Source organism: Bradyrhizobium sp. 61 (assembly GCF_023073075.1).
GTDB classification, from domain to species: Bacteria; Pseudomonadota; Alphaproteobacteria; order Rhizobiales; family Xanthobacteraceae; genus Bradyrhizobium; species Bradyrhizobium barranii.
Genome location: NZ_JADPIU010000082.1, coordinates 286,596 through 342,580, shown reverse-complemented (window position 1 = coordinate 342,580; position 55,985 = coordinate 286,596). Strand labels below are relative to the sequence as shown.

Here is a 55,985-nt window from a genome sequence, read left to right as displayed (position 1 = left end):
GGCGGCTGCGCGTGACGATTGCGCAAGTGGACCCCGGAATGCTACCGGACGTACCAGAACTCTGCTTTACGGATGAGCGCAAGGGCGCAAATTGGATAACAATTCGCCAATGCTGGTACTGGGCATCGAAACCACCTGCGACGAGACCGCCGCGGCCGTGATCGAGCGCGCGCCCGACGGCAGCGGCAAGATCCTGTCCAACATCGTGCGGTCCCAGATCGAGGAGCATGCCCGCTTCGGCGGCGTGGTGCCGGAGATCGCCGCGCGCGCGCATGTCGACGTCCTCGACGGCATCATCGACCGGGCCATGCACGAGGCCGGCATCGACTATGCGCAGCTCAACGGTGTCGCCGCCGCGGCGGGGCCGGGGCTGATCGGCGGCGTCATCGTCGGCCTCACCACCGCCAAGGCGATCGCGATGGTGCACGACACGCCGCTGGTCGCGGTCAACCACCTCGAGGCGCATGCACTGACGCCGCGCCTCACCGACGGAATTGAATTTCCCTACTGCCTGTTCCTCGCCTCGGGCGGGCATACCCAGATCGTCGCCGTCACCGGTGTCGGCCAATATGTGCGGCTCGGCACCACCGTCGACGACGCGATGGGCGAAGCCTTCGACAAGGTCGCGAAGATGCTGGGCCTGCCCTATCCGGGCGGGCCGCAGGTCGAACGCGCCGCGGCAAGCGGCGATGCCACGCGCTTCGCCTTCCCGCGCCCGATGCAGGGACGGCCCGATGCCAATTTCTCGCTGTCGGGATTGAAGACGGCGGTGCGCAACGAGGCGAGCCGGTTAACCGAGATCGCGCCGCAGGATATCAGCGATCTCTGCGCGAGTTTTCAGGCCGCAGTGCTCGACTCGACGGCCGACCGGCTGAGCGTCGGCCTGAGGCTTTTCCGCGAGCAGTTCGGCGCTCCGCATGCCCTCGTCGCCGCCGGCGGCGTCGCGGCCAATCAGGCGATCCGCGGCGCCCTGCATGACGTCGCGCGGCAGGCGGGGACGCAACTGATCATGCCGCCGCCCGCGCTCTGCACCGATAACGGCGCGATGATCGCCTGGGCCGGCGCCGAGCGCCTGGCGCTCGGCATGATCGACACGATGGAAGCCCAACCCCGCGCACGCTGGTTGCTCGATGCCAACGCCACGGCGCCGGCCGGTTACGGCAACACGCGGGCGGGATTCTAGCGATGACGGCGTTCCGGTCCGTCGCGGTGATTGGTGCGGGCGCATGGGGCACGGCACTGGCGACGGTCGCGGCGCGCGCCGGGCGGAACGTGACGCTCTGGGCGCGCAACAGCGAACATGCCGCGCGAATCGCCTCGACCCGCGACAATCCGCGGTTGCCCGGCGTGCGGCTGGCGCCGGAGATCGTCGTGACGCACGAGCTTGCGGAGGCCGCGCGCGCGGACATGGTGCTGATCGCGACGCCCGCACAGCATTTGCGCGGCGCGGTCAACATGCTGTCCTCGCATCTGGCAAGGCCGGTGCCGATCGTCGCCTGCGCCAAAGGCATCGAGCACGGCACCCATAAATTCATGACCGACGTCATCGCGGAAGCCGCACCTCACGCGCAGCCGGCGATCCTGTCGGGCCCGAGCTTTGCCGACGACGTCGCGCGCGGCTTGCCGACCGCTGTGACGCTGGCGGCGAAGGACGAAGCGCTGGCGAGCGCGCTGGTGCAGGCGCTCGGCTCGGCGACCTTCCGGCCCTATCACACGACAGATATCCGCGGCGTCGAGATCGGCGGTGCGGCCAAGAACGTGTTGGCGATCGCGGTTGGCATCGCGGCCGGGCGCAAGCTCGGCGCCTCCGCCCAGGCCGCGCTGACGACCCGCGGCTTTGCCGAACTCACGCGCCTCGGCCGTGCCCTCGGCGCGCGCAGCGAGACGCTCGCGGGCCTGTCCGGCCTCGGCGATCTGATCCTGACCTGCTCGAGCCCGCAATCGCGCAATCTCGCGCACGGCCTTGCGCTGGGCCGCGGCGAGCAGCCGCCCGCGGGCAAGCTTGCCGAAGGCGAGTTCACCGCACCTGTGTTGATCGAACTCGCAGCTTCGCACAACATCGAGATGCCGGTATCAGAAGCGGTCGCTTCGATCCTGAGCGGCCGGAGCACGATCGACGCTGCGATCTCGGGACTGTTGACGCGCCCCTTCAAGGCAGAGGAATGACGTCTTTCTCGTCATGCCCGCGCTTGTCGCGGGCATCCACGTCTTGATATTGAATTGGTGGCAGAGACGTGGATGGCCGGGACAAGCCCGGCCATGACGAACGGATAGGACGCGCGATGAACTACTGGCTGGTGAAATCCGAACCGTCGGTGTGGTCCTGGGACCAGCAGGTGGCGAAGGGCGCCAAGGGCGAGGCCTGGACCGGCGTGCGCAATTACACCGCGCGCATAAACCTCGTGAGCATGAAGAAGGGCGACAAGGCGTTCTTCTATCATTCCAACGAGGGCAAGGAGATCGTCGGCATCGCGGAGGTCATCAAGGAGGCCTATCCCGATCCGACCGACAAGACCGAAAAATTCGTCTGCGTCGACATCAAGGCCGACAAGCCCTTGAAGACGCCGGTGACGATGGCCGCGATCAAGGCGGACAAGAAGCTCGCTGATATGGCGCTGGTGAAATATTCGCGCCTGTCGGTGCAGCCGGTGACGGCGGAAGAGTGGAAGCTCGTCTGCAAGATGGGCGGGATGTAATCGACTTCAACGGTAGGGTGGGTAAAGCGTAGCGTGCCCACCAATCGAAACCGCAGCTTGCCGTGAGATGGTGGGCACGGCGCGCAAGAGCGCACCTTTGCCCACCCTACGGCAGCGCTGCTATCCCATCCGGGCTACGATATCCGGGCTTGCGTCTCCGGCAGCGTAAACACCTCGCATGGTGAAGCGATGCCGCGCAGCGGATGCGATCCGAGCGCGACGAGAGGCGTGTCCGTCTCCGCGGCCAGCGCCCCCGATACCAGCACGGTCCGTTCCAGGGGCTTGCACAATCCCTCGAGCCGGCTGGTGAGATTGACTGCGGGACCGATCGCCGTGAAATCGAGCCTGTTGGCGGCGCCGATATTGCCCCAGAGTATTTCGCCGAGATGAAGGGCCGCGCCGAACGCAAGCGGCGGCAGTCCTTGAGCGCCGCGCTCCCCGTTGAGATACGCCATGCCGGCTTCGGCTGCGCCTGCGGCACGCAGCGCGGCGTCGCAGGCGCGGCGCGGCGACGCCTCGACCACCGGGAAGATCGCGAGCACGCCGTCGCCGATGAATTTCAGCACCTCGCCGCCGAAGGCATGAACGGCACCGGCGATGCGATCGAACCAGGCGTCGAGCGCTGCGATGACGTCGGCCGGCGGTGTGGTCTCCGACAAGGTCGTGAAGTTGCGCAGATCCGCATAGAGCAGCGCGGCTTGAATGGTCTCGCCGAGATCGCGCCGCAACGGCGCCGCCAGCACCCGCTCCGCGCTGCGCTTGCCGAGATAGGCATCGAGCGTCGCGCGCAACGTGGCGCGCGCAGCGAGCACGGCCAGCGGCGTCGCGGCGAAACGCGCAGCCTGGCGCAATTGCTCGATCTCGTCTGCGGTGAACGGACGCGGCCCGATCCAGCCGAGCTGCGGCCCATCTTGTCGTCCGACCACCTCTTCGTGCACCTCGCCGCGCGCGATGTCGCGCAGCCAGCGGCGGCCGGCATCATTGGGCGGGTCGGGCGCGAGCCCACTTGGTGCGAAGCCGAGCGCCTCGATGACCCGGCCGTTCTCCGCGCGCCACAGCCAGGTCCGCTTCGCGATCAGCGGATGCGGCACCTCCAACGTCAGGCTGCCTGCCGCAAGCGGCACACCGTCGGCGACCAGATGAGCGCCGAGTTCCGCGAGCAGACGGTCGGCCCCGGGGCAATCCGAGGCGGCATCGACGAGCCAGGCAAGGGTCCGGGAGAGTTGCATGGCCCGATGATGGCGAAGGTCGGCCATCTTTGTCACGGGCAATCCTTGACGCACAGCTCCGCCGCCGCCATGTGGCCAGTGTCAGCCCAGGGATGATCGCCGATGACCGAGCCATTCGTAGTGCGACGCGAAACCCAGATCGCAGCCCCCCGCGCCACCGTCTTCGCCTATTTGACCGACCCCGAGAAAATCCTGAGCTGGATGGGCTCCGACGCGACCACGGAGCCGCATCCCGGCGGGCTCTATCTCCTCAAGGGCATCGGCCCGCGTGGCGGCGTCGGCCGCGGCACCTTCCGCGAGGTCGTGCCAGTGCATCGTCTGGCCTACACGTTCGGCTGGGAGGGCGGTCAGGAAGTGCCGCCCGGCTCGAGCCTGATCGAGATCGACCTGATCGAGCGCGACGGCGGCACGCTGCTGCGCATGACCCATAGCGGGCTCCCGACCGAGGAACAGGCCGCCGCGCACGCGAAAGGATGGGCGCATTATCTGGGCCGGCTCACGAGCGCCGCCGCGGGCCGTGATCCCGGTCCGGACAAGGGTATCTCAGACAAGATGTAGCTCTCGTAGGGTAGGCAAAGCGAAGCGTGCCCACGCGGCCTATCAACAATGTCGTGAAGAATGGTGGGCACGGCGCTTCGCGCCTTTGCCCACCCTACGGCATCGCCGCTTAAACCGCCGCGGTCGCCACCACTTGCTGCAAAAGTTGCTCGCGCCTGGCCTGCGAACGCTGGCCCTTCATGGTGGCGGCGAAGCGTTCGAGGATACCGTCCTCGAAGGCGGTGACGATGGTGTCGTGGACGTAGCTCTTGCGGCAGATGGCCGGCGTGTTGGAGAGCTTGTCGGCTGCGGCGCGGATCGCGTCCAGCACCTGCTTCTTGCGGCCGCGCTGGCTGGTCGCCGGCGTGATCCGCGACAGCGATTCCACCACGACTGCGGACGCCATCAGCGTGCGAAAATCCTTCAGCGAAATCTTGATGCCGGCGATCTCGCGCAGAAACGCGTTCACCTGCGTGGTGCTGACCGCGCGCACGATGCCGTAGGCGTCGCGATACTGGAACATGCGCTTGCCGGGAACGCCGTTCAGGATCCCGATGGCGCGTACCAGCTTGGCCGCGTCGCACTCCTTGCGCACCGCCTTGCCGCCCTTCGCCTTGAAGGTCAGCACGAAGGAATCGTCCTCGAGCGTAACGTTCGACTTCAGCATCGTGGTGGCACCGCGGGTGCCGTTGAGGCGGGCATAGGATTCATTGCCGGGGCGGATCGCGGTGCGCGCGATCAGCTCGATCACCGCCGAGAGCGCGAATTCACGCGTCGGCTCGTCGCCCGACAGGAACGCGGAGACCTTGCGCCGGATCTTTGGCAGCGCGCCGACGAGCTTTTCCAACCGGTGCGCCTTGCGGTGCTCGCGGACCTTTTCCCAATCGGCGTGGTAGCGGTATTGCAGCCGGCCCGCGGCATCGCGTCCCACCGCCTGGAGATGCGAGCTCGGATCGGCCGAGTAGCGCACCTGGCGATAGGCCGGCGGCACCGCCATGGCGTGCAGCCGGCGGATAGTGCGGGCGTCGCGGATATGCGCGCCGTTGGGACGAACGAAGGAATAGCCCTTGCCGCGCTTGATGCGCCGGATGGTCAGCTCGTTCTGGTCGCCGAGCCGCAGGCCCAGCTCCTTGGCGATCGCCTCAACCGAGGTCGCAGGCGCGGTGTCGAAGACCTTTTTCGGGCTGAGACGGGCGGAACCGGCCGGCTTCGGCCATTGTCCGAGGGCTTTGGCCAGCGCGACAGCAGCAGGATCGGCCGAAGCGAGCCGCATCGTCCCGAGATTCTGCTGATCCATCATAGTCTTAAGCCTTAGCCCTGTCTGTTATCGGTCAATGCCGCTGTTCTGATTTTTGTTCCAAGGGTCTCTTGGACGGTCTCGTTGGACCCGGGTTGGCCATTTAGGGTGTTCCGAACCGCATTGCGAGTCCCGAATCAGTGACAGACGGTTTCTAAATACCTCCTGCGGCGCATGGGCGCCCTGCATGGGGCTATTCCGGCGCTTTGGTAAAGACCTGGAAAGCCGCGCCGGCCTGTTTCAGATCTGCGACAGTCGCGCCAGGCGGCGTTGATCTTCCACATGGCTGGCCGCTCGCCGAAGGTCCAGCTTGTGCTCCTTGTCGGGTCCGGTTAGGCGGACGCATAATCGGTTCAACGATGACGTCGGCTCGCCAGTCGCCTGGGCTCGGCTTGCCGTATCTGGAGGGAAGCATGTCCGAGAAGACCTACGACGTCCCCGCGGAATGGGCCAAGCGCGCCTGGATCGACCAAGCCAAATACAAGGACATGTATGCCCGCTCGATCGCGGACCCGAACGCGTTCTGGGCGGAGCAGGCCAAGCGTATCGACTGGATGCACGCGCCGACGAAGATCGAGAACGTCTCCTTCGCGCCCGGCAACATCTCGATCAAATGGTTCGAGGACGGAATCCTCAACGTCGCCTGGAACTGCATCGACCGGCATCTTCACACGCGCGCCAACCAGACCGCGATCATCTGGGAAGGCGACGATCCCTCGCAATCCCGGCACATCACCTACAAGGAGCTGCACGACGAGGTCTGCCGGATGGCCAACATCCTGCGCACCCGCAACGTCAAGAAGGGCGACCGCGTCACCATCTACCTGCCGATGATTCCGGAAGCGGCCTACGCGATGCTGGCCTGCGCGCGGATTGGCGCGATCCACTCCGTGGTGTTCGCGGGCTTCTCGCCGGACAGCCTCGCCCAGCGCATCAACGACTGCCAGTCCAAGGTGATCATCACCGCGGACGAAGGTCTGCGCGGCGGCAAGAAGGTGCCGCTGAAGGCCAATGTCGACGCAGCGCTCGCCAAGGCCGATGGCGTCGACTGGGTCGTCGTTGTCAAGCGCACCGGCGGCACGGTCGAGATGAATCCGTCGCGCGATCTCTGGTATCACGACGCCGCCAAGATGGTGACGACGGAATGCCGGGCCGAGCACATGCACGCCGAGGATCCGCTGTTCATCCTCTACACGTCGGGCTCGACCGGCCAGCCCAAGGGCGTGCTGCACACCTCGGGCGGCTATCTCGTGTTCGCCGCGATGACGCATCAATACGTCTTCGACTATCACGACGGCGACATCTACTGGTGCACCGCCGACGTCGGCTGGGTCACCGGACACAGCTACATCCTCTATGGGCCGCTGGCGAACGGCGCGACCACGCTGATGTTCGAGGGCGTGCCGAATTATCCGGACAATTCCCGTTTCTGGAACGTGATCGACAAGCACAAGGTCAACATCTTCTACACCGCGCCGACCGCGATCCGCGCACTGATGCAGAGCGGCGACGAGCCCGTGAAGAAGACGTCGCGCGCAAGCCTCCGGCTGCTTGGCTCGGTCGGCGAGCCGATCAATCCCGAGGCCTGGGAGTGGTATCACCGCGTCGTCGGCGACGACCGCTGCCCGATCGTCGACACCTGGTGGCAGACCGAGACCGGCGGCATCTTGATCACGCCGCTGCCGGGCGCGACCAAGCTGAAGCCGGGCTCGGCGACGCAGCCGTTCTTCGGCGTCGTGCCTGAGATCGTCGATGCCGACGGCAAGGTGCTGGACGGCGAGACATCAGGCAATCTCTGCCTGACGCGGTCATGGCCGGGCCAGATGCGCACGGTCTATGGCGATCACGCCCGCTTCGAGCAGACCTATTTCTCGACCTACAAGGGCAAGTATTTCACCGGCGACGGCTGCCGGCGCGACGCCGACGGCTATTACTGGATCACCGGCCGCGTCGACGACGTCATCAACGTCTCCGGCCACCGCATGGGCACCGCGGAAGTCGAGAGCGCGCTCGTCGCGCACGAGAAGGTGTCGGAAGCCGCCGTGGTCGGTTACCCGCACGACATCAAGGGCCAGGGCATCTACGCCTATGTCACCCTGATGGCCGGCGTCGAGCCGACCGACGAATTGCGCAAGGAGCTCGTCACCTGGGTGCGCAAGGAGATCGGCCCGATCGCCGCGCCCGACCAGATCCAGTTCTCGCCCGGCCTGCCCAAAACCCGCTCCGGCAAGATCATGCGCCGCATCCTGCGCAAGATCGCCGAGGACGAGCCGGGCAGCCTCGGCGATACCTCGACGCTCGCCGATCCGGCCGTGGTCGACGACCTCGTCAAGAACCGGCAGAACAAGAAGTCGGCGTAAGGCACGTTCTCGTGCCCCAGACGCAGCGCAGCGCTTCTTCAGCGGTGCGCTGCAGAGCCGGGGCCGATCCAACGGCAGAGCGTGTGGCCTCCTGTCTCCCGGCTCTGCTCAGCAGCGCCAAGGCGCTGCAGCGCGTCCGGGACACAGAGCCCCCCTCGAAATAACAGCCATTCACACCCTCACGCACTTGTCAGGGCGCGATCCGTCGCGCCCGCATCTTTCCAGCCAAGTGTTGTTTTCTTGTCATTTACTTTATTTCGAACATTTTCTTTGTTCCGCGTGCTGGCGGGCCCTTGGCGGCCGCGCGTGGAAACCATCCGGTTAACAGGCGCGGTTAAGAATATCCGGGCAAGCGGGCAATTGCCGGTGCTGCGTAGTTTTGGACGATCCGTTCGGGGCAGAGGAAAAATTGATGTCGGTAAGGATTGCTGTGGCGCTCGCCGCCACCATCGGGGCAGGGGTTTTGATGTCGACGGCGGCGCAGGCGCGGCCGGAAATGGTGGGGGCGCATCTGGCCGACTATTCGCCGGGCACCATCGTGGTCAAAACCAACGAGCGGCGGCTCTATCTCATCCTCGATAACGGCCACGCCGTGCGCTATCCGGTCGGCGTCGGCAAGTCCGGCAAGCAATGGGCCGGCACCACCCGCATCGACGGCAAATATCTCAACCCGGCCTGGTCGCCGCCTGCGGAAGTGAAGCGCGACAAGCCCAGCATCCCCGACGTTATTCCAGGCGGCTCGCCGCGCAACCCGATGGGCGTTGCGGCGATGACGCTGGCCGGCGGCGAATATGCCATCCACGGCACCAATGTGCCGGGCTCGGTCGGCGGCTTCGTGTCCTATGGCTGCATCCGCATGCTCAACGACGACATCACCGATCTCTACAGCCGCGTCTCGGTCGGCACGACGGTGGTCGTGACGCGCTGATCTCCAAACTCGTAACAGAATTGAAAGAGCCGCGGCTTTCGACGCGGCTTTTTTGTTACCAGAAGCGCCAGCCGCGCGCGCACCAGCCGTCGCGATGGCCGCCATTGTAGCTCCGCGCGTAACCGCCCGCGAGCAACGCGGCAGATACGTCCGCGGTTCGCTTTGTCGCAACATTGGCGAGAACACGGCCGTATTTGTCGGGGCCGAGATTGGCGATCGTCACGCCGCCCTGGCCGAGCAGATCGCGCAGCGCGCCGGTCGCCGCTTGAGCCTTGTCCAATTCATCCTGGCAGGATGCCTTCATCTCCGGCGCATCGATACCGCGCAGGCGAATGCGCGCAACGAGAACGCGTCCGTCGCGCTGGTGCACGCGAGCGAGAAAGGTATCGCCGTCGATCGTGCGAATGACGTCGACCGGCTGACGGATGTCCGGATTGGCCTGCTGCAAAATGATCTGGGCATCTCGCGATTGACCGTCGATCGCATGCGGGAAGGGCCAGTTCATCCCGTGCCGGAACGTCAGCACGACGGCCACCACGATTGCGACCACGAACATCCACGGCAACAGCCCCGAGAAGTGACGGCCGAACGGCGAACCACTGCATGAGGGCCGGTATGGATGGCTGGGATCGAAACGCGGCATCCGCGCACGCTAGGGCTGAGTCGGGCGATCCGGCAAGATAGCCTCAAAAGACAGCCTCAAACGACAGCCTCAAAAGTCCGAGGCGATACCTTTGCGCTCCCAATCGCCGTAGCGGGTGGGCTCGGGTCCCTTCGGTCCCTGCAATTCCTTCGGCGCCGCCGCGGCGTGGGCAGCAGCAGCCTGCCGCCGCGCTTCGGCCTCGGCCAGCGCGCGCTGGGCGGCCGGCGGCAGCGGCTTGCGATCGGGAACGGGGGGCTGGTCACTCATCTCGGCGGTTCCTAGCGCAGGATCACGGGGTGTGCGACGTCCAATAACGCATTGCTGAGATGGTCATGGCGGGCTGTAAACGCGAGAGGCCATTCTTACATTTGGCATATTCGCATGCCAGAGATAGGTCTCTCGAGGCATGCGCCCATTGCGGCGGAACTGCCGCTCGCCAAGAACCTTAAGCCGCATGCCATCTCAACGTTTCGCTCCTCCGTCCGAAGTGCCCGGTCTCGCGGCGCGGCGGATCGCCGCTGACATCGTCGACGGCGTGCTGCACAAGCACCGCACGCTTGACGATCAGCTCGACGGCAGCGGTGCCCATCCCGGATTGAAGACGCTGGCCGACCGCGACCGCGCGCTGATGCGCCGACTGGTCGCGACCGTGCTGCGCCGGCTCGGCACGCTCGGCCATGTGCTGTCCCGCCTGCTCGACAAGGGCATTCCCTCCGAAGCGCCGCGCGCGCAGAGCGCACTCCTGATCGGCGCCGCCCAGATCCTCTGGATGGACGTGCCCGATCACGCCGCGGTCGATCTCTCCGTCCGCCTCGTCCAATCCGACCGGCGCGCCGCGCGTTATGCCGGCCTCGTCAATGCCGTGCTGCGCCGCTGCGCGCGCGAGGGCAAGGCGCTGGTGGATGAAGTTGCCACGCAATCGCTGGACCTGCCGCCCTGGCTGCTCGCGCGCTGGAGCGCGCACTACGGCGAGGCGACCGCAAGAGACATGGCGCTGGCGCTCGGCCACGAGCCCTCGCTCGATCTCACCGTGAAATCCGACGCCGCGCAATGGGCGAGCCGGCTGCACGGCGAAGTGCTGCCGACCGGATCGGTGCGCACGGTACTGCACGGCGCCGTGACCATGCTGCCCGGCTTCACCGAGGGGCAATGGTGGGTGCAGGATGCCGCCGCCGCGTTGCCGGCTCGGCTATTTGGCGACATCAAGGGCAAGTCCATTGCCGATCTCTGCGCCGCCCCGGGCGGCAAGACCGCGCAACTGGCGCAGGCCGGCGCGCACGTCACGGCGATCGACCGCTCACCCGCCCGGGTGGCACGTCTGCGCGAGAATCTGACGCGGCTGTCGCTCCAGGCCGAGACTGTCGTCGCCGACGCCGTGGAATGGGCCGGCCCTGCCGAGGGTTTTGACGGCATCCTGATCGATGCGCCCTGCACATCGACTGGCACGATCCGGCGCCACCCTGATGTCGCATGGCTCCGGCAGGAATCCGACGTCGCCGCCCTGACCGCGCTCCAGCAGCGGCTGCTGAAGAAATCCGTCTCGCTGCTTAAGCCAGGCGGGACGCTGGTCTACTGCACCTGTTCGCTCGAACCCGAAGAGGGCGAACAGGCGATCGCGGCGCTGCTGGCCGCGGAGAGCGGCCTGCGCCGCGTGCCGATCGAAGCTTCCGAGGTCTCAGGGCTCAGCGAGATCATCACCACGGAGGGCGACCTGCGCACTCTGCCCAGCCACCTGCCGAACGCCGATCCCAAGCTCGGCGGGCTCGACGGTTTCTACGCAGCCCGGCTCGTTAAATCCTGATTTTGCACCGGTTTTTGCGCCAGCGCTGATTCGCAACGCTTCAAGATGGTGTCAGACGTCCGATTTTGGGATTAAGAAGGATTCGTCGTTCATCCTCTCCCCCTTCAAGGCAAGGCGTGTCGGTCGCTCAACGCAGACGTATCTCGACGCTGGTGATGAACCGCTTCGCGCGGAACATGCTCGCGCGCGCGAGCGGCGGTTCCGTTGCGCTGTCGCGGGTCTGGCCCGGCCGTACCGACCGGCTGATCATCGCGCCGCATGACCTGCGCACGGCGGATGCGACCCGCGCCGCAGAGATCTATGCCGGCCGCTTCGTCTTCGCCGGCAAGATCGTCAATTGCCACGGCCGCTCGATCTTCGACCTCGAACCGCCGTCGGAAGACTGGGAGGTCGCGCTGCTCGGCTTCGGCTGGCTGCGTCATCTGCGCGCCGCCGACACCGCGCTGACGCGGGCCAATGCGCGCGCGCTGGTCGAGGACTGGATCGCCAATCCCGCCAACAAGCGCCGCGCCGTCGCGCGGCGTGCCGACGTGCTGGCGCGGCGTGTGATCTCGCTGCTGTCGCAGGCGCCGCTGGTGCTCAACGACACCGACAACAAATTCTACCGCCGCTATCTGCGGGCGCTGGCGCGGGAGATCCGCCTCCTGCGCTACACCATGGTCAACATTCCCGACGGGGTGCCGAAGCTCCAGGTGCTGATCGCGCTTTGCTACGCGGCGCTGTGCCTTGCCAACCAGGCGGGACAGATCCGCAGTGCCTCGAAAAAGCTTTCGGACGAATTGCAGCGGCAGATCCTGCCCGACGGCGGCCACATCTCCCGCAATCCGGGCGCGCTGATCGAGCTCCTGATCGACCTGTTGCCGCTGCGGCAGACCTTTGCCGCGCGCAACATCGCGCCGCCGCCGGCGCTGCTCAACGCGATCGACCGCATGATGCCGATGCTGCGCTTCTTCCGGCACGGCGACGGCAATTTCGCGCTCTTCAACGGCATGAGCGCGACGCCCTCGGACCTGCTCGCCACGCTGCTCGCCTATGACGACACCCACGGCGCGCCGATGGCGAACATGCCGCATACCGGCTTCCAGCGCCTCGACGCCGGCCAGACCACGCTGATCATCGACACCGGCCCGCCGCCGCCGGCCGGCGTCAGCCACGACGCCCATGCCGGCTGCCTGTCGTTCGAATTGTCTTCCGGCATCAGCCGCATCGTCACCAATTGCGGCATGCCGACCACGGGCCGCGACAATTGGCGGCCGTTCGCACGCGGCACCGCGGCCCATTCGACGCTGACCTATCACGACACGTCCTCATGCCAGTTCGTCGAGATGTCGGCGATGAAGCGGCTGCTGCACGGCTCGCCCGTTACCAGCGGCCCGGTTGAGGTCGAGAGCTATCGCGAGATCGTGCAGAACGGCACGCTGCTCACGACCTCGCACGACGGCTATCTCGCGAAATTCGGCGCGATCCATCGCCGCGTGCTGATGGTCGCCAATGACGGCGCACGCATCGACGGCGAGGACACGCTGTCGCCCCCGCAGGGCGGACGCTTCAAGGGTGCCGACGCCGACTTCGCGCTGCGCTTCCATCTGCATCCGGCGGTGAAGGCGAGCCGGCTGTCGGATGCCCGTGGCGTCATGCTGGTGCTGCCGAACCGCGACGTCTGGACCTTCGAGGCGCTGGACGACAAGGTCGACCTCGAGGACAGCGTGTTCCTGGCCGGCAATGACGGCCCGCGCCGCACCGCGCAGATCGTGATCCGGCAGGATGCGCGGCAGGCGCCGTCGATCCGCTGGAGCTTCGTCCGCTCCACTGCATCGCCTGCGGTCACCAATGCCCGCCGCAACGCCCGGCGCGAGCCGGAACTTCCGCTGTAAACGCGCACGATTCGGCCCCATCTCATCGTTGTGAAAACGGCCGAAAGCTGCTATCGAGCCCTCGCTCGCGCGACTGGCGACCTTGGATGGAGCACCATCGGGAAGCGCGAGATATAGAAGCCGCGCGCCTGGGCATAGACACTCCTTAAGACAGAGGATCTTGCTCATGACTGACCATCCCCGCCGCGTCACCCGTGCTCTTCTCTCCGTCTCCGACAAGACCGGCCTGATCGAGTTCGCAAAGGCGCTTGCCGCGCACGATGTCGAGCTGGTCTCAACCGGCGGCACCGCCAAGGCGATCGCCGCGGCCGGCCTCAAGGTGAAGGACGTTTCCGACCTCACCGGCTTCCCCGAGATGATGGACGGTCGCGTCAAGACGCTGCATCCGAAGGTGCATGGCGGCCTGCTCGCGATCCGCGACAACAAGGAACATGCGGAGGCGATGAAGGCGCACGGCATCGCGCCGATCGATCTCCTGGTCGTCAACCTGTATCCGTTCGAAGCGACCGTCGACAAAGGCGCGGGCTTCGAGGATTGCATCGAGAACATCGACATCGGCGGCCCCGCGATGATCCGCGCCGCGGCGAAGAACCATGACGACGTCGCCGTCGTGGTCGAGGCCGAGGACTACAAGGCCGTGCTCGACGAGCTTGCCGCCAACAACGGATCGACGACGTTGACACTGCGCCGGCGGCTTGCCGCGAAGGCCTATGCGCGCACCGGCGCGTATGACGCCGCGATCTCGAACTGGTTCAACCGCCAGCTCGAAATCGACGCGCCCGATTTCCGCGCCTTCGGCGGCAGACTGATCCAGTCGCTGCGCTATGGCGAGAACCCGCACCAGACCGCCGCGTTCTATGCGACGCCCGACAAGCGGCCGGGCGTCTCGACCGCGCGCCAGCTCCAGGGCAAGGAGCTCTCCTACAACAACATCAACGACACCGATGCGGCCTATGAGTGCATCGGCGAGTTCGACGCCAAGCGCACCGCGGCCTGCGTCATCGTCAAGCACGCCAATCCGTGCGGCGTGGCCGAAGGCTCCGATCTCGTCAGCGCCTATCGCAAGGCGCTCGCATGCGATTCCACCTCGGCGTTCGGCGGCATCATCGCAATGAACCGCGCGCTCGACGCCGACACCGCGCGCGAGATCACAAAGATCTTCACCGAGGTGATCATCGCGCCCGACGCCAGCGAGGAGGCGATCGCGATCATCGGCGCGCGCAAAAATCTGCGCCTGCTGCTCGCCGGCAGCCTGCCCGATCCGCGCGCGCCTGGCCTCACCGCCAAGACGGTGGCCGGCGGCCTCCTCGTGCAAAGCCGCGACAACGCGGTGGTCGACGACATGACCTTCAAGGTCGTGACCAAACGTGCGCCCACCGACGCCGAGATGCGCGATCTGAAATTCGCGTTCCGGGTCGCAAAGCACGTCAAGTCCAACACCATCATCTACGCCAAGGATCTCGCCACCGTCGGCATCGGCGCGGGCCAGATGAGCCGGGTGGATTCGGCGCGGATCGCGGCGCGCAAGGCGCAGGACGCGGCCAATGAGCTCAAGCTCGCCGAGCCGCTCACCAAGGGCTCGGTGGTGGCGTCGGATGCGTTCTTCCCGTTCGCCGACGGCATGCTCGCCTGCATCGAGGCCGGCGCCACCGCCGTGGTGCAGCCCGGCGGCTCCATGCGCGACGACGAGGTGATCAAGGCCGCCGATGAGCACGGCATCGCCATGGTGTTCACGGGCACGCGGCACTTCAGGCACTAACTCACCGCGAGCGTAGCCCGGATGGAGCGCAGCGAAATCCGGGTTTCACGTCTCAGCAACAGCGGCCCCGGATTGCGCTTCGCTCCATCCGGGCTATGCCACTAATCCCGCACCCGCATCAACAACCCCAGCCCCGCGACGAAAAACACCACCAGCACGGCCATGCCGGCCTTCTGGCTCGCCGTCACCGCGGTGATCATGCCGATCAGCAGCGGGCCGATGAAGGACGTTACCTTCCCCGTCAGCGCGAACAGGCCGAAATACTGCGCGATGCGATCCTTCGGCGCGAGGCGGATCAGCAGCGTGCGCGAGGCGGCCTGAAGCGGGCCGCCGGCAGCGCCGATGAGACAACCCAAAACGAGATAAGCGCGCTCGGCCGCGCTCGAGAACAGGGGCGCACCCGGAAGAGGCGGCGCAACCTTGACGAACAGGACGCTGTCCTTGTCGACCAGAAGAATGGCCGCCACCGCCAGCAACAGAACAAGCAGGCTGCCGGCGATGACGCGCTTCGGCCCGAGACCATCGTCGAGCTTGCCACCAAGCCATGCGCCAAGGGCGCCGGCAATCGCGAGCATGATGCCGAAGGTGCCGATCTGGATCGTGTGCCAGCCGAAGGTGCCGGCGGCATAGATGCCGCCGAACGCGAACAGCGACACCAGGCCGTCGGTGTAGATCATGTTGGCGAGCAGGAATGCCGCGAGCGATTTCCGCTGCGGCAGGCCCTTGATCGATTGCTTGAGATCCGACAATCCCTCGCGCAGCGCCTCGCGCACCGGATGCTTCGCCGGATAATCCGGCGTGAACAGGAATAACGGTGTCACGAAGATGATGAACCACAGCCCGGTCAGCGGTCCCACGATGCGGTCGCCCTGATGGCTGACCGGATCGAGCCCGAACAGCGGCTTGAAGCCGAGCAACGTGCGGCCGGTCTCGGGATTGGCGGCGAGGAAGCCGAGCACGATGACGAGGCTGACGATGCCGCCGATGTAACCCGTGGCCCAGCCGGTGCCGGAGAGCCGGCCGATCCGCTCAGGCGGCACCAGGGTCGGCATCATCGCGTTGTTGAAGACGGTGGCGAATTCCGCGCCGACGCTGGCGAGCGCGACCGCGGTGAGCAGCGGCGCAATGATGGTGGGATCGCCGGGCTTGCCGATCCACAGCGTGCAGGCCGCCAGCACCAGCAGTGCGCCGAATCCCGCGATCCACGGCTTCCTGCGGCCCGAGGCATCGGCAATGGCGCCGAGCACCGGCGACATCAGCGCGATCGCGAGGCCTGCGGCCGCCATCGCAAAGCCCCACAACGACTGGCCGGTGGCGGCATCTGGCGCAATGCTGGTGGCGAAATAGGGTGCGAAAACAAAGGTCGTGATCAGCGTGAAATAAGGCTGCGCGGCCCAATCGAAGAAGATCCAGCTGATAACGGCGGCGCGCGGCGGATAGGTCCGCTGCGCGCCGGCCAAGCGCGCATCCGAGGCGATCGTCGTCATATTCCAGTCCCCATCACGAACAGTTTTGCCTCTGTTGGGGCAAAGCGTATAGCATTGAAGCGACGCGTGGGAACTGGCCTGAGGCCGCGACGGAAGCTTGATGATGTCGTCATATCCGACACGGCGGACATTTTTCGCCTTCATTGCCACTCTGGCGTTTGGTTTTTCGTCTGCCACCGCACAGGATGCGCGGCGAGCCTATGTCCCACCCGCGCTCGACACGGTGCACGCCGTTCCGTCCGAGCACGGCATGGTGGTGGCGCAGGAAAAGATATCGGCGCAAGTCGGCGCCGACATCCTGCGCCGCGGCGGCAACGCGGTCGATGCCGCGGTCGCCACCGGCTTTGCGATGGCCGTGACGTATCCGCGCGCCGGCAATATCGGCGGCGGCGGATTCATGGTGATCCATTCGGCCGAGCGCAACGAGGACATCACGATCGACTATCGCGAGACCGCGCCGGCTGCGACCACCCCGCAGATCTTCCTCGGTGCTGACGGCAAGCCCGATGCGGCGAAGTCGCGGGATTCGGCGCTCGGCGTCGGCGTGCCCGGCACCGTCGCAGGTCTTGTGCTGGCCTTGGAAAAATACGGCTCGGGCCGGTTCACGCTGGCACAGCTGCTCGAGCCCGCGATTGGGCTCGCCCGCGACGGTTTTGTCGTCACCGACGACCTTGCCGACACGCTGCCGGGTTGGCACCGGCGGCTCGCGCGCTGGCCGTCGTCGGCCAAGATCTTCTCGCGCCCCGACGGCACACCGCTCGGCGAAGGCGACAGGCTGGTGCAGAGCGATCTCGCCGAAACGCTGTCGGCCGTCGCCGCACAGGGGCCGCGCGGCTTCTATGAGGGACCGGTCGCGGACAAGCTCGCCAAGGCCGTGACTGACGCCGGCGGCATCATGACGCCGGCCGATCTGAAATCCTATCAGGCCGTGGTCCGTGCCCCGGTGCGCGGCACATATCGCGGCTACGACATTGTCTCGATGCCGCTGCCGTCCTCCGGCGGCGTGGTGCTGGTGGAGACGCTCAACATCCTCGAGGGCTTTCAGCTGGTCGATCTGAAACAGGGGTCGCCGGCCTCGCTGCATCTGCTGATCGAAGCCATGAAGCGCGCCTATGCGGATCGTGCGCGCTATCTCGGCGATCCCGCCTTCGTCAATGCGCCGATCGACACGCTCACTGCAAAGGACTACGCCGCCAAGCTGCGCGCCGGCATCTCCACGGAGCGCGCCACGCCGTCGAAGCAGCTCGTCTCCGCCCCTCCCGCGCCGCGCGAGGGCACCAACACCACGCACTTTTCCGTCGTCGACGCCGGCGGCAATGCCGTCAGCAACACCACCACGCTGAATTTCAGCTATGGCGTCGGCCTCGTTGCCGACGGAACCGGCGTGCTGCTCAACAACGAGCTCGACGATTTCACCGCCGCGGTCGGCGCTTCCAACGCCTACGGCCTCGTCGGTTTCGAGCCCAATCTGCCCGGACCCGGCAAGCGGCCGTTGTCCTCGATGTCCCCGACCATCGTGCTCAAGAACGGCAAGCCGGTGCTGGTGACGGGCTCACCCGGCGGCAGCCGCATCATCTCGACCGTGCTCCAGGTCATCGTCAACGTGCTCGACTACAAGATGGATGTTGCCGCCGCCGTCGCTGCGCCACGGCTGCACCATCAATGGCTGCCGGACGAGGTGCGCGTCGAGAGCGGCTTTCCCGGCGATGTGCTGTTCGAGCTGAAGGCGATGGATCACCTCATCGTCGAGCCGATGGGACAGACCTCGGCCAATTCGATTCTCGTGACGCCGAACGGGCCACTCGGCGCGCCCGATCCGCGTACCCGCGGCGCGGAAGCCGCGGGACAGTAGTCTCGCCGTTGCATGGCACGGCAGCGCGCGCCTGCTTGCGCGGGCTGCCGTGCGTGCTACCACCGCGCAGCTTTAAGGGACCGCCGGGGAACGCACATGAGCACAGCCGATCCGACCCAGCGCATTGAGCGCGCGGAGATCGAAGACACCAGCCTTCTCGCCTTCTACCGCGACATGAACGCGCCGGAGCGGCGGACGTTCTGGGCCTGCGCCGCGGGCTGGGCGCTCGACGGCATGGACTTCATGATCTATCCGCTGGTGATCGGCACCATCATCGCGCTGTGGAAGGTCGATGCGGCCTCGGCCGGGCTCGCCGGCACCGTGACCCTGCTGGCCTCAGCGATCGGCGGCTGGCTCGGCGGCTATCTCTCCGATCATATCGGACGTGTCAGGACGCTCCAGATCACCATCATCTGGTTCTCGTTCTTCTCGCTGGTCTGCGCGGTCGTGCAGAATTTCGACCAGCTCCTGATCGCACGCGCCGTGCTCGGCCTCGGCTTCGGCGGCGAGTGGGCGGCCGGCGCCGTGCTGATGGGCGAGGCGATCCGGCCGCAATATCGCGGACGCGCAGTCGGCTCGGTGCAGTCGGGCTGGGCGGTCGGCTGGGGTCTCGCCGTGCTGTCGCAGGCAATCCTGTTCTCGGCTTTGCCGCCGGAGACGGCGTGGCGCTGGATGTTCGTGATCGGCGCACTGCCGGCGCTGCTGGTGTTCTACATCCGCCGCTCCGTCACCGAGCCGGAGATCGCGGCCGAGGCCCGCGCAAAACAGGCCGCGAGCGGCGATCGTCCGGCGCTCTGGGAAATCTTCTCCGGCCCGATCCTGAAGACCACAATCCTGGCCTCGCTGATGGCGACGGGCTGCCAGGGCGGCTACTACGCCGTCACCTTCTGGGTGCCGCAGTTCCTGACCAAGGAGCGGCACCTGTCGATCGTCGGTTCGACCGGCTATCTCTCGACGCTGATCATCGGCTCTTTCATCGGCTATCTCGTCGGAGCCTGGCTCGCGGATCGCATCGGCAGGCGCAATCTGTTCCTGATCTTCTCGATCGGCGCCATGGCAGTGGTGCTGCTCTACACGCAGCTGCCGCTGACCAACGAGATCCTGTGGGTGCTCGGCTTCCCGCTGGGCTTCTTCGCCTCGGGCTATTTCTCGGGGATCGGCGCGTTCCTGACCGAGCTCTATCCGACGCGTCTGCGCGGCTCCGGCCAAGGCTTCTGCTACAATTTCGGCCGCGGCATCGGCGCGCTGTTTCCATTCCTGGTCGGCGCGCTCTCGGCGACGACGTCGCTCGCCAATGCGATCGCGATGTTCGCGGTGGTGGCTTACGTGCTGTTCTTCATTGCCGCCTTCGCGCTGCCGGAGACGCGCGGGCGCGTGCTGCACGCGGACTAATCCGGCGTTATCACCCCGGGGCGGTGAGGAAATTTACCGCCCCACCTGGTACGGCCCGCCCTTTTCCAGCGCTCTGGCGTAGGCCGGCCGCGCGTGGATGCGCTCCAGGAATGCCATCGCCTTGGGATGGCCGAGCTCGAGCCCGCCACGCGCTTGCGCGGCTTCGAGCGGGAAGCTCATCTGGATATCGGCGGCGGTGAATTCGCTGCCGGCGAACCACTCGCTCTTGCCGAGCTCGCCTTCCCAATAATCCATGTGCTGCTTGAGCTGCGGATTGACCAGCGCGGTGAGCGCCTGGTTCGAGACCTTGCGCACCAGCGGGCGAAGCAGCGCGGGTGCGCGCTTCGGCATCAGCGTGAACAGCAGCTTGAGCAGCAGCGGCTGCATCGCCGAGCCCTCCGCATAGTGCAGCCAATAGGTGAAGCGCAGCCGCTCAGGCGTGTTCGGCGGCGGAATCAGCCGGCCGTTGCCGTAGGTGGCGATGAGATATTCGATGATCGCGCCTGACTCGGCGATGGTGTTGCCGTTGTCGGTGATGACGGGCGACTTGCCGAGCGGATGGATGGCGCGCAGCTCCTTCGGCGCGCGCATATCCGGCTGGCGCTGATAGCGCACGATCTCGTAGGGCACGCCCAACTCCTCGAGCAGCCACAGCACCCGCTGCGAGCGGGAATTGTTGAGGTGGTGAACGGTCAGCATCGTTGAGGTCCCCAGGCTAGGCGTGGTCGGTCGGCCGCGCCGTTCGTGCCAGCCCGGGAACGCAATGTCGAGCCATCCAGACGGATAATTTCACCCGGGTATATTGACGTCCGCAATTTACCCGGATATTAAAAGGCCAACATCATCAATATGGCAATGATTTCAATGCAACGGATTTTCACAGCCTTCCAGGGTCATCGCCGCCTGGCGTCCGGGCCAGCGGGAGAGGTCGCGCTGGTCGTCAAGCGGATGACGTCACCGCCGGACGAGCCCATCATCATCTTCGAGGACAGCACGGGCCGACCGATCGACTTCGATCTGCGCGGCGGGGATCGCGAGGTGCTGGCGCGGGTGGCGAAGCTCATCCCGCCGCCGGTCGAGGAGGCCGCGCCACCGAGCGAGCCGCGCGGGCGCGGCCGGCCAAAGCTCGGCGTGGTCGCGCGCGAGGTGACGCTGCTGCCGCGGCACTGGGAGTGGCTCGGAGCCCAGCCGGGCGGCGCCTCGGTCGCACTGCGAAAGCTCGTCGACGAGGCAAGACGCGTAAGCGGCGACAAGGACCGCGAGCGGCAGGCCCGCGATGCGGCCTATCACTTCATGTCGACCATGGCGGGTAATCTGCCGCAGTTCGAGGAAGCTTCGCGCGCCCTGTTCGCGGATGACCGGCGGCGCTTCACCGGACTGATCGCCGACTGGCCGGTCGACGTCCGCGACCACATCGTCAAGCTCGCCTACAGCGACCGCGCTTAGGCGCAGCACTTTCTCTCACCCATCGACGGCCAAGCCGCGCGTGCATCGCGCGGCAACGGCTTCGCACGCCCCGATGAAAGGCCTATCCATGTCCGCGCCAAAGCCACTCTGGACGACATTCCTCCGCTTCCTCGCGCCGCTGGTGCTGAGCAACGCGCTGCAATCGCTGTTCGGGACCGTCAGCAACGTCTATCTCGGCCAGATGATCGGCGTCGACGCGCTCGCCGCGGTGTCGGCGTTCTTCCCGGTGATGTTCTTCCTGTTCGCCTTCGTCATGGGCCTGAGCACCGGCGCCACTGTGCTGATCGGCCAGGCCTTTGGCGCGGGCGAGCACGGCAGGATCAGGATCGTCGTCGGCGCGACGCTCGCGATCGGCCTGCTGCTCTCGCTTTCGGTTGCATTGGCCGGCGGCTTCTTCAGCCGGCAACTAATGACGATGCTCGCGACGCCTCCGGACATCCTCGACGAGGCGAGTGCCTACGCGCGCATCATGCTGCTCACCATGCCGCTCGGCTTCGTCTTCCTGCTGATGACGGCGATGATCCGCGGCGTCGGTGACGCCGTGACGCCGCTGCTGGCGCTGGCCTTGTCGACCACCGTCGGACTGATCCTGACGCCGATGCTGATCCGCGGCGCGTTCGGGATACCTGCCGCCGGAATCACCAGTCCGGCCTGGGCGGCAGCGATTGCCAACGCGCTGACGCTGCTCGCGCTGGCCCTCTATCTGCTGCGGACGAAGCATGCACTGGCACCGGATGCCGCGCTGCTGCGTCATCTGCGGCTCAATCGTGCCGTGCTCGGAAAGATCCTCGGCATCGGACTGCCGAGCGCGGTCGGCATGGTGGTGATGGCAGTCGCCGAGCTGGTGCTGCTCGGGCTCGTCAACGGCTTTGGATCGGATGCCACCGCCGCGTATGGCGCAGTCAACCAGGTGATGGGCTACACGCAGTTCACGGCAATGTCGATTTCGATCGCGGTCTCGATCCTCGGCGCACAGGCCATCGGCGGCGGCGACAGGACGCTGCTCGATGGCATCGTGCGCACCGGCCTCATGTTCAACATCGTCCTGACCGGCGGGCTGGTGGGGCTGATCTATCTGGCGCCGCGGGCCGTGCTCGGCCTCTTCATCACCGACAGTGCCGTGCTCGATCTCGCGAAGGGACTGCTTCACATTGCGCTGTGGAGCTCGGTGCCGTTCGGCTTGGCTACCGTGTTTTCCGGGGCCATGCGCGCGGCCGGAGTCGCCTTGACGCCAATGCTGCTGTCGATCTTCGCCATTGTCGCGATCGAGCTGCCGGCCGCGGTGATCCTTAGCCGTGCGATCGGCCTGAAGGGTGTGTGGGCTGCCTATCCGATCGTGTTCTGCGCCATGTTCGTTTTGCAGATGGGCTATTACCTCACGGTGTGGCGCAGGCGCGCGATCCGGCGTCTGATCTGACCGGAACATCAAGATATTATGACCATCATTAAACGGTGGACCCGTGGCGCGCGCTGCGCCACAATGGATGAAAAGCCAGATCAAAAGCCAGGTCAGGGAGAACGATTTTGACCCGCACAGCCCCGCGATTCCTGTTCGATTTCGGCAGCCCGAACGCCTATCTCAGTCATCTCGCGATCCCGGCGATCGAGCAGCGCATCGGCGTCAAATTCGAGTACGTACCGATCCTGCTCGGCGGCATCTTCAAGTCGACCAACAACAAGTCGCCCGCCGAAACGCTCGCCGGCATCAAGAACAAGCGCGAATTCCAGGCGGTCGAGACCGAGCGCTTCGTCAAGCGCTTCAAGGTCCCGCCCTATGTCATGAATCCATTCTTCCCGGTCAACACGCTGAACCTGATGCGCACGGCGATCGCGGCACAGGCCGAGGGCGTGTTCGAAAAATATGTCGAGGCCGCCTTCCACCACATGTGGCGCGAGCCGAAGAAGATGGACGACCCGGAAGTCGCAGCGAAGGCGCTGGCGTCCTCCGGCCTCGATGCCCAAAAACTGTTCGCCCGCGCCCAGGAGCCCGAGGTCAAGGGCAAGCTGATCAAGAACACCGAGGACGCCGTTGCCCGCGGCGCGTTCGGCTCGCCCACCTTCTTCGTCGGTAACGAGATGTTCTTCGGCAAGGAGCAGCTGCGCGAGGTCGAGGAGATGGTGCTGGAGACGTAGTCTGCGCATCTCCAGCGACAGAATGTGATCGCGGTAGCATTCTGGGTTGCTTCGCTTCGTTCGCAAGGACGTCTATAGATAGGCCGCCAATAGCAACAATAAGGAATTTCCCATGCGTATCCTCGTGGTCGGCGCCGGCGCCATCGGCGGCTATTTTGGTGGCAGGCTGTTACAGGCCGGCCGCGACGTCACCTTCCTGGTCCGGCCGCGCCGCGCCAGCGAGCTCGCAAGCGTGGGCCTCGTCATCAAGAGCCCGAACGGCGACGTGACCTTGAAGAATCCGCCGACCGTTCAAGCCGACGCACTCAAGGACAAGTTCGACGTCGTGCTGTTGAGCTGCAAGGCATTCGACCTCGACGACGCCATCAAGTCGTTCGCGGCCGCGGTCGGGCCTGATACCGCGATCATCCCCATGCTCAACGGCATGAAGCATCTCGACACGCTCGACGAAACATTCGGCAAGGAGCGCGTGCTCGGTGGCCTCTGCGCCATCGCGGCAACCCTGAACGAGAAGCGCGAAGTGGTGCAGCTTCAGCCGATGCAGTCGCTCGGTTACGGCGAGCGCGACGGCAAACTCTCGGACCGGGTCAAGGCGATCGACGAGGCCTTCAAGAGCGGCATCAACGGCGCCGCCGCCAGCCAGAACATCATGCAGGACATGTGGGAGAAGTGGGTGTTCCTGTCTTCGCTCGCCGCAAGCACCAGCCTGATGCGCACCTCCGTCGGCAACATCCTCGCGGCCCCCGGCGGCAGGGACTTTTTGCTCGGCATGCTGGACGAGACCAGCGCGATCGCCACCGCGTCGGGCTACACGCCGGGCGGCCCGTTCTTCGAGCGCGTGAAGGGCAACCTCACCGCCGAGGGATCGCCGATGACGGCATCCATGTTCCGCGACATCAAGGCGGGCCTGCCGGTCGAGGCCGATCACGTCATCGGCGACCTCATCGCGCGCGCCGACGCCGCCAAGGTGCCGGTGCCGAAGCTGCGCATCGCGTATACGCATCTGAAGGCGTATGAGAGGCAGCGAGCGGGGTAACTCCAAACTTCGCTGTCGTCCCGGGGCGCGCAGAGCGCGAGCCCGGGACGACAGCGGCGTTTGCCGCAACGACTCCGCGTTACTTGAAATACGCGAGATAGTGCGAGACGGCGGTGATTTCCTCATCGCTCATGTGATAGGCGACATCGGCCATCGCAGCGCCGCCGCCGCCGACGCGCTGGCTGCTCTTGTAGTCGTGCAGTGCCTTGACCAGGTATTCCTCGCGCTGGCCGGCGAGCCGCGCAACCGCCTTGGTGCCGGCGAAGCTATCCGTGTGGCACGAGGCGCAGCGGCGGCCGACGGCAACTTGCGCGCCTTTTTTCGACAGGTCCGGATCCCCGTCTTCCGCCGCCTTCGGCGGCGTCATCTGCGCGAAATAGGCGCCGAAATTGCGGATGTCCTCGTTGGTGATCTCCTCGGCGATCGGCTGCATCTGGTCGTTCTTGCGCGAGCCGGCGCGGAAGAACACGAGCTGCCACTGGATGAATTGATCGGGCTGGCCGGCCAGCGAGGGGATGTTCTCCGTCTGCGAGATGCCGTTCTCACCGTGACAGCCGGAGCAGACGGCGGCCTTCTCCTGGATCGCGGCATTATCAGCGGCCTGAGCGCGGACGAATGCAAGTGCTGCGAGCGATAGCGTCACAGACAGAATTCCAAACTGAACGGCTCGCATGGCTGATTTCTCCGACTGTCATTGCCGGGCTTGACCCGCCTGCTTGGCGTAGGCCCGGCAATCCATCCCGTTTGCAAAGAGGTTTCTCGTTTGATGGATGCCCGGATCAAGTCCGGGCATGACGAACGCGTTCCGCTGCAAGCCTGTCACAAACAAAAGAGGCTGCGACCGTCATCCGGTCGCAGCCTCGTGTCGTCTTACGCTACTTCTTGCTGTAGCTGATGCGATAGATCGCGCCGGCCCAGTCGTCGGCGACGAGGATCGAGCCGTCCTTGGCGAGGATGATGTCGTTGGGACGGCCGAGATAGCCCTGGTCGCCCTCGATCCAACCGGAGGCGAACACCTCCTTCTTGGCGTTCTTGCCGTCGGGGCCGACGATCACGCGCGTGATATTGCCGCCCTGGTACTTGTGACGATTCCAGGAGCCATGCTCGGCGATCAGGATGTTATTCTTGTACTCGGCGGGGAATTGATCGCCGGTATAGAACTTCATACCGAGCGGAGCGACATGCGCGCCGAGGTTCAGCACGGGCGGCGTGAACTCGGAGCACTTGTGACCCATCGCGAACTTCGTATCCAGCAGGTCGCCCTGGTGGCAGTAGGGATAGCCGAAATGCTCGCCGATCTTCGAGATCATGTTCAGCTTGTCTGAGGGCAGATCGTCGCTGATCCAGTCGCGCGCGTTCTCGGTGAACCAGTATTTGCCGGTGCGCGGATCGACGTCGCCGCCGACCGAGTTGCGAACGCCGAGCGCGTAGATTTCGGCGTTGCCGGTCTTGGGATCGACGCGGCGGATCTGCGAGACGCTGGTCGGGGGCACGCCGACGTTGAAGGGCGGTCCGAACGGCAGGTAGAACCAGCCTTCCTTGTCGACCGCGATATACTTCCAGCCATGCGCGGCATAGGAGGGCATGTCGTCATAGACGACCTTGCCGTCGCCGAGCTTGTCGAGATTGGCTTCGGCGTTGTCGTAACGGATCAGCTTGTCGACCGCGATGACGTAGAGCGCGCCATCCCTAAAGGCGAGACCGGTGGGCATGTTCAGCCCTTTGAGGATGGTCTTGACCTCTTTCTTTCCGTTGTTGTCCTTGATGGCATAGACGTTGCCGAGGCCGAACGAGCCAACGAACAGCGTGCCCTTGTCACCCCAGGCCATCTGCCGCGCGGCGAGAACGCCGGGCGCATAGACTTCGATCTTGAAGCCGGCCGGCAGCTTGATCTTCTTCATCATCGCGGCGAGCTCGGCCTCCGACGCGCCGGTCGGCGGGCCCGACGGCGGCGCGAGGCCCTTCTGGGCCTCGGTCTCGTCGCCAAGGAACCAGTCATCCGGCGGATGGGTCCAGAACTCCTTGGTGCCGGATTCGTATTTCTTCAGCTGGCGGTTCTTGTCCTGCTGTTGCGCGCTGACTGCGCTTGTCCCCGCGAGAAGGGCAACCGCTGCAAGCGCCAGGACGGATTGAAAGACGGATTGATGGAATTTCATCGCGTCACTCCCCTAAGGCAGCCGTCAGGGCTGCACGTTATTTTGTTTTGCTAGTCGAGAGGCGAAGTTCGGACTCTGTCAGGACGACAGACGTAAAAAGGTTAGCACATCTGCGGACGGTGAGAAGCGCGTCGGGAGCACTGCAGTCAGACTCAATAGAAATTGAGACTGAATGCCACGAAGATTTGCACGGCGACGACAACGGTCTCGCTGCAACGCGGAATCAAAATGGCGCGTGACTGATTTGCAGGCAGCAGGAAGAGCGGTCGCACAAAATTGCGAAAACAACCCCATGCACAGTAGAACGGCTCACCCCGGTCTGCTCCCGGTGACGCCGGGCAGACATTTGATGCGTCGAGCAAAACGGTAAAGACGGCGATTACGAGGCGACGGGATAGGGTCCGTCGTCGAATACCGTGTCGTGATAGCCTTTCGACCCGATCTCGCGTGCCAGCGTGCTGCGAAAATCCGTGCCCTCACGCAGGCTGTTCAGGACATGCGCGAAGTCGAATTCGGGCCGCCAGCCCAGCTCGTGCCGCGCACGGTCGTTGACATAGACGCGGTCGATCTCGGGGAATAGCCGCCATCCGCGCGCCGCATAGAGCTGCGCGCAATCCGGGTAGAGCTCGCGCACGACACCGGCCGCGTCGCGCGCGAGCATCGCGAGATGACGGGGCTCGAACGGGCTGGTGGCGGAGATGATGTAACGGGCAAAACCGATCTTCGGCGCACGCTCGACAGCGAGCAGATGGGCGCTCACCGCGTCCGCTATATCCAGCCGTCTATAGAGCAGCTCGTTGGCCTGTGCGTTGTCCAGCGGGTAAGCCGATCGCATCGCGGGATCGTCATCGTCCTCAGGGAAGAAGCGAGAGGTCCTCAAGATTACGACAGGCAGAGCGCGCTCGCGAAAGAACAGCTCGCACAGAGTCTCAGCCATCAGCTTGGTCGTGCCGTAGATGTTCTTCGGCACCGGCGCCAGATCCTCGGTGACCCACACCGCAGCCTGTCCGGCCCCGGGTCGAAGCTGCGAACCGAATGCGCTGGTGGTGCTGGTGAAGACGAAGCTGCGCACGCCGGCGGCTATGGCCGCCTCGAGCAGATTGAGCGTGCCGGTGACGTTGGTGTCGACAAAATCCTGTTTGCTGTGGGTCGCCACATGCGGCTTGTGCAGCGTCGCGGAGTGGATCACGGCGGTGACGCCCTCCATCTGCCGCCGCACGAAGTCGGAATCGACGATCGAGCCGACGACATCGGTGAAGGGCGATGGCTTCAGATCGATCCCACGCGCGGGGAAACTGCGTCCCTGGAGCATACGGAGAACGGCCTCCCCAAGGTGGCCCGCGCTGCCCGTGACCAGTATTGTCATTTGAGACCCAATACAGCCGCCAGCGGCGTCGAAAACCACGGCCCGACCCGGTTTGGCTGGATGCTTTGGGAAAAATTGGAGCGGGCGAAGGGGCTCGAACCCTCGACCCCGACCTTGGCAAGGTCGTGCTCTACCACTGAGCTACACCCGCATCCTGTGTCGGTCGCATTACGCGCCGACAACGGCTGTCGTATGCCAAAAGCGGACGGCGAATGCAACAGCTACCGGCAGCATAGATTCGGTTTCGAAGGCCCTATATGGACCCCGAATGCGGCCAAATCGTCCGAAAACGCGCCGGAACCGGCGAATCGGCCCTGATGGATTGAAATTCGGCCCATTCGGCCCAATCTAGGAGCCGACAACGAAGCATATGATTTGGCGACGTGCTAAAGAGCCGCCATTCCAGACATCAGACGAGGGGATCCCGTGACGATCATCGACCAGGGTAACGGAGCGGCGGGCGCGGCCGCGGCCGATCTGATCAAGGACACCACCACCCAGACCTTCGTGAAGGACGTCATCGAGGAATCGAAGCGCCAGCCGGTTCTGATCGACTTCTGGGCGGAGTGGTGCGGCCCCTGCAAGCAGCTCACGCCCGTGCTGGAAAAGGCGGTCAAGGCGGCCAAGGGCAAGGTCAAGCTGGTCAAGATGAACATCGACCAGCATCCGGCGATCCCGGGCCAGATGGGCATCCAGTCGATCCCGGCCGTGATCGCCTTCGTCAACGGCCAGCCGGCCGACGGCTTCATGGGCGCAGTGCCGGAGAGCCAGGTCAACGCCTTCATCGAAAAGGTGACCAAGGGTGTGACGGCGCCGGGCGAGCCCAATATAGCCGAGATCCTGCAAGAGGCCGAGGCGGTGCTCGCCGAGGGGGACGCCGCCGCCGCGGCGCAGATCTATGCCGAGGTGCTGCAGCACGATTCGACCAACATCGCGGCCCTTGCCGGACTCGCGAAATGCTACGCCGTCTCCGGCGCGATGGAGCAGGCCAAGCAGACGCTGGCGATGGTGCCGGAATCGAAGCGCAACGACCCCGCCGTGAAGGCCGTGCAGACCGCGATCGATCTCGCCGAGCAGGCGGAGCAGCTGGGGCCGGTGGCCGAGCTGGAACAGAAGGTCGCCGCAAACCCGCTCGATCATCAGGCTCGCTTCGACCTTGCGACCGCGTTGAATGCGCAAGGTAACCGGGCGGCGGCCACCGAGCAGTTGCTGGCGATCATTAAGCGCGACCGCAAATGGAACGACGACGGCGCCCGCAAGCAGCTCGTGCAATTCTTCGAGGCCTGGGGTGGCACGGATGATGCTACCGTCGAGGGACGAAAGCGCTTGTCGACGATCCTGTTTTCGTAAGGGTTATTGTTGGAGCATGATCTTGTCGGAAAACCGCTTCACACTTTTCCGGATCATGCTCTAGCGAGTCTAGCGGGGTCCAGATGCCGATCAACATCGAATATCGCGGCCCCGCCGACCTGCCGGAGATCATTCCAGTATTTCCGCTGCCGGGCGCGCTTTTGCTGCCGCGCGGCCAGATGCCGCTCAACATCTTCGAGCCGCGTTACCTTTCGATGGTCGACGATTCCTTGCGCGACGGCCATCGCCTGATCGGCATGATCCAGCCCGACATCGCGCACTCGCCGAAGAATTCCGACAGGCCGGCGCTGTTCCGCGTCGGCTGCGTCGGCCGCATCACCCAGCTCGCCGAATCCGGCGACGGCCGCTACCTCCTCGAGCTCACCGGCGTCTCGCGCTTCAAGGTGGTCAAGGAGCTCGAAGTGCTGACCGCCTACCGCCAGTGCAAGGTGGACTTCTTCACCTTCCTCGACGACTTCACCGCGCGCATGGGCGAGGACGAGGTCGATCGCGAGGCGCTGCTGACCGTGCTGGCGGATTTCCTGAAGGCCAACAATCTCAAGGTCGACTGGGAAGGCGTCGAGAGCGCGCCCAACGAAGCGCTCGTCAACGCGCTGGCGATGATGTCGCCCTATGGCCCCGCGGAAAAGCAGGCCATGCTGGAGGCGCCGGATTTGAAGACCCGCGCCGAAATCCTGATCGCGGTGACCGAGATGGATCTCGCCAAGAAGCGCACCAGCGGCGATCCGCCGTTGCAGTGAGGGGCGCGCTGCCGCGTCACGCTCCGTCATGCCCGGGCATAGCCGTCCGAAGGACGGCGTCGCTTCGCTCGCCGATGACCCGGGCATCCACGTCCGAGAGGCACAAAAGAACGTGGATGGCCGGGACAAGCCCGGCCATGACGAGGAGAGAGCGCCGCCTCAAAAACCCTATTGATGATGGCGGATGCGCTTGCGTCCGGTGAACATCGCGCGGATCAGGTTCTCGCGCTGGAGAAGCCCCATCAGCACGACGCCCAGCACGTGTACCACGGCCAGCACGATGACGGCGTCGGATGCTATCGCGTGGGTATCCTCGACCCACCACAGGCCGAAGAAGGTGACGGTCACCGACATCGCCCCCGTGATGGCCGAGATGGCGATCGCCAGCAGCAGCGCTACCAGCATCAAGGTGCCGGCTGGATTGAGGCCGATATAGCGGCCGGTCATGCCGCGGCGTAGATTCCAGAGATAGTGTGGCGCGACCCGAAGCCGGACGCCGACCATGCGGAAGCGCGAATAGCGGCTTCCCCAAAAACCCCAGACCAGGCGGAAGGCGAGAAGCCCGAGCACCGTATAGCCGACGATGCGGTGAAGGGTATCGTAGACGGTGGGCGTGAACCACGCGGCCAAGATGCTGACCGCAAGGGCCCAGTGCCAGAGGCGTAGCGGGAGGTCCCAGACTGCGACCGTCCGCGAAGCCGTTCGATCCGCGGGGGTCCCGTCGGACGCCCCGCGCGTTTCTGGCACCGCTTCGTCGATCAAGCCGTGACTATCCTCAAGCCTTGCTCAAGACCTTGCTTGAAACCTTACTTGGCAACCGTCTTCTTCAGGCTAAGATCTTCCGGGCTGTAGAACAGCTCGTAGAGCTTGCCTTCCTTGACGCCGTAGACCTCATAGCACGAGCCTTCGATCTTGGAGCGCCGCACTTCGTAACCCAGCGCCTTGGCCTTGGCTTCGGCTTCGGCGGCCGGCTTCCACGACGCCTTGTCGAGCTTGGTGCAGTCCTTGAACCCGTCGGCCATGGCCGCCGATCCCATGCCAATTCCGATCGTCAGTGCAATGGCAACTACACGAATGACCTTCACGAACGTCTCCTCCTCTGTCGTGGGCGCTGCGCGGAGCCGCGAAGCGGGACCGAGGGAAGCAAAGGAGATGATGAAGTCAATCCGGTTTGGACGCAGATGGCTTTAGAGTTATTCTAACGATCCGAAAAAGATCAGTCGGCTCCGTAGGCAGCACGCATTTGAACGGCCGCTGCGGCCTTACGCCTCACGGTTTGACGGCCGGCGTTCTGTGCGCGGCACCTCAGTAGCCGGCAACCGCCATCGCGACGACGGCGCTGAGCGCCATCCAGCCGAAATGCCGGCCGCGCGTGGCCCACGCGTTGGCGGCAGCCGAGAAACCGAAAACACAGGCCATGGTGACGACGATCCAGCGGCGCGTCGGTTCCGATTCCATCCAGGGCGCCGCGATCAGGAGCACACCACCACCGATCCAGGCGACGGTCGAGGCCTGCCAGACCAGGCGAATCAGGGTGCGGAGCCGTTCCGGCTCGATGCGGGCGCGGGCAAAGACCTTGGTCTCGCCGAGAACGCCATGGATGAGGGCCACGGCAATGGCCACGACGCCGGAGCACTGGAGCAAGAGATCACGCATCGGCAAGGCTCCTTGAAAGCTTCGTCCATACAGTTGTGTATGGTGAGATAGGCGCTGGCCCGCCGCCTGTCAATACACTAGTGTATGGCCAATTTCCGGAACCGGTCATGACCGAACAACTCTCCGCCGACGACTGGATCAAACAGGGCCTGAAGGCGCTGGCCAAGAACGGCTTCACGGCCCTGAAAGCCGATCCGCTCGCAAGGGCCATGGGCGTCTCGCGCGGCAGCTTCTATTGGCATTTCGCCGATCTCGGCGCGTTCCACGCCGATGTTCTGAAGCGCTGGCGCGAGATCGCGGCCGAACAGATCATCGCCGACGTCGAAGCCGCCGGCGACGAGCCGCTGAAGGCGCTGCTGCGGAGATCCTTTGGCGCACGGCTCGACCTCGAGCGCGCCGTGCGCAGCTGGGCGGCGTTCGATGCGGCCGCGCAAGGCGCGGTCCGCGCGATCGACCGCCGCAGGATCGACTATATCGAGACGCTGCTTGCGATGCGGGGACTTGAGCCGGCGAAGGCGCAGGCCCGCGCACAGATCCTGTACTGGACATTCCTGGGCTTTGCCTTGTCGGGCACGCCGGTGCCGGCGGCACGGCTCCAGGGCCTGCTCGACGAGATCATGCGGATGGTCTCTGCCTAGATTCTTGTTTTGACGCGTTTTCTTTATGCGAACCGGTACCCACTTCGCTCGAAAACGCTCTGGTGGCGCAATGGGCGACCGCGATTTTCTGTGCTAGAGGCAAGCGATCTTCGGAGACTCCAATGAACGCGCCCACCGAACGCCCCGAAACCAGCGTCGATCCCAAATTGCTGGAGATCCTGGTCTGCCCGCTGACCAAGGGTCCGCTGGAGTTCGATTCCGCAAAGCAGGAGCTGATCTCGCGCAGCGCCAAGCTGGCCTACCCGATCCGCGACGGCATCCCGATCATGCTGCCGGAAGAGGCGCGCAAGATCGATTGATCAGGCGGCCCTCATGGTGAGGAGGCGCGATAGCGCCGTCTCGAACCATGAAAGCCCGGCTCTCTCACCTCGGCCTTCATCCTTCGAGACGCGCGCAAGCGCGCTCCTCAGGATGAGGAGTTAGAGCTTGCGCGATTGCTACAACGCCTCACCCTTCAGCAACCGCGGGATCTCACCGGTCAAACCGGCGGCCTGGCGGATGAAGAGGTTCTTCAGCGGCGGGGCGCGGTCGACGAGGCCGAGGCCGATGTCGCGCACCGTGCGCAGCAGCGTCGACTGGTTGGAGAACAGGAAGTTCAGCGAGTTGGTGGCAACGCCCATAGCCATGGTGTCGAAGCGGCGCCAGCGCTGATAACGTTCGAGCACGTCGACGCCGCCGAGATCCATGCCGAGCCGCGCGGCATCGACCACGACTTCGGCCAGTGCTGCGACATCCTTCAGCCCCATGTTGAGGCCTTGGCCCGCGATCGGATGGATGACATGCGCGGAATCGCCGACCAGCGCGAGACGCTCGGCGATGAAGGAGCGCGCCACGAAATAGGACAGCGGGAACGCGCGCGGCTTATCGAGCGCCTTAACCTCGCCGAGATGCAGGCCGAACCGGCGCTCGAGCTCGCCGTGGAACTCCTCGTCGCTCAACGCGATGATGCGCGCGGCCTCGCTGCGGCGCTCGGTCCACACCAGCGAGGATCGTTTTCCGGAGAGAGGCAGGATGGCGAAGGGACCCGCGGGCAGGAAGTGCTCCTCGGCGCGGCCGTCGTGATCGCGCTCATGGCCGACGGTGACGACGATGCCGGATTGATCGTACTCCCAGCCATGGGTGACGATGCCGGCACGCTCGCGCAGTTTCGACCGCGCGCCATCGGCGGCGACCAGCAGGCTTGCCGCAATCACGCTGCCGTCGCCAAGCGTCACGTCGACGCCTTCCGGGCGCGCGTCATAGGACGCGACCGTCGTGGCGCGGAGATCGATGCCCTCGGCCTCGGCCCGCACCACCAGCGCGTCGATCAAACGGCGGTTCTCGACCATATGCGCAAACGGTTCGCCCGGCGCGACATCGCCGGCAAAGTTCAGAAAAACCGGACGGGTGGCGTCTTCCAGCTTTGAATCGGTGACGACCATGTCGAGGATCGGCTGCGCCTCGCCCCTGACGGCGTCCCAGGCGCCGATGGCCTCGAACAGGCGGCGGCAGGCGGCCACGATCGCGGTCGCGCGCGGGTCGCGGCTCGGACGGGTCGCGAGCGCGGGGTCGGCGACGATGACGGGAATCTCGGGCCCGAGCCCCTGGCGCAACGCCAGGGCCAGCGCGAGGCCGGCAAACGCGCCGCCACCAATGACAATGCTACCCTGTACCGGCATACCAAATTCCTGGCTCACACTTCGGCTTTTCCAGGCCTTGCTAGCAGACTTGAGGTGGGCGAAACAGTGCGATGAAACAAGGGCGGAACTGCCTCATTCCGTCATTCCGGAGCGCGCACAGGCGCGAACCCGGAATCCAGAGGTTATCGGCTCGTCATTCCGGGGTCATCGCTGTCGCGATGCCCGGGAATGACGATATCCTTCGAAAGCACCATCATGTCCAAAGGCCTGATCGACCTGATCTCGATTCTCGACCTCGAACAGCTCGAGGTGAATCTGTTCCGCGGCAACAGCCCGAAGACGAGCTGGCAGCGGGTGTTCGGCGGCCAGGTGATCGGGCAGGCGATGGTTGCGGCCTGCCGCACGGTCGAGGGCCGGCTGCCGCATTCGCTGCATTGCTATTTCATCCTGCCGGGCGATCCGCAGATCCCGATCATCTACCAGGTCGAGCGCCTGCGCGACGGCAAGAGCTATTCGACCCGCCGCGTCACCGCGATCCAGCACGGCAACGCGATCTTCTCGATCATGGTGTCGTTCCACACCGACGAGGAGAGCGCGTTCGATCATCAGGACAAGATGCCCGACGTGCCGCCGCCGGAAAAGCTGACGGCGGAGGAGGTGGCGAAGCAGCCGATGTTCAAGGAGATGCCGGAGTTCATCCGCCGCTACTACGAGTCCGATCGTCCGATCGAGCTGCGCCCGGTCGAGCTCGGCCGTTATTTCGGCCAGAAGATCGAGGACGGCCGCATTCACGTCTGGATCAGGACCGCGGCAAAGCTGCCGGACGATCCGGCGCTGCACATGTGCGCGCTGGCCTATGCCTCGGATTTTTCGCTGCTCGACGCGATCATGGCGCGCTACGGCCGCACGCTGTTCGACAAGCGCATGATGCCCGCGAGCCTCGACCACGCGATGTGGTTTCATCGCCCGTTCCGCGCCGACGAATGGCTGCTCTACGCGCAGGATTCGCCGAACGCGCGAGGCGGCCGCGGCTTGACCCGCGGCTCGATCTTCAAGCCCGACGGCACGCTGGTCGCCTCCGTCGCGCAGGAAGGTTCTGTGCGCGAGCGCAAGTCCTAGAGCCCAGGCGCGAGTTCGTCGCGCCTGGGATTTGCGATCAAGCTCCGAGCGACCCGCGCGGAGCGAGCTCGGTCTGCGACGCGAACCAGTTCATGATCCAGCGATACACCCACGGGATCGGGATGATGAGGCTGGACAGGATCGCGGCGACGATGCCGCGCCAGAGAATGCCGAGACCGCTGCCCTTGAACACGATCTCACGGCGCGTGCCTTCGATGCTGCGGCAGAACCAGCGCATCTGCGCCGCGGCGACCCAGGCCCAGCCGATGATCGTGATGATCGAGATCGCGAACAACAGATTCCAGCCGATATAGGCCCAAGCTGAGCCGGAGAAGCTGAGCCCGAGCGGCTGCTCGTTGGAGGCGAGGTTCGCGACCATCCATTTGATCAGCAGCCAGTAGAGCACGATCTGCGCGATGAACAGCAGATTGCTGAGCAGCGCACTGCCGATGACGCCGATCGCGATCGCCAGAACGATGAAGCCGAAGAACCAGGGCACCAGCGTCATCGCATTGCCGGTGAAGCTGAGATTGGGCCGGCCGGGCACCTTCACGCAGGACACGATCCATTTCGTGTACCAGACGAACACCCATGGCACCGGAATGATGAGGCACATGCCGATCAGCATCACGATGCTGCGCCAGGTGAACTCGAGGATGCCGAAATCGACCGCCAGCGCTCCTCCGCTGCCGCCGCCACCGTAGCCGGCGCCAGCGTAACCACCGGAGCCCATCATCGGCGGACCGCCGGCCGGCATCATCGGGGGCGCACCGCCGCCGCCGATCAGGCCGGGGATTTCGGCGGCCTTCTGCCAGCCGGCCATGCCCTCGGACCACACCAGCGTATCCGGGCGCACAACTCCCTGCGCGACCAGGTCGCGGAATTGCCCTTCCGGATAGGGTCCCTGTTGCTTGCCCTCGGATGCGTAGAACCAACTCGCCATGAAGCGTCCCCCTCAAACATACTTTTGTACCGGCCGGGACGCTTCGGTTCACCGCATCCATGCCAAAAACGCATTGTGAAGGATGAACGGATGCCCTGTACAGAGGCGGCGGTTCACATGGCCAAACGTTTTTCCGCTTCAGTCTGCAAGTTTTTTATGCCATTTGCCCGGAAAGATGCCAGATTGACGCTGCGCCGGGGACATACGGCGTGGCGCATCCCCGGGGAATAGGCCTGACCATGAAACTCGTCGTCGCGATCATCAAACCCTTCAAGCTCGATGAAGTCCGCCAGGCGCTGACCGCGATCGGCGTCCACGGCATGACCGTGACCGAGGTGAAAGGCTACGGCCGCCAGAAGGGTCATACCGAGATCTATCGCGGCGCGGAATATGTCGTGAACTTCCTGCCGAAGCTGCGGATCGAGATCGCGGTCGCCTCCGACGTCGCCGACAAGGCGGTCGCCGTGATCACCGCGACGGCGCGCACCGGGCAGATCGGCGACGGCAAGATCTTCGTCACGCCGATCGACCACGCGCTGCGCATCCGCACCGGCGAAACCGACAGCGACGCGCTTTAAGGCTTTTCGTTTTGACGCGTTTTCTTCACGCGAACCGGTATCCACTTCGCTCGAAAACGCTTTGATCCTTCTTCGATCGCACGGGGCAACGACGCCACAGCGTGCGACGCCAATTGATGCCGGGGGGAATGACATGGCGGGATTGTTGCGCCGCGCAGCTGCTATGGCTGCGCCGCTCGGATTTGTGACGTTCGTTGCGGCGCCCGCATACGCCGCGGGCTCCGAGATCAACACCGCCGACACCGCCTGGATGATCGTCGCCACCGCGCTGGTGCTGATGATGACGATCCCCGGCCTGGCGCTGTTCTATTCCGGCATGGTGCGCAAGAAGAACGTGCTCGCCACCATGGCGCAGAGCCTCGCCGCGGTGACGATGATCTCGATCCTCTGGGTGGCGTTCGGCTATTCGCTCTGCTTCGTCGGCGACGGGCCGTGGATCGGAACGCTCGACCGCTGGTTCCTCGCGGGCATGACGATGGACAGCGTCAACCCGGCGGCGAAGACGATCCCGGAAGCGCTGTTCATGCTGTACCAGATGACCTTTGCCATCATCACGGTGGCGCTGGTCGCGGGCTCGGTCGCCGACCGGATGCGATTCTCCGCCTATCTGGTATTCTCGGTCGCCTGGTTCATCTTCGTCTACATTCCGCTGGCGCATTGGGTGTGGGGCGGCGGCTTCCTCGCCAGCATGGGCGTGCTGGATTTCGCCGGCGGCCTCGTCGTGCATCTGTCGGCCGGCACCGCCGGCCTCGTCGCCGCCAAGGTGATGGGCCGCCGCCACGGCTACGGCACGGAAAATCTGTCGCCGTTCGATCTGTCGCTCGCGGTGATGGGCACCGGCCTGTTGTGGGTCGGCTGGTTCGGCTTCAACGGCGGCTCGGCGGGCGCTGCCAATTCGCGCGCGGTGCTGGCGATCATCGCAACGCATCTTGCGGCCTGCTCCGGCGCGCTGACCTGGGGCGCGATCGAATGGTCGACCCGGCGCAAGCCTTCGGTGCTCGGCATGATCTCCGGCGCGGTTGCGGGGCTCGGCACGATCACGCCGGCTTCGGGCTTCGTCGCGCCCTGGCATGGCATCGTCATCGGCATTGTCGCCGGCGCGGTCTGCTACTGGGCCTGCACCTGGCTCAAGCACCGCTTCAACTATGACGATTCCCTCGACGTGTTCGGCGTCCACGGCATCGGCGGCCTGACCGGCACGCTGCTGGCCGGCGTGTTCGCGACCAGCGCGATCGGCGGCACCGCCGGCCTGATCGAAGGCCATCCGCAGCAATTGCTGATCCAGCTCTACGGCGTCGCCGTCACCTTCGTCTGGGCGGCCGGCGTGAGTTTCGTCCTGCTCAAGCTGGTCTCCCTGTTCGTGCCCCTGCGCGTATCCCGTGAGCACGAGCTGGAGGGACTGGATATCTCGCAGCACGGAGAAGCGCTTCAGTAATCGGGGCTTGCGCAACACATAAGTAAATGCTTATGTGTTGGCATGATCGAAGCCGACATCTTCAAGGCACTGGCCGACCCGACGCGCCGAAAAGTCTTTGAGAAGCTCGCTGGCGGAAGCCTGAATGCCAGCGCTTTGCGCGACGGTTTGGAGATCAGCCAGCCGGCGATGTCGCAGCATCTTTCGGTGCTGCGCGCGGCAGGCCTCGTGCGCGAACAGCGGCAGGGCCGCTTCGTGAACTACGAAGTCGACCCGGACGGAATCGTGGCCATCGGCACATGGCTTGCGCGCTACCGTGCCTACTGGCCGAAGCGCATGGAAGCACTCGCCGATCTCCTCAAGGACATGGATCAATAAGGACTGGGATCAATGAGCGACGCCGCGAAGCCTGATCGTCCCGACGAAGCCCTGGTACTTGAATATGATTTCGATGCGCCGCCAGCAAAGGTCTGGCGCGCCGTGACCATTCCGGCCTTGCGCGAGCGCTGGTTGCCGGATTGCGACCTTGTAGGCGCCGAGCCTGAATCAACGATCGCAGGCGAAGAGGTGCGCTACCGGCTTCGCGATTCAGAGCCGCCGTTTCGCGAGAGCCACGTGATCTTCCGGATCGAGCCGAACAAGGACGGCGGCACCCGCTTCCGCATCATTCAGCAAGCCTGCGAAGAGCGAACAAAGCTGCCGCAGCCGGCCAACAGCAATTGCTGCCTGATGCGCGCGGCGGCTTAAACACGAGCAAGACTTCATCACCTGCAAACATGGAGGTCGCCAATGCGCGACATGCTTCAGCTCGTCCCTATGGTTGTCGAACAATCCGCCCGCGGCGAGCGATCCTTCGACATCTATTCGCGGCTCCTGCGCGAGCGCATCATCTTCCTCAACGGCGAGGTCAATGATGCGATGTCCGGACTGGTGTGCGCGCAATTGTTGTTCCTGGAGGCGGAGAATCCGAACAGGCCGATCAATCTCTACATCAACTCCTATGGCGGCGTGGTCACCTCTGGTCTCGCCATGTACGACACCATGCAGTTCATCAAGGCGCCGGTTCATACGCTGTGCATGGGCACGGCGCGCTCGATGGGCTCGTTCCTGCTGATGGCCGGCGAGCCAGGTCACCGCGCCGCGCTGCCCAATGCGAGCCTTCACGTGCATCAGCCGCTCGGCGGCTTCCAGGGCCAGGCGTCCGACATCCTGATCCATGCCAACGAAATGCAGGAGACCAAGCGGCGCATCACCCGGCTCTACGCGCAGCATTGCGGGCGCACCGAGGCGGAGGTGGAACGGACCCTGGACCGCGACCACTTCATGACCGCGCAGCAGGGGGTCGAATGGGGATTGATCGACCGGGTCTTTGCGGAGCGCGAGGCCGCCTGACGGTTCAGGCCGGTTACGCGCATCCCGTGAGCACGCCGAGGGCTGGTTCGATATTTCGCAGAGCGGCGGGGCCCTTTGTCAGGCCCCTTCTGTAATAAAATACCTTCTTGCTGCCCGACACGTGAGCAGCAATTGTGTCGACAGCCTGTCGTGCCCGCTTTTTGATCAGGTGTGACCACGTTTTGAGCGCGACGTAATAGCGCACTGCACCGCAGCACGCGTCAAACGCGAAAACACCCGTTTTCATAGTCCGTTAGGCAACGCGCCCGATCTGGCACGGCATTTGATTCTAAGGGTGCTGGCTGTGCCCGCGTAGTGAACTTCTCCCTCGTGGCGAACCAGTCGAGAAACGCCCGGCCACGTCCGGACCGGGCCAAGCGGGGATAGGACCCATGAAAATTGTTATGGCGATTATCAAGCCATTCAAGCTGGAAGAAGTCCGTGACGCCCTGACCGCCATCGGCGTTCACGGTCTCACGGTGACGGAAGTCAAGGGATATGGCCGCCAGAAAGGCCATACGGAAATCTATCGCGGTGCGGAATACGCCGTGAGCTTCCTGCCCAAGATCAAGATCGAGGTCGCTGTCGCCTCCGACCAGGTCGACAAGACCATCGACGCCATCACGTCCGCCGCGAAAACCGGGCAGATCGGCGACGGCAAGATCTTCGTCATCAACCTCGACCATGCGGTTCGCATCCGCACCGGCGAGGCCGATGCCGCGGCCCTTTGATTTCGCGCTCAACCTTTACCAATCAGGAGTGAATAAAATGACGTTTAAGCGTCCCTATGGCGCGGGATTGGCGGCTCTCGCAGTCGGCATGTTCGCTGCGACCGCGGCCTATGCCGAGCCAACGGTCAACAAGGGAGACAACGCCTGGATGCTGACATCGACAGTTCTCGTGCTGTTGATGACGATCCCCGGCCTCGCGCTGTTCTACGGCGGTCTCGTCCGTTCCAAGAACATGCTCTCCGTGCTGATGCAGGTGTTCTACACCGTCTGTGTCGTCACCGTAATCTGGGCCGTGTACGGCTACAGCCTCACCTTCACCGGCGGTTCCGACTTCATCGGCGGCTTCTCCAAGGCCTTCATGATGGGCGTCACCACCGACTCGAAGGCCGCGACCTTCTCGGTCGACGCCAACATCTCGGAGCTCATCTATATGTGCTTCCAGATGACCTTCGCGGCGATCACGCCGGCCCTCATCGTCGGCGCCTTCGCCGAGCGCATGAAGTTCGCGGCGATCGCGCTCTTCATCCCGCTCTGGGTCACGCTGATCTACTTCCCGATCGCGCACATGGTCTGGTACTGGCCCGGCCCGGACATGATCCAGGACGCTGCCAAGGCTCTGGCTGCTGCCACTGACGCAGCGGCGAAGACCGCGGCGCAGGCCAAGCTCGACGAGATCAACGCCGACGCCGGCTGGATCTTCAAGAAGGGCGCGATCGACTTCGCCGGCGGCACCGTGGTGCACATCAACGCCGGCATCGCAGGTCTCGTCGGCGCTCTGCTGATCGGCAAGCGCGTCGGCTACGGCAAGGAGCTGATGGCTCCGCACTCGCTGACCATGTCGATGATCGGCGCCTCGCTGCTCTGGGTCGGCTGGTTCGGCTTCAACGCCGGCTCCAACCTCGAAGCCAACGGCGGCGCTGCCCTCGCCATGACCAACTCCTTCGTCGCCACAGCGGCCGCCGCGCTGTCGTGGATGTTCGCGGAGTGGATCGTGAAGGGTCACCCGTCGGTGCTCGGCGTCATCTCCGGCGCTGTCGCGGGCCTCGTGGCCGTCACGCCTGCCGCCGGCTTCGCCGGCGTGATGGGTGCGATCGTCCTCGGCCTCGTGGTCGGCGTGGTCTGCCTGTTCTTCTGCACCGTCGTGAAGAACGCGCTCGGCTACGACGACAGCCTCGATGTGTTCGGCGTGCACTGCGTCGGCGGCATCGTCGGCGCCCTCGGCACCGGCATCCTCGTCAATCCGGCGCTGGGTGGTGCGGGCATCATCGACTACACCGCGATCCCGCCGAAGGTTGCCGATTACGACTTCGCGGCGCAGATGATCTCCCAGCTCTGGGGCGTCTGCACCACGCTGGTGTGGTCGGGCATCGGTTCGGCGATCCTCTACAAGGTCGTCGATGTGATCGTTGGCCTCCGCGCCAATGTCGAGACCGAGCGTGAAGGCCTCGATATCACCGAGCACACCGAGCGCGCCTACAACATGTAACTCTCCTCCCGGGCGCGGCCTCCGCGGGGGCCGTGCCCACAACTACGGTTTGGGGCACATACCCGGCAATGTCCCGACCGTTGAGGGGCTCCAGCGCAAGCTGGAGCCCCTTTCTTTTTGGCGCGCCGCATCGTCGCAGCGGCCACGCCTGCACCAAGCCCAAATTGCATTGTCCCGAAACTGGTGAATATCATGCTCCCGTCCGGAGCACGGTCTCATGAGCCTGTTGCGTTTCGTGGCTTTGTGTTTGCTGTCGCTTGCCCTGTCTGCCCTCGACGCCAAGGCCGACAAGCGCGTTGCGCTGGTGATTGGCAACGGCGCCTACCGGAACGTTCCCACGCTCGCCAATCCGACCAATGATGCGGCCGACATCGGCGCGGCGCTGAAGCGATCGGGATTCGAGCCCCTGGTCGCGACCGATCTCGATCAGGCCGCCATGCAGGACACCGTTCTTCGCTTTGCGCGCGAGGCCCGCGGCGCCGACGTCGCCCTGTTCTATTACAGCGGACACGCGCTGCAATTCGCAGGCGTCAACTATCTGGTGCCCGTCGATGCCGTCGTGCGCGACGAGGTTGATCTGCGGCGCCTGGTGCGCGCCGACGAGATCCTGGCGGATTTGCAGCAGGCCAAGAACCTGCGCATCCTCGTGCTCGACGCCTGCCGCGACAATCCCTTCGCGGACGAGCTCCGGCGAAACATCGGGCAGGGGCGCGGCGTAACCGTCAGCCGCGGGCTGGCCAAGATGGAGAGCCCGGAGGGCACCATCATCTCCTATGCGACCCAGGCCGGTCGCACGGCCGACGACGGCAACGGCCGCAACAGTCCCTATACCAGCTCGTTCCTGGAGCACATCAGCGACAGGGACAACATCAATACAGTGTTCCAGACCATCGGCGCCGGCGTCTACAAGCGCACCAAGGGATCACAGGTCCCGGAGCTGTCGTTGTCGTTCTTCGGCGAGTTTTACCTCAATGGCAAAGCCGAACCCGCGGCGCTGACACCATCTTCACCTCGGACTGACCCTTGCGCAGAGGCCGCCGACCATTGGCGCGGTGCGGACGCGCTCGGGACCATCACGGCCTTCAAGGATCATCTGCTTCGCTTCCCGTCCTGCGCCTTTGCAGACCTGGCGAAATACCGCATCGAGCTGCTGTCGAAATCCATCGACAGCGCAAAGCGCCCGACGACTTTCGACGGAACCTGGATCGCCAACGAAAGCTGCGAGAGCAAACCGCCTTTTCCGGAAGCCCATCGCCAATATGTCTTTCGCATCAAGGAGGGAGTGCTGCACACGGTGCTCGGGGACGAGGGCAAGCCCGGCTCTGTGAGTTATGACGGCAAGATCGAAGCGGACGGCAACAGCACCATCTCCGTCAACGGTATCATTGGCGACAAGGATCCGCTGAATCGCGCCGCGGGCTCGTCCTATCGATACAAGATCGTGCTCGAACTGAAGGCTTCCAAAGGGGCTGGGGTCCGCACGGAAACCTATTGGCCGTGTCGCTACGACTTTTCAAAGGTATCAGCGCCAAGCGGAGAATCCGAGCGGAGGCAGCCCGACCCGAAGCGCGCCGCAAAGCGCAATGACAATGCGGCTGCTGCGCCTCCCGATCGGCGCGACGGCGGACAGGCCGCGCCGGGCGGCAATGGGATGAGCTGCTCCACGATGCGCAGAAATTGCGCGGTGGCTTGCGTCAGTTTTGGCGGCCAGCCCAATTGTGGCTCAACCTTCTGCGTGCGGCAGGAAGCGGAATGCATGAGCAGCGGATGCTGGAGAAGTCGAGCTTTCAACGGCTGCGGCATCGCCAAGCGATAGGCGTAAGGCATTCTCCGCAGCCTTCCCATCGAGAACGCTATGTTCTTTTTGACCGTTGCGCAAAAGAAATAGATTGCCATTTCAGATTGCCGGCGCAGAAATATCGACCACAACGAAAAACAAATCGGGAGGTCGTCATGCGTTTGGAAGGCGGATGCTATTGCGGCGAAGTGCGCTACGTGGCCGAAGGCGATCCAATGATGCAGGCCCAGTGTCATTGCCGCGAGTGCCAGTACATCTCGGGCGGCGCGCCCAACACCTTCATCGCAATGCCGGTGGCCGGCTTCAGCTACATCACCGGGCAGCCCAAGCAGTTCACGCGCAAGGATCTCGAGCGCGCCGTCACGCGCGAATTCTGCGCCGAATGCGGCACCCATCTGGTGACCAAGGTTCCGGGCCTGCCGGCGGCGATCCTGAAGGTCGGCACCCTGGACGAGCCAAAACAGTTCCATCCGCAGATGGCGATCTACACCTGCGACAAGCAGGAGTTTCATGCGATCCCCGCGGGCATGGCGACGTTCGAGAAGCTGCCGGGGCACTAGGCGCGCCCATATCCGGAAACTCGTCATGCCCGGGCTTGCCTCGGGCATGAACGTTCTTGGGCATGGTAGAATGGGCCGGGGATGGCCGGGACAGGCCCGGCCATGACGGGACCCGGGCCAGACATGCATCCGTTGTATCCGGCCTCATTTATTCCCCCCTCTGAACGGGCCGAACCTCAAATCCGGGTCACGGAAATGACTCTTGATGGCGCGGAAAGCCGATGGTTAATCGCGTCTTAACCTCGCCCTATCTATGGTGAAGTGAACCGCTTCCCGCCGGCGCCTTGGTGCGACCGGCTGTTCCAAGAGTGCTGGCGTCCAGAATGGCTATAACCGCTTCATCCCGTGCGCCGCAGGACAGTGGAAGCTCCGATAGCGAACGCTCGCCCTTCGTCCGGCTGAACGAGCTGCTGGCACCCCATCAACCGGGTAAGCCCTTGATTACGCTTGCAGTCGGCGAGCCCCAGCATCCCGTGCCTGACTTCGTCGGCCCGGTGCTGGCCAAGCACATCGCCGATTTCGGCCGTTACCCCGCGAACAAGGGCACCGACCCGTTCCGCACGGCAGCGGGCGCCTGGCTGTCGTCGCGCTTCAAGCTGCCGCGGCCGCTCGACCCCGAGAACGAGATTCTCGTCCTGAATGGCAGCCGCGAGGGGCTGTTCCTCGCGGCGATCGCGGCCGCGCGCTATGTCGGCCCGCGCCCCGGCAAGCCCGCGATCCTGATGCCGAACCCGTTCTATCCGGTCTATGGCGCCGGCGCCCGCGCCGCGGCCTGCGAGCCGGTCTACCTGCCGACCACCGTCGAAAACGGCTTTCTGCCCGATCTCGATGCCATCGACGAAGCGACGCTGGCGCGCACGGTGGCGTTCTATCTGGCCTCGCCCGCCAATCCGCAGGGCTCGGTTGCCAAGCCCGACTATTTCAGGCGGTTGAAGCAGCTCGCCGACCGCTACGGCTTCGTGATCCTCAGCGACGAGTGCTATTCCGAGATCTACACCCGCGAGGCCCCGGGCAGCGCGCTCGAATGCGCCGGCCCTGATTTCACCCGCGTGGTTGCGTTCCAGTCGCTGTCGAAGCGCTCCAACCTGCCGGGCCTGCGCGTCGGTTTCGCCGCCGGCGACAAGCGATTCATCGGCATGTTCCTCGAGCTGCGCAACATCGCGGCGCCGCAGGTGCCGGTGCCGCTCCAGCATGTCGCGACCGTTGCCTATGGCGACGAGGCGCATGTCGAGGAGAACCGCAGGCTCTACCGGATCAAGTTCGATCTCGCCGACCAGATCATCGGCGATCGTTACGGCTATCGCCGGCCTGACGCCGGCTTCTGCGTCTGGCTCAACGCGTCCGCGCTCGGCGACGACGTGTCGATCACGCTCAGGCTCTTCAAGGAAGCAGGCGTACGCGTGGTGCCCGGCAGCTATCTGGCGCGGCTCCAGCCCGACGGCTTCAATCCGGGCGCAGGTTTCATTCGCCTTGCGCTGGTGCAGGATGGCGAGACCACGGCGCAAGCGCTGCACCGCCTGGTCGAGACTCTGGGTTAGGCGGGGCCCATGAGCATGTCGGCAATCGAACGTGTCATTCCACTGGTCGGCCATCTGCCACCGTCGATCCGCGAGGGGCTGGCGCGGCGTATGCGCGAGCTCACCGGTTTCGGCCTGATTGCATTGTCCGGCGTCGCCTCGGCCGCGCTGATGACCTGGTCGGTGCAGGATCCAAGCCTCAGCCACGCGACCTCACGGCCGATCCGCAACATTCTCGGCTATGCCGGCGCGATTGGCGCCGACCTTGCGATGCAGATCCTCGGGCTCGGCGCGATCATGCTAGTCCTGACGGTCGCGGTCTGGGGCTGGCGCATGATGACCCATCGCCCGTTCGACCGCGAGGCGCTGCGGCTCGGTTCCTGGATTCTCTGCACCGTGATCGCTGCGGGCTTTGCCAGCTGCTGGCCGCATGGCGGCGCCTGGCCGCTGCCGACCGGCCTCGGCGGCGTGGTCGGCGATGCGCTCGTACGCGCGCCCGCGGTGATTTTCGGACCGGCGGGCACGATCTATCGCATGGTGCTGGGCACGATCCTGTTCGCCGCGATGGGCGCGACCTTCCTGATCGCCTGCGGCCTCGGCGCGCGCGCGCACGACGACGAGTTCGCGGAGATCGAGGACGACGACAAGCCGCTCGACGAAGACGAGGAGAGCGATCGCGGCTCGGTGTCGCTGGGGTGGCTGTTCCACGCATTGATGAGCACGAAGGCGCGGCTGATCTGGCTGCTCGGCACCGCTTACCGCTCGCTGGTCTCGAGCGGACCGAAGACCAAAGCCGTTGCGTTCAGCCGCCAGGAGCCGAATCTCGGCGCCGGCCGCGCCGCGCCGTCGATCTCGCCGCAGTCCGAAGACGAAATTGACGAGGACGAGCACGAAGAAGAGGAAGACGAGGAGGAGGAAGAGGAGGAGCCGGCCGCGCGCGCCCCGCGCAAGAAGGCTGCACCAAAGGCCGCTTCCAAGAAATCCTCCGACAAGTTCGAGCTTCCGTCCGTGTCCGTGCTGGCCGCGCCCAAGGCGGGCGATCGCCAGCCGCTCAGCAAGGCTGAGCTGGAAGCCAATTCGCGTTCGCTCGAAGGCGTGCTGCAGGATTTCGGCGTGCGCGGCGAGATCGTGAAAGCCAATCCGGGTCCCGTGGTCACACTGTACGAGCTGGAGCCGGCGCCCGGCATCAAGTCATCGCGCGTGATCGGTCTCGCCGACGATATCGCCCGTTCGATGAGCGCGCTGTCGGCACGCGTCGCCGTCGTACCCGGCCGTAACGCCATCGGCATCGAGCTACCGAATGCGCATCGCGAAAAGGTCTATCTGCGCGAGCTGCTGGTCGCCAAGGAGACTGTCGATTCGGTTGCGAAGCTGCCGCTCTGCCTCGGCAAGACCATCGGCGGCGACCCCGTGATCATCGACCTCGCGCGCACGCCGCACATGCTGATCGCCGGCACCACCGGGTCCGGCAAGTCGGTCGCCATCAACACCATGATCCTCAGCCTGGTCTACCGGCTGCGCCCGGACCAGTGCCGCCTGATCATGGTCGATCCGAAGATGCTCGAACTCTCCGTCTATGACGGCATTCCCCATCTGCTCACGCCTGTTGTGACCGACCCGAAGAAGGCGGTGGTCGCGCTGAAATGGGCCGTGCGCGAGATGGAAGAGCGCTACAAGAACATGGCCAAACTCGGTGTGCGCAACATCGACGGCTACAATACGCGCCTGCTCGAATTGAAAGCCAAGGGCGAAGAACCGACGCGCACTGTGCACACCGGCTTCGACAAGGAAACCGGCAAGGCGATCTACGAGGAAGAGAAGCTCTCGCTCGACCCGCTGCCCTACATCGTCATCATCGTCGACGAAATGGCCGACCTGATGATGGTCGCCGGCAAGGACATCGAAGGCGCGGTGCAGCGTCTCGCGCAGATGGCGCGCGCCGCCGGCCTGCATGTGATCCTCGCGACGCAACGCCCGTCGGTCGACGTCATCACCGGCACCATCAAGGCGAACTTCCCGACCCGCATCGCCTTCCAGGTGACGTCCAAGATCGACAGCCGCACCATTTTGGGCGAGATGGGCGCCGAGCAGCTGCTCGGGCAGGGCGACATGCTCTACATGGCGGGCGGCGGCCGCATCAGCCGCGTGCACGGACCTTTCGCATCGGACGAGGAAGTCGAGAAGGTGGTGCGTCACCTCAAGACGCAGGGCCAGCCCGAATACCTCGAGGCCGTCACGGCCGAAGAGCCGACCGAGGACGAGGACGGTGGCGCCGTGTTCGACGCCAGCGGCATGGGCGCGGATGGCGGCGGCGATCTCTTCCAACAGGCCGTGGCCATCGTCAAACGCGACCGCAAGGCCTCAACCAGCTACATCCAGCGCCGGCTCCAGATCGGCTATAACCGTGCCGCGTCCTTGATGGAGCGCATGGAACTGGAGGGCATCGTCGGACCCGCCAACCACGCCGGAAAGCGCGAGATTCTGGTCGAGGAAGAAGACAGCCACATGTGAGGCGAGCCGCCTCTGAACATAATTTCACGCAAAATCGATATCTGCAGTAGCGAAATCACGCTAAAAGGGCGCCCAGCCACACAGGACGACGCGTTGATCAGACATCCGGACATTCGATTCGCTGCCACCATCGCTGCGCGAAGCGCGCGCATGGCCGGTGTGCTTCTCGTCACCGCCGCGATGGTGACCGCGGCGTCGTTCGCGCAGACCGTGCCCGTGCCGAAGCCCGCGCCGAAGGGCCGCGATGGCGGTTCGGCCGGTGGGCCCGCCGTCACCGGCGCGACCCAGACGCCGCCGAACCCGGTCATCCCGGATCCGCGCCGCAACGTGCCGACCAGCATCTTCCAGACGTTCGACGCCAACCAGAAGGCGCAGGCGGCCAAGGTCAGCGCCTATCTGTCCTCGCTGTCGACGCTGGTTGGAAATTTCGTCCAGGTCGGCCCCGACGGCAGCAAGACGCAGGGCGACTTCTACATCCAGAAGCCCGGCAAGGTGCGCTTCGAATATGACGCGCCGAGCCCGATCGACATCGTCGCCGACGGATCCTCGCTGGTGGTGCGCGACCGAAAGCTCGCGACCCAGGACGTCTATCCGCTGTCGCAGACGCCGCTGCGCTTCCTGCTGTCCGACCGCATCGACCTGATGAAGGACACCAACGTCGTCAACGTCTCGGCCGACGACGTCTTCGTCAGCGTCACGATCGAGGAGAAGCAGGCGCTGGTCGGCACCAGCCGCTTGCTGCTGATGTTCGGCGCCAAGGACGGCCAGTTGAAGCAGTGGACCGTCACCGACCCGCAGGGCTACGACACCACGATCGCGGTCTACAATCTCGATGCGGGCAAGAAGCTCGATCCTGCCATGTTCAAGATCGATTTCACCAATTACGGCCCATCGCCGGGTTGACGGTGCGTAGGGTGGGTTAGCCGTAGGGTGGGCAAAGGCGCATTAGCGCCGTGCCCACCATCTCTCCTTGCGGCAGGCATGGTGGGCACGCTTCGCTTTGCCCACCCTACGAGGGCTTGCTACGAACCTTGCACCCACCCCCTAAAAGACGTGGGCACGGCGCTTTGCGCCTTTGCCCACCCTACGAGAGCTTGCTAAGACGCAGGCCTCATGCGTCTTTCCCTGACAACCTGGAACATCAACTCGGTGCGGCTGCGCATCGACCTGGTCGCGAAGTTTCTCAAGAGCGCGCGGCCGGACGTGCTGTGCCTCCAGGAGACCAAGTGCATCGACGATGCCTTTCCCCTGAAGCGTTTCAAGCGGCTGGGCTATGAGCATGTCGCGCTGAACGGGCAGAAGGGCTATCACGGCGTCGCCATCGTCTCGAAGATCCCGTTCGAATCGAAAGACATCCGCACCTTCTGCGACAAGGTGGATTCGCGCCACATCTCGGTCTCGTTCGGCGAGAAGGCCAGCATCGCAAAGCCGCTGGTGCTGCATAATTTCTACGTGCCCGCCGGCGGCGACATTCCCGATCCCGCGCTGAACGAGAAATTCGACCACAAGCTTCGCTTCCTCGACGAGATGAAGGCCTGCGAGCCGCTGCATCCGCGCGGGGAGGATCGCCACATCCTGGTCGGCGATCTCAACGTCGCGCCGCACGAGAACGACGTCTGGTCGCACAAGCAGCTTCTGAAAGTGGTTTCGCATACACCTGTGGAGACCGAGAAGCTGCAAGCCGCGCTGGCAGCCGGTGAGTGGGTCGACGTCGCGCGCGAGCGTTTTCCGATGTCGGAGAAGGTCTATACGTGGTGGAGCTATCGCTCCGCCGACTGGACCGTCGGTGATCGCGGCCGCAGGCTCGACCACATCTGGGTCTCGCGCGCATTGAAGGACGCGGTCAGCGATTTCAAGATCCTGCGCGACGCGCGGAGCTGGGAGCGCCCGTCGGACCACGTGCCGGTGACGGTGACGCTGGAGGTGTAGCGGCGCCGTCCGGGCTACGACGACGTCAGCTTCGCGCCCGCCATCAGGATATCGCTCGCGATCTGGCTGGAGCGCACCGCGAATTCGTCACGCAGGCGCACCGCAGCCGCGGGGTCACTCTCGAGCACGCGTTGAAACAAGCTGCGCGCGACGCGGATGACGGAGGCGTGCTCCAGCGCGACCGCGCTCGACGGCCGCTTCATCGGCACCACCAGCGCGAGCTCGCCGATCAGCGCGCCGGGACCTGCGATCATCTCCGCGCCGGCGCCGTCGTCGACCCGAAAGGCGCCGCGTTGAACCACATATCCGGCATCGGCTTCGTCGCCGAGATTGAACAGGACGTCGCCGCGGACGAAATTACGCTGCTCGGAGCCGATCGCCAGCATGCGCAACGACGCGTCTCCCAACAAGCGCAGTGTCGGGACACGCTCGAGAAGCGCTACGTCGTCGTCGATTGACATTTAGGTCCGGGGCTCAAAGGGCATGCGATCTAAAACGATTCGCACGCCCCTAAAGCGTATCACGGCACCAGCTTGTAGCCACCGGCTTCCGTGACCAGGATCTCCGGATTGGCGGCGTCCTTCTCGATCTTCTGGCGGAGGCGGTAGATGTGGGTTTCCAGCGTGTGGGTGGTGACGCCGGAATTATAGCCCCAGACCTCCTGGAGCAGGGTCTCGCGCGAGACCGGCATCTGGCCGGCCCGGTAGAGGAAGCGGAGGATGGCGGTTTCCTTCTCGGTGAGCCGGACCTTGCGGGCATTGGCCGCGGTCAGCATCTTCGAGCCCGGGCGGAAGGAGTAGGGGCCGACCGAGAACACCGCGTCCTCGCTCGCCTCGTGCTGGCGGAGCTGGGCGCGGATGCGGGCCAGCAGCACGGCGAAACGGAAGGGTTTTGCGACGTAGTCGTTGGCGCCGGATTCCAGCCCCAAAATCGTGTCGGAATCGGTGTCATGCCCGGTGAGCATGATGATCGGGGCCTTGAAGCCGCCCTTGCGCAAGGAACGAACCACCTCGCGGCCATCGGTGTCGGGCAGGCCGACATCCATCAGGACCAGATCGGGGGCATTGGCCTTCGCGGCGCTCGCGCCCTTGGCGCCGGTATCGACGGCGGAGGCCTCAAATTCTTCGTGCAGCGATAATTGCTCCACCAACGTATCGCGCAGATCGGTATCGTCATCCACGATGAGGATCTTGCGGGCATTGGCCATAGGGGGTCATCCTTTTGGAGTCCGGCTCGGCGCGCATGCATGCTGCACCCAGCCGCGAGGGAAAGTTAGGGGGGTCGCCGTTATTATTGTTGTTCGTGTTGAAGTAGTGGGCTGTTACCGATTCACAAGCCAGAAGCACTCTAACTCAAAATCTCAGGCCGTTTTGATGAATGTCCTGTAATGAATTCGACATCGCACGTTCACATGAAAAACAAAGCGAATTCAGCTAGTTACCCAAAGAATCGAAGCTCCGGACCGCTTCGAGCGATCCGCGTTAAACCTGCTGCCGGGAATCCGCGCCGGGGCTGGCTGACGGCCGGCGCCCTTACGGTCCCGGTGGCGCTGGGGCGAGGCGGAATCCTGGCAAACAAGCGCGAGGGCGATGGCGGCACCCCGAGGGGCGGCTTCCGTCCCAGGCAATTATGGTGGCGGGGCGACCGCCACAGCCGTCCGCGGACCTTTCTTCCGGCCCGGACCATCGGCGACACGGACGCCTGGTGCGAGGACGCCGGAGATCGCCACTACAATCAGGCGATCCGGCTCGGGCCGGAGCAGGGCGGTGACCGTCTCAAGCGGACCGACCATCTCTATGACTTCATCATCGAAATCGACCACAACACCAGACCGCGCATCGCCGGCCGCGGCAGTGCGGTGTTCTTGCATCTGGCGCGCGACAATTTCGGGCCGACCGCGGGCTGCGTCTCGATGACCAAAGCGGCGATGCTGCAATTGCTGCGGCGCCTGGGACCAAGAACAAGAATCATCATCGGGTGAGGGCACATGCTCGACAAGGATCAGATCGCCGCCGCATCGCAGGTCCTGGTCAAACATTGGCGCGACGGCACCAAGTTTGACGCGCTGGAGCCGCGGTTGCGGCCGCAGAGCCGCGCCGATGGCTATGCCATCCAGGCCGTCCTCGAAAACCAATCGCTTGGAAAGCTGTTCGGTTGGAAGATCGCGGCGACAAGCGAGGCCGGACAGAAGCACATCAACGTCGCGGGACCGCTGGCCGGCCGCATCATGAGCGACACCGTGATCGCCGACGGTGGCACGGCGTCGATGAAGGGCAACGAGATGCGCGTCGGCGAGCCGGAGTTCGCCTTCGTCATGGGCCGCGATCTGCCGCCGCGCGCGACGCCGTACAATGTCGACGACGTGCTCGCCGCCGTCGACACCCTGCATCCCGCGATCGAGATTCCCGACTCGCGCTTTGGCGATTTCGCCAGCGCCGGCGAGGCGCAGCTCATCGCCGACAATGCCTGCGCGCATCTGTTCGTGCTTGGCGCAGCGACGACTGCGAACTGGCGCGCCATGGATCTCGTCGAGGAGCGGCCGCAGATCACGCTGCGCGGCCAGCGCTATCTCGGCCACGGCAAGAACGTGCTCGGCGATCCCCGTGTCGCCCTGGCCTGGCTTGCCAACGAGCTGCGCGGGCTCGGCATCACCTTGCGGGCAGGGGAGGTGGTGACGACAGGCACGTGCCATCCGCCGCTGCCGATCCAGGCCGGCGATCATTTCGCGGTGGATTTTGGTGTGCTTGGGCAGGTGTCGGTGTGGTTTGCGTAACCACCGCCGTCGTTGCGAGCGCTGCCGGCGTCACCGGTGCCCGAAGATCGCGCTCCCGACGCGCACATGGGTGGCGCCGAGCATGATTGCGGTGGCGAAGTCCGCGCTCATGCCCATCGAGAGATTCTTCAATCCATTGCGCGCTGCGATCTTGGCGGTCAGCGCGAAATGCGCCGCCGGCGGCTCGTCGACCGGCGGGATGCACATCAGGCCGGAGATCGTCAGCCCATAGCTGTCGCGGCAGCTCGCGATGAAGGCATCGGCCTCGCCGGGAGCGATGCCGGCCTTCTGCGGCTCCTCGCCGATGTTGATCTGGACGAACAGCTCCGGGTGCCTGTTCTGGGATTCGATTTCCTTGGCTAACGCCTGGCAAATGCTCGGGCGGTCGACCGAATGGATGGCATCGAACAGCGCCACCGCCTCCTTCGCCTTGTTGGACTGCAGCGGCCCGATCAGATGCAGCGCGATGCCGGAATAAGCGGACGTTAACGCCGGCCACTTGCCTTTGGCCTCCTGCACCCGATTTTCGCCGAATACGCGCTGTCCGGCGTCGATGACCGGGATAATTGCATCCGCGGCGAACGTCTTGGACACCGCGATCAGCGTCACGGAGGCACGATCGCGCCGCGCTTCCCTGCAGGCGCGGACAATTTCGGCTTCGACCGCGGCGAGCGCGTTTGGTGAATGGCCGGTTACCGGCGCGGCGTTGGTTTCGGTCATGACGTCGGTTCGGACTGGATTGTTGCGGAGCTAGTTCTAATTTTACCGAGTTCAAGAAAGAGTTTTTGAACCCTTCGCTTTACCTTGGCCGATGGGGTGGGCAGCGAAGATGGCAAACGTCAGTTTCAACCGCAAACGAGTGAAACTCAAGCAGGTTCTCGGAATCCGGGCACGGCTTGCGTTGCTCGCGGTGATTCTGGTGACGCCCTTGATGTTCGAGCGCATCCGTTCGCTCGAGGACACGCGCGCGCGGCAGATCGCGCAGGCCGCGACCGAATTCACCACCATTGCAAGACACAGCGCCGATGCGCAGCGCGAAGTGATCTCGTCGGTCGAAACCATCCTGAAATCTGAAGCCTTCATCCGCGCCTCCGCCGGCGGCATCAGCAAGAGCTGCGACGTGCTGCGCGCGAGCCTGCCGTCGAACCTTCCCTGGATCCGCACGCTGTTGATCGCCGGCCAGGACGGACGCATCCAGTGCGCCACCAACAACATGTATGTCGGCCTCGACCTCAGCGACCGGCCATACTTCCAGCAGGCGCAGGAAACCGGCCGCTTCGTGCTGAGCGATTTCATCCTGTCGCGGCCCGTGCCGTCGCCGACCGTCATGGCGGTTTATCCGGTGTCGGCCTTCAGCGGTGTGGCGGATGCCGTCGTGCTCGCCACCGTGAACCTCGACTGGATGTCGAAGGTCATGAGCAATCTCGGCGGCCGTGCCGGCATCACTGCCGTGCTGGTCGACAGCGCCGGCACGGTGCTCGCCGCGCCGGCTGACCAGCACAGCGCAATCGGCCGTCCGCTCGACAACATGCCGCTGATGTCGGCGATCGCCGACAGGGCGCTGCGTTCGGACCAGGACGAGGGCTCACTCTCTTTCCTCGCCGCTGACGGCTCCCGCCGCGCGGTGAGCTATATCCGCATCGCCGGCACTAACGCCCGCCTGATTGCCAGCATCGACGAGGACAAGGTGTCCGCGGCGGTCAGCCGCGACATCCGCACCGCCTATCTCCAGCTCGCGTTCGTCGTCCTGTTCGTCCTGCTCGGCGCGCTGATCGCTGCCGAGAAGCTCGTGATCAAGCCGATTGAGATGCTGGCCGACATGGCCAAACGCCTCGGCGAGGGCGACCTCTCGGCCCGCGCCGCGCGCAACCGTCTGCCGGCCGAGTTCGTGCCGCTGGCCCGCGCCTTCAACGCGATGGCCGCGCAGCTCAGCCAGCGCGAGCGCGAGCTGATCGCGAGCAACGACCGCCTCACCGTGATGGCCTCGATCGACATGCTGTCGGGGCTGGCCAATCGCCGCGGCTTCCAGAGCCGGCTCGACTTCGAATGGATGCGCGCGCAGCAATATGACAGCGAGCTTGCGCTGCTGATGATCGACGTCGACCACTTCAAGCTGTTCAACGACACCTACGGCCATCTCGAAGGCGATTCCTGCCTGACCCGGCTCGGCGAATCCTTGTCCGGCATCGCCGCCGACACGATGGGCTTTGCGGCCCGCTATGGCGGCGAGGAGTTCTGCCTGCTGCTGCCGAACACCGATGTGAACCGCGCCGTCGAGATCGGCGAGCAGGTGCGCGCGGCCGTGCTGAAGCTGTGCCTGCCGCACATCACCTCCGCCCACATGATCGTCACCGTCTCGATCGGCGTTGCTGCAACGAAGCCGAACGAGACGCTGCGCCCCGGCGATCTCATCGAAGCCGCCGACGCCGCGCTCTACGCCGCAAAACACCGCGGCCGCAACAATGTCATGGAGCACGGCATCCAGGTGATCGAGAACGGCGCGGCCGCCATGATGCTGGCCGCGAGCGCCTAGCCCGCAGCCGCGGCGCGATCGAGCTCGACCTCCGTCACCACGCGATTGCGGCCGCCGCCCTTGGCGAGATAGAGCGCGCGGTCGCAGCGCTCGATCAGATCGGTGATCGTCTCGCCGGTCCGGTACTGCGCCACGCCGATCGACACGCTGATGCCGGGCAGGGTCTCCCCGGTCGAGCGGCGCGTGATCGTGCATTCGGCGATCGCGCGCCTGATGCGCTCGGCGATCTCGGCGCAAGTGGCGAGATCGGCATCCGGCAGCACGGCAATCAGCTCCTCGCCGCCATAGCGGGCCGACAGATCCTGCTCGCGAACTTTTTCGCGCAGCACTTTCGCAATCAGGCGCAGCACCTGGTCGCCGACACCATGGCCGAAATTGTCGTTGAAGGTCTTGAAGTGGTCGATGTCGAGCATCAGCACGCCGAGCGGCTCGCCCCAATCCGCGGTCGTCTGTGCCTTGCGCAGGAATTCATCGAGCGCGCGCCGGTTTGCCAGCCCCGTCAGCGTATCGGTCCGGGCGCGCTCTTCGGACTTGGAGAGCGAGTCGCGGATCACGTCGAGCTCGCGGGTCTTTTCCGCAAAACCGGCCTCGAGCCGGGTCGCCCTCGCGGCGGCCCGCGCCAGCTCATTCATGAGCTGGGCGA

At 64.9% G+C, this 55,985-nt stretch carries 54 protein-coding genes, 1 tRNA gene and 1 riboswitch (1 of these 56 only partly in view); of the genes, 36 read left to right on the top strand and 19 right to left on the bottom strand.

Annotated elements, in window-relative coordinates; genetic code table 11:
* Positions 1 to 109 precede the first annotated feature (109 nt).
* The 3 genes from tsaD to IVB46_RS32495 all read left to right on the top strand — a co-directional run bounded on the left by tsaD (position 110) and on the right by IVB46_RS32495 (position 2,696).
* The gene (gene tsaD, locus IVB46_RS32505; protein ID WP_071908722.1) at positions 110 to 1,183 is read left to right on the top strand and encodes a tRNA (adenosine(37)-N6)-threonylcarbamoyltransferase complex transferase subunit TsaD; all 1,074 of its coding nucleotides are present in this window, start codon (positions 110 to 112) and stop codon (positions 1,181 to 1,183) included.
* 2 nt (positions 1,184 to 1,185) lie between these two features.
* Entirely contained in the window at positions 1,186 to 2,166 is a 981-nt protein-coding gene (locus IVB46_RS32500) for an NAD(P)H-dependent glycerol-3-phosphate dehydrogenase (protein WP_247306573.1), read from the top strand.
* Between the two features lie 116 nt (positions 2,167 to 2,282).
* On the top strand, positions 2,283 to 2,696 hold the full coding sequence (locus IVB46_RS32495; protein ID WP_247306938.1) for an EVE domain-containing protein: 414 nt from the start codon (positions 2,283 to 2,285) through the stop codon (positions 2,694 to 2,696).
* A 134-nt stretch (positions 2,697 to 2,830) separates the two neighbouring features.
* On the opposite strand, the gene IVB46_RS32490 is transcribed toward IVB46_RS32495, so the two are convergent.
* Positions 2,831 to 3,925, bottom strand: a complete 1,095-nt coding sequence (locus IVB46_RS32490) for an adenylate/guanylate cyclase domain-containing protein (protein WP_247344390.1) — start codon at positions 3,923 to 3,925, stop codon at positions 2,831 to 2,833.
* A 102-nt stretch (positions 3,926 to 4,027) separates the two neighbouring features.
* Here IVB46_RS32490 and IVB46_RS32485 point away from each other — a divergent pair, with 102 nt between their 5' ends.
* On the top strand, positions 4,028 to 4,483 hold the full coding sequence (locus IVB46_RS32485; protein ID WP_063980321.1) for an SRPBCC family protein: 456 nt from the start codon (positions 4,028 to 4,030) through the stop codon (positions 4,481 to 4,483).
* Positions 4,484 to 4,592: 109 nt separating this feature from the next.
* On the opposite strand, the gene IVB46_RS32480 is transcribed toward IVB46_RS32485, so the two are convergent.
* Complete coding sequence (locus tag IVB46_RS32480) at positions 4,593 to 5,762, bottom strand: DNA topoisomerase IB (RefSeq protein ID WP_063980320.1); 1,170 nt, start codon at positions 5,760 to 5,762, stop codon at positions 4,593 to 4,595.
* A 410-nt stretch (positions 5,763 to 6,172) separates the two neighbouring features.
* On the opposite strand from IVB46_RS32480, the gene acs reads away from it, so the two are divergent.
* Both acs and IVB46_RS32470 read left to right on the top strand, forming a co-directional pair.
* Positions 6,173 to 8,119: an acetate--CoA ligase gene (gene acs / locus IVB46_RS32475; protein WP_208083854.1), complete on the top strand. Its 1,947-nt coding sequence runs from the start codon at positions 6,173 to 6,175 to the stop codon at positions 8,117 to 8,119.
* A 412-nt stretch (positions 8,120 to 8,531) separates the two neighbouring features.
* Entirely contained in the window at positions 8,532 to 9,047 is a 516-nt protein-coding gene (locus IVB46_RS32470) for a L,D-transpeptidase (protein ID WP_014490740.1), read from the top strand.
* 55 nt (positions 9,048 to 9,102) lie between these two features.
* Here the strand turns inward: IVB46_RS32470 and IVB46_RS32465 are convergent, their stop codons facing one another.
* Together IVB46_RS32465 and IVB46_RS32460 are read right to left on the bottom strand one after the other, a co-directional pair.
* On the bottom strand, positions 9,103 to 9,690 hold the full coding sequence (locus tag IVB46_RS32465) for a thermonuclease family protein (RefSeq protein ID WP_247306570.1): 588 nt from the start codon (positions 9,688 to 9,690) through the stop codon (positions 9,103 to 9,105).
* A 69-nt stretch (positions 9,691 to 9,759) separates the two neighbouring features.
* Positions 9,760 to 9,957: a DUF1674 domain-containing protein gene (locus tag IVB46_RS32460; protein ID WP_028151091.1), complete on the bottom strand. Its 198-nt coding sequence runs from the start codon at positions 9,955 to 9,957 to the stop codon at positions 9,760 to 9,762.
* 187 nt (positions 9,958 to 10,144) lie between these two features.
* Between IVB46_RS32460 and IVB46_RS32455 the strand changes: the two genes are divergently transcribed.
* The 3 genes from IVB46_RS32455 (at position 10,145) to purH (ending at position 15,124) form a co-directional block, all read left to right on the top strand.
* Complete coding sequence (locus IVB46_RS32455; protein ID WP_247306567.1) at positions 10,145 to 11,491, top strand: transcription antitermination factor NusB; 1,347 nt, start codon at positions 10,145 to 10,147, stop codon at positions 11,489 to 11,491.
* A gap of 155 nt (positions 11,492 to 11,646) precedes the next feature.
* Positions 11,647 to 13,365 (top strand): heparinase II/III family protein, encoded by a 1,719-nt coding sequence (locus tag IVB46_RS32450; protein ID WP_247306932.1) that lies wholly within the window; start codon positions 11,647 to 11,649, stop codon positions 13,363 to 13,365.
* 59 nt (positions 13,366 to 13,424) lie between these two features.
* Positions 13,425 to 13,506: riboswitch (ZMP/ZTP riboswitch) on the top strand.
* Positions 13,507 to 13,531: 25 nt separating this feature from the next.
* Positions 13,532 to 15,124, top strand: a complete 1,593-nt coding sequence (gene purH, locus IVB46_RS32445) for a bifunctional phosphoribosylaminoimidazolecarboxamide formyltransferase/IMP cyclohydrolase (protein WP_247306564.1) — start codon at positions 13,532 to 13,534, stop codon at positions 15,122 to 15,124.
* Positions 15,125 to 15,225: 101 nt separating this feature from the next.
* Here purH and IVB46_RS32440 read toward each other — a convergent pair whose 3' ends face one another.
* The gene (locus IVB46_RS32440; protein WP_247306559.1) at positions 15,226 to 16,611 is read right to left on the bottom strand and encodes an MFS transporter; all 1,386 of its coding nucleotides are present in this window, start codon (positions 16,609 to 16,611) and stop codon (positions 15,226 to 15,228) included.
* Between the two features lie 100 nt (positions 16,612 to 16,711).
* Between IVB46_RS32440 and ggt the strand changes: the two genes are divergently transcribed.
* Together ggt and IVB46_RS32430 are read left to right on the top strand one after the other, a co-directional pair.
* A complete protein-coding gene (ggt, locus tag IVB46_RS32435) occupies positions 16,712 to 18,463 on the top strand; it encodes a gamma-glutamyltransferase (protein WP_247306556.1) in 1,752 nt (583 codons plus the stop codon).
* 96 nt (positions 18,464 to 18,559) lie between these two features.
* Entirely contained in the window at positions 18,560 to 19,855 is a 1,296-nt protein-coding gene (locus tag IVB46_RS32430; RefSeq protein ID WP_063980311.1) for an MFS transporter, read from the top strand.
* A 33-nt stretch (positions 19,856 to 19,888) separates the two neighbouring features.
* Here the strand turns inward: IVB46_RS32430 and IVB46_RS32425 are convergent, their stop codons facing one another.
* Positions 19,889 to 20,554 (bottom strand): glutathione S-transferase, encoded by a 666-nt coding sequence (locus IVB46_RS32425; RefSeq protein WP_028151097.1) that lies wholly within the window; start codon positions 20,552 to 20,554, stop codon positions 19,889 to 19,891.
* Positions 20,555 to 20,704: 150 nt separating this feature from the next.
* Between IVB46_RS32425 and IVB46_RS32420 the strand changes: the two genes are divergently transcribed.
* From IVB46_RS32420 to panE, 4 genes are all read left to right on the top strand, one after another.
* On the top strand, positions 20,705 to 21,301 hold the full coding sequence (locus IVB46_RS32420) for a DUF2239 family protein (RefSeq protein WP_247306554.1): 597 nt from the start codon (positions 20,705 to 20,707) through the stop codon (positions 21,299 to 21,301).
* 88 nt (positions 21,302 to 21,389) lie between these two features.
* Entirely contained in the window at positions 21,390 to 22,739 is a 1,350-nt protein-coding gene (locus tag IVB46_RS32415) for an MATE family efflux transporter (RefSeq protein ID WP_247306551.1), read from the top strand.
* A gap of 107 nt (positions 22,740 to 22,846) precedes the next feature.
* Positions 22,847 to 23,455 (top strand): 2-hydroxychromene-2-carboxylate isomerase, encoded by a 609-nt coding sequence (locus IVB46_RS32410; RefSeq protein ID WP_247344276.1) that lies wholly within the window; start codon positions 22,847 to 22,849, stop codon positions 23,453 to 23,455.
* Positions 23,456 to 23,567: 112 nt separating this feature from the next.
* Positions 23,568 to 24,491 carry a 2-dehydropantoate 2-reductase gene (panE, locus tag IVB46_RS32405; RefSeq protein WP_247344273.1) on the top strand — a complete coding sequence of 308 codons (924 nt, stop codon included), beginning with the start codon at positions 23,568 to 23,570 and terminating at the stop codon, positions 24,489 to 24,491.
* Positions 24,492 to 24,570: 79 nt separating this feature from the next.
* On the opposite strand, the gene IVB46_RS32400 is transcribed toward panE, so the two are convergent.
* From IVB46_RS32400 to IVB46_RS32385, 4 genes are all read right to left on the bottom strand, one after another.
* Complete coding sequence (locus IVB46_RS32400; protein WP_247306544.1) at positions 24,571 to 25,164, bottom strand: c-type cytochrome; 594 nt, start codon at positions 25,162 to 25,164, stop codon at positions 24,571 to 24,573.
* A gap of 202 nt (positions 25,165 to 25,366) precedes the next feature.
* Complete coding sequence (locus IVB46_RS32395; RefSeq protein WP_166104978.1) at positions 25,367 to 26,647, bottom strand: PQQ-dependent sugar dehydrogenase; 1,281 nt, start codon at positions 26,645 to 26,647, stop codon at positions 25,367 to 25,369.
* A gap of 379 nt (positions 26,648 to 27,026) precedes the next feature.
* Positions 27,027 to 28,013, bottom strand: coding sequence for an NAD(P)-dependent oxidoreductase (locus tag IVB46_RS32390; protein ID WP_247344270.1), 987 nt, complete (start codon positions 28,011 to 28,013; stop codon positions 27,027 to 27,029).
* 76 nt (positions 28,014 to 28,089) lie between these two features.
* Positions 28,090 to 28,164, bottom strand: a tRNA-Gly gene (locus tag IVB46_RS32385).
* A gap of 275 nt (positions 28,165 to 28,439) precedes the next feature.
* Here IVB46_RS32385 and trxA point away from each other — a divergent pair.
* Both trxA and IVB46_RS32375 read left to right on the top strand, forming a co-directional pair.
* Positions 28,440 to 29,363, top strand: coding sequence for a thioredoxin (trxA, locus tag IVB46_RS32380; RefSeq protein WP_063980302.1), 924 nt, complete (start codon positions 28,440 to 28,442; stop codon positions 29,361 to 29,363).
* Positions 29,364 to 29,446: 83 nt separating this feature from the next.
* Positions 29,447 to 30,124, top strand: a complete 678-nt coding sequence (locus tag IVB46_RS32375; protein ID WP_247306540.1) for an LON peptidase substrate-binding domain-containing protein — start codon at positions 29,447 to 29,449, stop codon at positions 30,122 to 30,124.
* A gap of 168 nt (positions 30,125 to 30,292) precedes the next feature.
* On the opposite strand, the gene IVB46_RS32370 is transcribed toward IVB46_RS32375, so the two are convergent.
* The 3 genes from IVB46_RS32370 to IVB46_RS32360 form a co-directional block, all read right to left on the bottom strand.
* Positions 30,293 to 30,886, bottom strand: coding sequence for a cytochrome b/b6 domain-containing protein (locus IVB46_RS32370; protein ID WP_085403061.1), 594 nt, complete (start codon positions 30,884 to 30,886; stop codon positions 30,293 to 30,295).
* Between the two features lie 44 nt (positions 30,887 to 30,930).
* A complete protein-coding gene (locus IVB46_RS32365; protein WP_135213946.1) occupies positions 30,931 to 31,209 on the bottom strand; it encodes a PepSY domain-containing protein in 279 nt (92 codons plus the stop codon).
* 220 nt (positions 31,210 to 31,429) lie between these two features.
* Positions 31,430 to 31,780 carry a hypothetical protein gene (locus tag IVB46_RS32360; protein ID WP_247344267.1) on the bottom strand — a complete coding sequence of 117 codons (351 nt, stop codon included), beginning with the start codon at positions 31,778 to 31,780 and terminating at the stop codon, positions 31,430 to 31,432.
* Positions 31,781 to 31,887: 107 nt separating this feature from the next.
* Here IVB46_RS32360 and IVB46_RS32355 point away from each other — a divergent pair, with 107 nt between their 5' ends.
* Both IVB46_RS32355 and IVB46_RS32350 read left to right on the top strand, forming a co-directional pair.
* Complete coding sequence (locus IVB46_RS32355; RefSeq protein WP_247306536.1) at positions 31,888 to 32,418, top strand: TetR/AcrR family transcriptional regulator; 531 nt, start codon at positions 31,888 to 31,890, stop codon at positions 32,416 to 32,418.
* Between the two features lie 122 nt (positions 32,419 to 32,540).
* Positions 32,541 to 32,738, top strand: a complete 198-nt coding sequence (locus IVB46_RS32350) for a Trm112 family protein (protein ID WP_011083431.1) — start codon at positions 32,541 to 32,543, stop codon at positions 32,736 to 32,738.
* 138 nt (positions 32,739 to 32,876) lie between these two features.
* Here the strand turns inward: IVB46_RS32350 and IVB46_RS32345 are convergent, their stop codons facing one another.
* Positions 32,877 to 34,097: a ubiquinone biosynthesis hydroxylase gene (locus tag IVB46_RS32345; RefSeq protein ID WP_063980298.1), complete on the bottom strand. Its 1,221-nt coding sequence runs from the start codon at positions 34,095 to 34,097 to the stop codon at positions 32,877 to 32,879.
* A gap of 216 nt (positions 34,098 to 34,313) precedes the next feature.
* Between IVB46_RS32345 and tesB the strand changes: the two genes are divergently transcribed.
* Positions 34,314 to 35,177 (top strand): acyl-CoA thioesterase II, encoded by an 864-nt coding sequence (tesB, locus tag IVB46_RS32340; RefSeq protein WP_071917022.1) that lies wholly within the window; start codon positions 34,314 to 34,316, stop codon positions 35,175 to 35,177.
* A 37-nt stretch (positions 35,178 to 35,214) separates the two neighbouring features.
* Here tesB and IVB46_RS32335 read toward each other — a convergent pair whose 3' ends face one another.
* Positions 35,215 to 36,120: a DUF4339 domain-containing protein gene (locus IVB46_RS32335; protein WP_247306534.1), complete on the bottom strand. Its 906-nt coding sequence runs from the start codon at positions 36,118 to 36,120 to the stop codon at positions 35,215 to 35,217.
* A 239-nt stretch (positions 36,121 to 36,359) separates the two neighbouring features.
* On the opposite strand from IVB46_RS32335, the gene IVB46_RS32330 reads away from it, so the two are divergent.
* From IVB46_RS32330 to xth, 13 genes are all read left to right on the top strand, one after another.
* Positions 36,360 to 36,698 carry a P-II family nitrogen regulator gene (locus IVB46_RS32330; protein ID WP_008142802.1) on the top strand — a complete coding sequence of 113 codons (339 nt, stop codon included), beginning with the start codon at positions 36,360 to 36,362 and terminating at the stop codon, positions 36,696 to 36,698.
* 133 nt (positions 36,699 to 36,831) lie between these two features.
* Positions 36,832 to 38,133, top strand: a complete 1,302-nt coding sequence (locus IVB46_RS32325; protein WP_063980296.1) for an ammonium transporter — start codon at positions 36,832 to 36,834, stop codon at positions 38,131 to 38,133.
* 42 nt (positions 38,134 to 38,175) lie between these two features.
* Positions 38,176 to 38,490 (top strand): metalloregulator ArsR/SmtB family transcription factor, encoded by a 315-nt coding sequence (locus tag IVB46_RS32320; RefSeq protein ID WP_014490770.1) that lies wholly within the window; start codon positions 38,176 to 38,178, stop codon positions 38,488 to 38,490.
* Positions 38,491 to 38,502: 12 nt separating this feature from the next.
* On the top strand, positions 38,503 to 38,859 hold the full coding sequence (locus IVB46_RS32315) for a hypothetical protein (protein WP_247306524.1): 357 nt from the start codon (positions 38,503 to 38,505) through the stop codon (positions 38,857 to 38,859).
* Between the two features lie 42 nt (positions 38,860 to 38,901).
* Positions 38,902 to 39,504: an ATP-dependent Clp protease proteolytic subunit gene (locus IVB46_RS32310; protein WP_038932646.1), complete on the top strand. Its 603-nt coding sequence runs from the start codon at positions 38,902 to 38,904 to the stop codon at positions 39,502 to 39,504.
* A gap of 392 nt (positions 39,505 to 39,896) precedes the next feature.
* Positions 39,897 to 40,235 carry a P-II family nitrogen regulator gene (locus IVB46_RS32305; protein WP_008142813.1) on the top strand — a complete coding sequence of 113 codons (339 nt, stop codon included), beginning with the start codon at positions 39,897 to 39,899 and terminating at the stop codon, positions 40,233 to 40,235.
* Positions 40,236 to 40,272: 37 nt separating this feature from the next.
* Positions 40,273 to 41,721: an ammonium transporter gene (locus tag IVB46_RS32300; protein WP_085403070.1), complete on the top strand. Its 1,449-nt coding sequence runs from the start codon at positions 40,273 to 40,275 to the stop codon at positions 41,719 to 41,721.
* A gap of 217 nt (positions 41,722 to 41,938) precedes the next feature.
* Positions 41,939 to 43,537: a caspase family protein gene (locus tag IVB46_RS32295; protein ID WP_166347108.1), complete on the top strand. Its 1,599-nt coding sequence runs from the start codon at positions 41,939 to 41,941 to the stop codon at positions 43,535 to 43,537.
* Between the two features lie 137 nt (positions 43,538 to 43,674).
* Positions 43,675 to 44,079 (top strand): GFA family protein, encoded by a 405-nt coding sequence (locus tag IVB46_RS32290; protein ID WP_028158682.1) that lies wholly within the window; start codon positions 43,675 to 43,677, stop codon positions 44,077 to 44,079.
* Between the two features lie 323 nt (positions 44,080 to 44,402).
* Positions 44,403 to 45,617: an aminotransferase class I/II-fold pyridoxal phosphate-dependent enzyme gene (locus tag IVB46_RS32285; protein WP_247306522.1), complete on the top strand. Its 1,215-nt coding sequence runs from the start codon at positions 44,403 to 44,405 to the stop codon at positions 45,615 to 45,617.
* 9 nt (positions 45,618 to 45,626) lie between these two features.
* Positions 45,627 to 48,107, top strand: a complete 2,481-nt coding sequence (locus tag IVB46_RS32280) for a DNA translocase FtsK (protein ID WP_208083832.1) — start codon at positions 45,627 to 45,629, stop codon at positions 48,105 to 48,107.
* Positions 48,108 to 48,257: 150 nt separating this feature from the next.
* Complete coding sequence (locus IVB46_RS32275; protein WP_063980290.1) at positions 48,258 to 49,010, top strand: outer membrane lipoprotein carrier protein LolA; 753 nt, start codon at positions 48,258 to 48,260, stop codon at positions 49,008 to 49,010.
* A 210-nt stretch (positions 49,011 to 49,220) separates the two neighbouring features.
* Positions 49,221 to 50,036, top strand: coding sequence for an exodeoxyribonuclease III (gene xth, locus IVB46_RS32270; RefSeq protein ID WP_014490778.1), 816 nt, complete (start codon positions 49,221 to 49,223; stop codon positions 50,034 to 50,036).
* A 14-nt stretch (positions 50,037 to 50,050) separates the two neighbouring features.
* Here the strand turns inward: xth and IVB46_RS32265 are convergent, their stop codons facing one another.
* Both IVB46_RS32265 and IVB46_RS32260 read right to left on the bottom strand, forming a co-directional pair.
* Positions 50,051 to 50,497 carry a cyclic nucleotide-binding domain-containing protein gene (locus tag IVB46_RS32265; RefSeq protein ID WP_071908749.1) on the bottom strand — a complete coding sequence of 149 codons (447 nt, stop codon included), beginning with the start codon at positions 50,495 to 50,497 and terminating at the stop codon, positions 50,051 to 50,053.
* Between the two features lie 59 nt (positions 50,498 to 50,556).
* Positions 50,557 to 51,243, bottom strand: a complete 687-nt coding sequence (locus IVB46_RS32260) for a response regulator transcription factor (protein ID WP_007598630.1) — start codon at positions 51,241 to 51,243, stop codon at positions 50,557 to 50,559.
* A gap of 204 nt (positions 51,244 to 51,447) precedes the next feature.
* Between IVB46_RS32260 and IVB46_RS32255 the strand changes: the two genes are divergently transcribed.
* On the top strand, positions 51,448 to 52,017 hold the full coding sequence (locus IVB46_RS32255) for a L,D-transpeptidase family protein (protein WP_247306520.1): 570 nt from the start codon (positions 51,448 to 51,450) through the stop codon (positions 52,015 to 52,017).
* Between the two features lie 6 nt (positions 52,018 to 52,023).
* On the top strand, positions 52,024 to 52,809 hold the full coding sequence (locus IVB46_RS32250) for a fumarylacetoacetate hydrolase family protein (RefSeq protein WP_247306518.1): 786 nt from the start codon (positions 52,024 to 52,026) through the stop codon (positions 52,807 to 52,809).
* Positions 52,810 to 52,839: 30 nt separating this feature from the next.
* Here IVB46_RS32250 and IVB46_RS32245 read toward each other — a convergent pair whose 3' ends face one another.
* Entirely contained in the window at positions 52,840 to 53,529 is a 690-nt protein-coding gene (locus tag IVB46_RS32245; protein ID WP_247306516.1) for a YggS family pyridoxal phosphate-dependent enzyme, read from the bottom strand.
* A 109-nt stretch (positions 53,530 to 53,638) separates the two neighbouring features.
* On the opposite strand from IVB46_RS32245, the gene IVB46_RS32240 reads away from it, so the two are divergent.
* Positions 53,639 to 55,342, top strand: a complete 1,704-nt coding sequence (locus tag IVB46_RS32240) for a diguanylate cyclase (RefSeq protein ID WP_085403080.1) — start codon at positions 53,639 to 53,641, stop codon at positions 55,340 to 55,342.
* On the opposite strand, the gene IVB46_RS32235 is transcribed toward IVB46_RS32240, so the two are convergent.
* Positions 55,339 to 55,985, bottom strand: the 3' portion of a protein-coding gene (locus tag IVB46_RS32235) for a GGDEF domain-containing protein (protein WP_247306514.1). The gene runs 400 nt beyond the window's last position; the window shows 647 of its 1,047 coding nt (coding positions 401-1,047); its start codon lies off the right edge, out of view; the stop codon is at positions 55,339 to 55,341. The genes IVB46_RS32240 and IVB46_RS32235 overlap by 4 nt on opposite strands.

Coding starts and splice junctions, on each gene's coding strand:
- tsaD (WP_071908722.1), top strand. CDS start 110: ATGCTGGTACTGGGCATCGAAACCACCTGCGACGAGACCGCCGCGGCC.
- IVB46_RS32500 (WP_247306573.1), top strand. CDS start 1,186: ATGACGGCGTTCCGGTCCGTCGCGGTGATTGGTGCGGGCGCATGGGGC.
- IVB46_RS32495 (WP_247306938.1), top strand. CDS start 2,283: ATGAACTACTGGCTGGTGAAATCCGAACCGTCGGTGTGGTCCTGGGAC.
- IVB46_RS32490 (WP_247344390.1), bottom strand. CDS start 3,925: ATGCAACTCTCCCGGACCCTTGCCTGGCTCGTCGATGCCGCCTCGGAT.
- IVB46_RS32485 (WP_063980321.1), top strand. CDS start 4,028: ATGACCGAGCCATTCGTAGTGCGACGCGAAACCCAGATCGCAGCCCCC.
- IVB46_RS32480 (WP_063980320.1), bottom strand. CDS start 5,762: ATGATGGATCAGCAGAATCTCGGGACGATGCGGCTCGCTTCGGCCGAT.
- acs (WP_208083854.1), top strand. CDS start 6,173: ATGTCCGAGAAGACCTACGACGTCCCCGCGGAATGGGCCAAGCGCGCC.
- IVB46_RS32470 (WP_014490740.1), top strand. CDS start 8,532: ATGTCGGTAAGGATTGCTGTGGCGCTCGCCGCCACCATCGGGGCAGGG.
- IVB46_RS32465 (WP_247306570.1), bottom strand. CDS start 9,690: ATGCCGCGTTTCGATCCCAGCCATCCATACCGGCCCTCATGCAGTGGT.
- IVB46_RS32460 (WP_028151091.1), bottom strand. CDS start 9,957: ATGAGTGACCAGCCCCCCGTTCCCGATCGCAAGCCGCTGCCGCCGGCC.
- IVB46_RS32455 (WP_247306567.1), top strand. CDS start 10,145: ATGCCATCTCAACGTTTCGCTCCTCCGTCCGAAGTGCCCGGTCTCGCG.
- IVB46_RS32450 (WP_247306932.1), top strand. CDS start 11,647: ATGAACCGCTTCGCGCGGAACATGCTCGCGCGCGCGAGCGGCGGTTCC.
- purH (WP_247306564.1), top strand. CDS start 13,532: ATGACTGACCATCCCCGCCGCGTCACCCGTGCTCTTCTCTCCGTCTCC.
- IVB46_RS32440 (WP_247306559.1), bottom strand. CDS start 16,611: ATGACGACGATCGCCTCGGATGCGCGCTTGGCCGGCGCGCAGCGGACC.
- ggt (WP_247306556.1), top strand. CDS start 16,712: ATGATGTCGTCATATCCGACACGGCGGACATTTTTCGCCTTCATTGCC.
- IVB46_RS32430 (WP_063980311.1), top strand. CDS start 18,560: ATGAGCACAGCCGATCCGACCCAGCGCATTGAGCGCGCGGAGATCGAA.
- IVB46_RS32425 (WP_028151097.1), bottom strand. CDS start 20,554: ATGCTGACCGTTCACCACCTCAACAATTCCCGCTCGCAGCGGGTGCTG.
- IVB46_RS32420 (WP_247306554.1), top strand. CDS start 20,705: ATGGCAATGATTTCAATGCAACGGATTTTCACAGCCTTCCAGGGTCAT.
- IVB46_RS32415 (WP_247306551.1), top strand. CDS start 21,390: ATGTCCGCGCCAAAGCCACTCTGGACGACATTCCTCCGCTTCCTCGCG.
- panE (WP_247344273.1), top strand. CDS start 23,568: ATGCGTATCCTCGTGGTCGGCGCCGGCGCCATCGGCGGCTATTTTGGT.
- IVB46_RS32400 (WP_247306544.1), bottom strand. CDS start 25,164: ATGCGAGCCGTTCAGTTTGGAATTCTGTCTGTGACGCTATCGCTCGCA.
- IVB46_RS32395 (WP_166104978.1), bottom strand. CDS start 26,647: ATGAAATTCCATCAATCCGTCTTTCAATCCGTCCTGGCGCTTGCAGCG.
- IVB46_RS32390 (WP_247344270.1), bottom strand. CDS start 28,013: ATGACAATACTGGTCACGGGCAGCGCGGGCCACCTTGGGGAGGCCGTT.
- IVB46_RS32375 (WP_247306540.1), top strand. CDS start 29,447: ATGCCGATCAACATCGAATATCGCGGCCCCGCCGACCTGCCGGAGATC.
- IVB46_RS32360 (WP_247344267.1), bottom strand. CDS start 31,780: ATGCGTGATCTCTTGCTCCAGTGCTCCGGCGTCGTGGCCATTGCCGTG.
- IVB46_RS32355 (WP_247306536.1), top strand. CDS start 31,888: ATGACCGAACAACTCTCCGCCGACGACTGGATCAAACAGGGCCTGAAG.
- IVB46_RS32350 (WP_011083431.1), top strand. CDS start 32,541: ATGAACGCGCCCACCGAACGCCCCGAAACCAGCGTCGATCCCAAATTG.
- IVB46_RS32345 (WP_063980298.1), bottom strand. CDS start 34,097: ATGCCGGTACAGGGTAGCATTGTCATTGGTGGCGGCGCGTTTGCCGGC.
- tesB (WP_071917022.1), top strand. CDS start 34,314: ATGTCCAAAGGCCTGATCGACCTGATCTCGATTCTCGACCTCGAACAG.
- IVB46_RS32335 (WP_247306534.1), bottom strand. CDS start 36,120: ATGGCGAGTTGGTTCTACGCATCCGAGGGCAAGCAACAGGGACCCTAT.
- IVB46_RS32330 (WP_008142802.1), top strand. CDS start 36,360: ATGAAACTCGTCGTCGCGATCATCAAACCCTTCAAGCTCGATGAAGTC.
- IVB46_RS32325 (WP_063980296.1), top strand. CDS start 36,832: ATGGCGGGATTGTTGCGCCGCGCAGCTGCTATGGCTGCGCCGCTCGGA.
- IVB46_RS32320 (WP_014490770.1), top strand. CDS start 38,176: ATGATCGAAGCCGACATCTTCAAGGCACTGGCCGACCCGACGCGCCGA.
- IVB46_RS32315 (WP_247306524.1), top strand. CDS start 38,503: ATGAGCGACGCCGCGAAGCCTGATCGTCCCGACGAAGCCCTGGTACTT.
- IVB46_RS32310 (WP_038932646.1), top strand. CDS start 38,902: ATGCGCGACATGCTTCAGCTCGTCCCTATGGTTGTCGAACAATCCGCC.
- IVB46_RS32305 (WP_008142813.1), top strand. CDS start 39,897: ATGAAAATTGTTATGGCGATTATCAAGCCATTCAAGCTGGAAGAAGTC.
- IVB46_RS32300 (WP_085403070.1), top strand. CDS start 40,273: ATGACGTTTAAGCGTCCCTATGGCGCGGGATTGGCGGCTCTCGCAGTC.
- IVB46_RS32295 (WP_166347108.1), top strand. CDS start 41,939: ATGAGCCTGTTGCGTTTCGTGGCTTTGTGTTTGCTGTCGCTTGCCCTG.
- IVB46_RS32290 (WP_028158682.1), top strand. CDS start 43,675: ATGCGTTTGGAAGGCGGATGCTATTGCGGCGAAGTGCGCTACGTGGCC.
- IVB46_RS32285 (WP_247306522.1), top strand. CDS start 44,403: ATGGCTATAACCGCTTCATCCCGTGCGCCGCAGGACAGTGGAAGCTCC.
- IVB46_RS32280 (WP_208083832.1), top strand. CDS start 45,627: ATGAGCATGTCGGCAATCGAACGTGTCATTCCACTGGTCGGCCATCTG.
- IVB46_RS32275 (WP_063980290.1), top strand. CDS start 48,258: ATGGCCGGTGTGCTTCTCGTCACCGCCGCGATGGTGACCGCGGCGTCG.
- xth (WP_014490778.1), top strand. CDS start 49,221: ATGCGTCTTTCCCTGACAACCTGGAACATCAACTCGGTGCGGCTGCGC.
- IVB46_RS32265 (WP_071908749.1), bottom strand. CDS start 50,497: ATGTCAATCGACGACGACGTAGCGCTTCTCGAGCGTGTCCCGACACTG.
- IVB46_RS32260 (WP_007598630.1), bottom strand. CDS start 51,243: ATGGCCAATGCCCGCAAGATCCTCATCGTGGATGACGATACCGATCTG.
- IVB46_RS32255 (WP_247306520.1), top strand. CDS start 51,448: ATGAAAAACAAAGCGAATTCAGCTAGTTACCCAAAGAATCGAAGCTCC.
- IVB46_RS32250 (WP_247306518.1), top strand. CDS start 52,024: ATGCTCGACAAGGATCAGATCGCCGCCGCATCGCAGGTCCTGGTCAAA.
- IVB46_RS32245 (WP_247306516.1), bottom strand. CDS start 53,529: ATGACCGAAACCAACGCCGCGCCGGTAACCGGCCATTCACCAAACGCG.
- IVB46_RS32240 (WP_085403080.1), top strand. CDS start 53,639: ATGGCAAACGTCAGTTTCAACCGCAAACGAGTGAAACTCAAGCAGGTT.